The sequence below is a fragment of the Limnohabitans sp. genome (genome assembly GCF_031539175.1).
Lineage (GTDB): Bacteria > Pseudomonadota > Gammaproteobacteria > Burkholderiales > Burkholderiaceae_C > Limnohabitans.
Genome location: NZ_JAVKLQ010000042.1, coordinates 1 through 56,695, shown reverse-complemented (window position 1 = coordinate 56,695; position 56,695 = coordinate 1). Strand labels below are relative to the sequence as shown.

General features: G+C 57.4%; 57 protein-coding genes (1 of these 57 cut by a window edge). 24 read left to right on the top strand and 33 right to left on the bottom strand.

The window, feature by feature from the left end:
- From RMS95_RS07885 to RMS95_RS07855, 7 genes are all read left to right on the top strand, one after another.
- Positions 1-640: the 3' portion of a TonB family protein gene (locus RMS95_RS07885; protein WP_310645098.1), read on the top strand. The gene continues 26 nt to the left of window position 1, outside the view; only the last 640 of its 666 coding nucleotides appear in the window; the start codon falls outside the window, past its left edge; the stop codon is at positions 638-640.
- 103 nt (positions 641-743) lie between these two features.
- Entirely contained in the window at positions 744-1,994 is a 1,251-nt protein-coding gene (locus RMS95_RS07880; RefSeq protein WP_310645097.1) for a DUF3419 family protein, read from the top strand.
- A 38-nt stretch (positions 1,995-2,032) separates the two neighbouring features.
- Complete coding sequence (locus RMS95_RS07875) at positions 2,033-3,037, top strand: hypothetical protein (RefSeq protein ID WP_310645096.1); 1,005 nt, start codon at positions 2,033-2,035, stop codon at positions 3,035-3,037.
- Between the two features lie 96 nt (positions 3,038-3,133).
- Positions 3,134-4,279, top strand: coding sequence for a porin (locus tag RMS95_RS07870; protein WP_310645095.1), 1,146 nt, complete (start codon positions 3,134-3,136; stop codon positions 4,277-4,279).
- 442 nt (positions 4,280-4,721) lie between these two features.
- A complete protein-coding gene (locus RMS95_RS07865) occupies positions 4,722-6,152 on the top strand; it encodes an alkaline phosphatase (protein WP_310645093.1) in 1,431 nt (476 codons plus the stop codon).
- A 29-nt stretch (positions 6,153-6,181) separates the two neighbouring features.
- Positions 6,182-7,600, top strand: coding sequence for an alkaline phosphatase (locus RMS95_RS07860; protein ID WP_310645092.1), 1,419 nt, complete (start codon positions 6,182-6,184; stop codon positions 7,598-7,600).
- Positions 7,601-7,602: 2 nt separating this feature from the next.
- Entirely contained in the window at positions 7,603-8,286 is a 684-nt protein-coding gene (locus tag RMS95_RS07855; protein WP_310645091.1) for a hypothetical protein, read from the top strand.
- A gap of 81 nt (positions 8,287-8,367) precedes the next feature.
- Here RMS95_RS07855 and RMS95_RS07850 read toward each other — a convergent pair whose 3' ends face one another.
- Positions 8,368-8,697, bottom strand: coding sequence for a polymer-forming cytoskeletal protein (locus RMS95_RS07850; RefSeq protein WP_310645089.1), 330 nt, complete (start codon positions 8,695-8,697; stop codon positions 8,368-8,370).
- Between the two features lie 171 nt (positions 8,698-8,868).
- Between RMS95_RS07850 and leuC the strand changes: the two genes are divergently transcribed.
- From leuC to RMS95_RS07790, 12 genes are all read left to right on the top strand, one after another.
- Positions 8,869-10,290 carry a 3-isopropylmalate dehydratase large subunit gene (gene leuC / locus RMS95_RS07845; protein ID WP_310645087.1) on the top strand — a complete coding sequence of 474 codons (1,422 nt, stop codon included), beginning with the start codon at positions 8,869-8,871 and terminating at the stop codon, positions 10,288-10,290.
- A 14-nt stretch (positions 10,291-10,304) separates the two neighbouring features.
- Complete coding sequence (locus tag RMS95_RS07840; protein ID WP_310645086.1) at positions 10,305-10,439, top strand: entericidin A/B family lipoprotein; 135 nt, start codon at positions 10,305-10,307, stop codon at positions 10,437-10,439.
- Positions 10,439-11,083, top strand: a complete 645-nt coding sequence (gene leuD / locus RMS95_RS07835) for a 3-isopropylmalate dehydratase small subunit (RefSeq protein WP_104801555.1) — start codon at positions 10,439-10,441, stop codon at positions 11,081-11,083. The genes RMS95_RS07840 and leuD overlap by 1 nt, the downstream gene beginning before the upstream one ends.
- Positions 11,084-11,111: 28 nt before the next feature.
- Positions 11,112-12,197 carry a 3-isopropylmalate dehydrogenase gene (gene leuB, locus RMS95_RS07830; protein ID WP_310645082.1) on the top strand — a complete coding sequence of 362 codons (1,086 nt, stop codon included), beginning with the start codon at positions 11,112-11,114 and terminating at the stop codon, positions 12,195-12,197.
- A gap of 312 nt (positions 12,198-12,509) precedes the next feature.
- Positions 12,510-13,640 carry an aspartate-semialdehyde dehydrogenase gene (gene asd / locus RMS95_RS07825; RefSeq protein ID WP_310645081.1) on the top strand — a complete coding sequence of 377 codons (1,131 nt, stop codon included), beginning with the start codon at positions 12,510-12,512 and terminating at the stop codon, positions 13,638-13,640.
- A gap of 122 nt (positions 13,641-13,762) precedes the next feature.
- Positions 13,763-15,307: a FimV/HubP family polar landmark protein gene (locus RMS95_RS07820; RefSeq protein WP_310645080.1), complete on the top strand. Its 1,545-nt coding sequence runs from the start codon at positions 13,763-13,765 to the stop codon at positions 15,305-15,307.
- A 3-nt stretch (positions 15,308-15,310) separates the two neighbouring features.
- Entirely contained in the window at positions 15,311-16,108 is a 798-nt protein-coding gene (truA, locus tag RMS95_RS07815; protein ID WP_310645078.1) for a tRNA pseudouridine(38-40) synthase TruA, read from the top strand.
- Positions 16,105-16,782 (top strand): phosphoribosylanthranilate isomerase, encoded by a 678-nt coding sequence (locus tag RMS95_RS07810; RefSeq protein WP_310645076.1) that lies wholly within the window; start codon positions 16,105-16,107, stop codon positions 16,780-16,782. Before truA ends, RMS95_RS07810 begins: the two co-directional genes overlap by 4 nt.
- A 145-nt stretch (positions 16,783-16,927) precedes the next feature.
- Positions 16,928-18,217, top strand: a complete 1,290-nt coding sequence (gene trpB / locus RMS95_RS07805) for a tryptophan synthase subunit beta (protein ID WP_310645074.1) — start codon at positions 16,928-16,930, stop codon at positions 18,215-18,217.
- A gap of 8 nt (positions 18,218-18,225) precedes the next feature.
- Complete coding sequence (trpA, locus tag RMS95_RS07800) at positions 18,226-19,035, top strand: tryptophan synthase subunit alpha (protein ID WP_310645072.1); 810 nt, start codon at positions 18,226-18,228, stop codon at positions 19,033-19,035.
- Positions 19,036-19,108: 73 nt separating this feature from the next.
- Positions 19,109-19,981 carry an acetyl-CoA carboxylase, carboxyltransferase subunit beta gene (gene accD, locus RMS95_RS07795; RefSeq protein ID WP_310645070.1) on the top strand — a complete coding sequence of 291 codons (873 nt, stop codon included), beginning with the start codon at positions 19,109-19,111 and terminating at the stop codon, positions 19,979-19,981.
- Positions 19,982-20,074: 93 nt separating this feature from the next.
- Positions 20,075-20,479, top strand: a complete 405-nt coding sequence (locus RMS95_RS07790; protein WP_310645069.1) for a YkgJ family cysteine cluster protein — start codon at positions 20,075-20,077, stop codon at positions 20,477-20,479.
- A gap of 42 nt (positions 20,480-20,521) precedes the next feature.
- Here RMS95_RS07790 and RMS95_RS07785 read toward each other — a convergent pair whose 3' ends face one another.
- A complete protein-coding gene (locus RMS95_RS07785) occupies positions 20,522-21,382 on the bottom strand; it encodes a DMT family transporter (protein WP_310645067.1) in 861 nt (286 codons plus the stop codon).
- Positions 21,383-21,534: 152 nt separating this feature from the next.
- On the opposite strand from RMS95_RS07785, the gene lysS reads away from it, so the two are divergent.
- Positions 21,535-23,076 carry a lysine--tRNA ligase gene (lysS, locus tag RMS95_RS07780; protein ID WP_310645066.1) on the top strand — a complete coding sequence of 514 codons (1,542 nt, stop codon included), beginning with the start codon at positions 21,535-21,537 and terminating at the stop codon, positions 23,074-23,076.
- A 53-nt stretch (positions 23,077-23,129) separates the two neighbouring features.
- Here the strand turns inward: lysS and RMS95_RS07775 are convergent, their stop codons facing one another.
- The 22 genes from RMS95_RS07775 to RMS95_RS07670 form a co-directional block, all read right to left on the bottom strand.
- Entirely contained in the window at positions 23,130-23,873 is a 744-nt protein-coding gene (locus tag RMS95_RS07775; protein ID WP_310645064.1) for a hypothetical protein, read from the bottom strand.
- 110 nt (positions 23,874-23,983) lie between these two features.
- Positions 23,984-24,397 carry a hypothetical protein gene (locus RMS95_RS07770; protein ID WP_310645062.1) on the bottom strand — a complete coding sequence of 138 codons (414 nt, stop codon included), beginning with the start codon at positions 24,395-24,397 and terminating at the stop codon, positions 23,984-23,986.
- A gap of 3 nt (positions 24,398-24,400) precedes the next feature.
- The gene (locus RMS95_RS07765) at positions 24,401-25,366 is read right to left on the bottom strand and encodes a Bug family tripartite tricarboxylate transporter substrate binding protein (protein WP_310645061.1); all 966 of its coding nucleotides are present in this window, start codon (positions 25,364-25,366) and stop codon (positions 24,401-24,403) included.
- A gap of 39 nt (positions 25,367-25,405) precedes the next feature.
- Positions 25,406-25,609, bottom strand: a complete 204-nt coding sequence (locus tag RMS95_RS07760) for a hypothetical protein (RefSeq protein ID WP_310645059.1) — start codon at positions 25,607-25,609, stop codon at positions 25,406-25,408.
- Between the two features lie 259 nt (positions 25,610-25,868).
- The gene (nagZ, locus tag RMS95_RS07755; protein WP_310645058.1) at positions 25,869-26,966 is read right to left on the bottom strand and encodes a beta-N-acetylhexosaminidase; all 1,098 of its coding nucleotides are present in this window, start codon (positions 26,964-26,966) and stop codon (positions 25,869-25,871) included.
- 3 nt (positions 26,967-26,969) lie between these two features.
- Positions 26,970-27,377, bottom strand: coding sequence for a holo-ACP synthase (acpS, locus tag RMS95_RS07750; protein ID WP_310645056.1), 408 nt, complete (start codon positions 27,375-27,377; stop codon positions 26,970-26,972).
- A gap of 10 nt (positions 27,378-27,387) precedes the next feature.
- Positions 27,388-28,140: a pyridoxine 5'-phosphate synthase gene (locus RMS95_RS07745; protein WP_310645055.1), complete on the bottom strand. Its 753-nt coding sequence runs from the start codon at positions 28,138-28,140 to the stop codon at positions 27,388-27,390.
- 9 nt (positions 28,141-28,149) lie between these two features.
- Complete coding sequence (recO, locus tag RMS95_RS07740) at positions 28,150-28,947, bottom strand: DNA repair protein RecO (protein ID WP_405023368.1); 798 nt, start codon at positions 28,945-28,947, stop codon at positions 28,150-28,152.
- Complete coding sequence (gene era / locus RMS95_RS07735; RefSeq protein ID WP_104800867.1) at positions 28,934-29,944, bottom strand: GTPase Era; 1,011 nt, start codon at positions 29,942-29,944, stop codon at positions 28,934-28,936. Before era ends, recO begins: the two co-directional genes overlap by 14 nt.
- Positions 29,941-30,663, bottom strand: a complete 723-nt coding sequence (gene rnc / locus RMS95_RS07730) for a ribonuclease III (RefSeq protein ID WP_310645054.1) — start codon at positions 30,661-30,663, stop codon at positions 29,941-29,943. The genes era and rnc overlap by 4 nt, the downstream gene beginning before the upstream one ends.
- Positions 30,660-31,655 (bottom strand): signal peptidase I, encoded by a 996-nt coding sequence (gene lepB, locus RMS95_RS07725; RefSeq protein WP_310645053.1) that lies wholly within the window; start codon positions 31,653-31,655, stop codon positions 30,660-30,662. Before lepB ends, rnc begins: the two co-directional genes overlap by 4 nt.
- Positions 31,655-33,463: a translation elongation factor 4 gene (lepA, locus tag RMS95_RS07720; protein WP_310645051.1), complete on the bottom strand. Its 1,809-nt coding sequence runs from the start codon at positions 33,461-33,463 to the stop codon at positions 31,655-31,657. Before lepA ends, lepB begins: the two co-directional genes overlap by 1 nt.
- Before the next feature lie 456 nt (positions 33,464-33,919).
- Positions 33,920-35,425, bottom strand: a complete 1,506-nt coding sequence (locus RMS95_RS07715; protein ID WP_405023367.1) for a DegQ family serine endoprotease — start codon at positions 35,423-35,425, stop codon at positions 33,920-33,922.
- A gap of 9 nt (positions 35,426-35,434) precedes the next feature.
- Positions 35,435-35,875 (bottom strand): hypothetical protein, encoded by a 441-nt coding sequence (locus RMS95_RS07710; RefSeq protein ID WP_310645049.1) that lies wholly within the window; start codon positions 35,873-35,875, stop codon positions 35,435-35,437.
- Positions 35,876-35,885: 10 nt separating this feature from the next.
- Positions 35,886-37,130 carry a beta-ketoacyl-ACP synthase II gene (gene fabF / locus RMS95_RS07705; protein ID WP_310645048.1) on the bottom strand — a complete coding sequence of 415 codons (1,245 nt, stop codon included), beginning with the start codon at positions 37,128-37,130 and terminating at the stop codon, positions 35,886-35,888.
- A gap of 17 nt (positions 37,131-37,147) precedes the next feature.
- Positions 37,148-37,387 carry an acyl carrier protein gene (gene acpP / locus RMS95_RS07700; protein WP_100131465.1) on the bottom strand — a complete coding sequence of 80 codons (240 nt, stop codon included), beginning with the start codon at positions 37,385-37,387 and terminating at the stop codon, positions 37,148-37,150.
- A 92-nt stretch (positions 37,388-37,479) separates the two neighbouring features.
- The gene (gene fabG / locus RMS95_RS07695) at positions 37,480-38,223 is read right to left on the bottom strand and encodes a 3-oxoacyl-ACP reductase FabG (RefSeq protein WP_310645046.1); all 744 of its coding nucleotides are present in this window, start codon (positions 38,221-38,223) and stop codon (positions 37,480-37,482) included.
- A gap of 22 nt (positions 38,224-38,245) precedes the next feature.
- On the bottom strand, positions 38,246-39,196 hold the full coding sequence (fabD, locus tag RMS95_RS07690) for an ACP S-malonyltransferase (RefSeq protein ID WP_310645045.1): 951 nt from the start codon (positions 39,194-39,196) through the stop codon (positions 38,246-38,248).
- 41 nt (positions 39,197-39,237) lie between these two features.
- Entirely contained in the window at positions 39,238-40,239 is a 1,002-nt protein-coding gene (locus tag RMS95_RS07685) for a beta-ketoacyl-ACP synthase III (protein WP_310645043.1), read from the bottom strand.
- 12 nt (positions 40,240-40,251) lie between these two features.
- Positions 40,252-41,286, bottom strand: coding sequence for a phosphate acyltransferase PlsX (plsX, locus tag RMS95_RS07680; RefSeq protein ID WP_310645041.1), 1,035 nt, complete (start codon positions 41,284-41,286; stop codon positions 40,252-40,254).
- Between the two features lie 70 nt (positions 41,287-41,356).
- Positions 41,357-41,539 carry a 50S ribosomal protein L32 gene (gene rpmF, locus RMS95_RS07675; RefSeq protein WP_100131470.1) on the bottom strand — a complete coding sequence of 61 codons (183 nt, stop codon included), beginning with the start codon at positions 41,537-41,539 and terminating at the stop codon, positions 41,357-41,359.
- Between the two features lie 99 nt (positions 41,540-41,638).
- Positions 41,639-42,166, bottom strand: a complete 528-nt coding sequence (locus RMS95_RS07670) for a YceD family protein (protein ID WP_310645039.1) — start codon at positions 42,164-42,166, stop codon at positions 41,639-41,641.
- A gap of 39 nt (positions 42,167-42,205) precedes the next feature.
- Here RMS95_RS07670 and RMS95_RS07665 point away from each other — a divergent pair, with 39 nt between their 5' ends.
- Both RMS95_RS07665 and RMS95_RS07660 read left to right on the top strand, forming a co-directional pair.
- Entirely contained in the window at positions 42,206-42,820 is a 615-nt protein-coding gene (locus RMS95_RS07665; RefSeq protein ID WP_310645037.1) for a Maf family nucleotide pyrophosphatase, read from the top strand.
- The gene (locus RMS95_RS07660) at positions 42,817-43,581 is read left to right on the top strand and encodes an SAM-dependent methyltransferase (RefSeq protein ID WP_310645035.1); all 765 of its coding nucleotides are present in this window, start codon (positions 42,817-42,819) and stop codon (positions 43,579-43,581) included. The genes RMS95_RS07665 and RMS95_RS07660 overlap by 4 nt, the downstream gene beginning before the upstream one ends.
- 2 nt (positions 43,582-43,583) lie before the next feature.
- Here the strand turns inward: RMS95_RS07660 and RMS95_RS07655 are convergent, their stop codons facing one another.
- The 4 genes from RMS95_RS07655 to RMS95_RS07640 are packed head-to-tail and all read right to left on the bottom strand — an operon-like array spanning position 43,584 to position 46,635.
- Positions 43,584-44,552 (bottom strand): S49 family peptidase, encoded by a 969-nt coding sequence (locus tag RMS95_RS07655; protein ID WP_310645033.1) that lies wholly within the window; start codon positions 44,550-44,552, stop codon positions 43,584-43,586.
- Between the two features lie 30 nt (positions 44,553-44,582).
- Positions 44,583-44,966, bottom strand: coding sequence for a Rieske 2Fe-2S domain-containing protein (locus tag RMS95_RS07650; RefSeq protein ID WP_310645031.1), 384 nt, complete (start codon positions 44,964-44,966; stop codon positions 44,583-44,585).
- Entirely contained in the window at positions 44,959-45,618 is a 660-nt protein-coding gene (locus tag RMS95_RS07645) for an HAD-IA family hydrolase (RefSeq protein WP_310645030.1), read from the bottom strand. Before RMS95_RS07645 ends, RMS95_RS07650 begins: the two co-directional genes overlap by 8 nt.
- A gap of 3 nt (positions 45,619-45,621) precedes the next feature.
- Positions 45,622-46,635 carry an RluA family pseudouridine synthase gene (locus RMS95_RS07640; RefSeq protein ID WP_310645028.1) on the bottom strand — a complete coding sequence of 338 codons (1,014 nt, stop codon included), beginning with the start codon at positions 46,633-46,635 and terminating at the stop codon, positions 45,622-45,624.
- A 560-nt stretch (positions 46,636-47,195) separates the two neighbouring features.
- On the opposite strand from RMS95_RS07640, the gene RMS95_RS07635 reads away from it, so the two are divergent.
- Positions 47,196-50,189, top strand: a complete 2,994-nt coding sequence (locus tag RMS95_RS07635; protein WP_310645026.1) for an Rne/Rng family ribonuclease — start codon at positions 47,196-47,198, stop codon at positions 50,187-50,189.
- 183 nt (positions 50,190-50,372) lie between these two features.
- Here RMS95_RS07635 and RMS95_RS07630 read toward each other — a convergent pair whose 3' ends face one another.
- From RMS95_RS07630 to hemC, 4 genes are read right to left on the bottom strand one after another with little or no spacing between them, the layout of a single operon-like run.
- On the bottom strand, positions 50,373-51,674 hold the full coding sequence (locus tag RMS95_RS07630) for a heme biosynthesis HemY N-terminal domain-containing protein (protein ID WP_310645024.1): 1,302 nt from the start codon (positions 51,672-51,674) through the stop codon (positions 50,373-50,375).
- 1 nt (position 51,675) lies between these two features.
- Positions 51,676-52,800, bottom strand: coding sequence for a uroporphyrinogen-III C-methyltransferase (locus tag RMS95_RS07625; RefSeq protein ID WP_310645022.1), 1,125 nt, complete (start codon positions 52,798-52,800; stop codon positions 51,676-51,678).
- Positions 52,797-53,627, bottom strand: coding sequence for a uroporphyrinogen-III synthase (locus tag RMS95_RS07620; protein ID WP_310645020.1), 831 nt, complete (start codon positions 53,625-53,627; stop codon positions 52,797-52,799). The genes RMS95_RS07625 and RMS95_RS07620 overlap by 4 nt, the downstream gene beginning before the upstream one ends.
- Positions 53,628-53,644: 17 nt before the next feature.
- A complete protein-coding gene (gene hemC / locus RMS95_RS07615) occupies positions 53,645-54,520 on the bottom strand; it encodes a hydroxymethylbilane synthase (protein WP_405023369.1) in 876 nt (291 codons plus the stop codon).
- 224 nt (positions 54,521-54,744) lie between these two features.
- Here hemC and argH point away from each other — a divergent pair, with 224 nt between their 5' ends.
- Positions 54,745-56,193: an argininosuccinate lyase gene (gene argH / locus RMS95_RS07610; RefSeq protein ID WP_310645017.1), complete on the top strand. Its 1,449-nt coding sequence runs from the start codon at positions 54,745-54,747 to the stop codon at positions 56,191-56,193.
- A gap of 56 nt (positions 56,194-56,249) precedes the next feature.
- Here argH and RMS95_RS07605 read toward each other — a convergent pair whose 3' ends face one another.
- The gene (locus tag RMS95_RS07605) at positions 56,250-56,684 is read right to left on the bottom strand and encodes a hypothetical protein (protein ID WP_310645016.1); all 435 of its coding nucleotides are present in this window, start codon (positions 56,682-56,684) and stop codon (positions 56,250-56,252) included.
- Positions 56,685-56,695: the final 11 nt, after the last annotated feature.

Sequence of the window (56,695 nt, the reverse complement as noted above, 5' to 3'; positions counted from 1 at the left end):
CTGGCAATCGTTTGTCATGGCGTTTGGCCTTGAGTCTCTGCTGATCGGCAGCACGTTGATCTGGGCTGGGCAACAAATCGCCCCTATCTCTAAGGTCATACCGCTGACCTTAGAGATGGCCGTCGAGCCATTGCGCGAAAAAGTTCCAGAACGAGCTGAGCCTCCCAAACACAAGACATCCCCCCCGCCAAAACCGCAAGTGAACACCAACCTGCAGCCTGTGAGCCCTAGCGCCCCCAAAGTTCAAAGCGTGTCAAACGATGCGTCGGTGTCAACGGCATCAAAAACAGAAGCCGCAGCCGCAACAGCACCCTCCACACCAACACTTGCCTCAGCTTCGCCTGCGACACAACCCGCACCCGACCCAGCCTTGGCCTACAACATCAAGTTGGCTGCAGCGGTCCAAGCGGCATTTGAAGTACCGGGAACAGCCAAGGCACTATCGTTCAAAGGACGTACACGCATGGAGTTCAGTTTGCACGACGGCAAAGTTGCTGCCATTCGTGTGATTCAAAGCAGTGGCTTAAGTGCAGTTGATCGTGCCGCCACCAAAGCCGTTGAATCGGCGTCTTATCCGCTGCCTCCTTCTGGGTTGCAAAACAAAGAAGGTGTTTATCAAATATGGGTAGCTTGTTATTGACATGATTGGGCGATCAATTCTTCACGAATTTGACGTCAAATCTTCATCGTTTTTTCATCTCCGCCGCGCATGATTCATAGATCGATTCATCTCAAGGTAGGACATGGAATTTACACAAGCACTCCCAACAACGAGCGCCAGCGCCGACCGCTCTAAAGAACTTTTGAGCAACGCAGTTTTTGGACACAAGCAAAAAGCGACCTTGAAAGAGCGTTTGTTTGCGATGTGGTTCCGCCAGCTGGTCTACACGCAAATTTGGGAAGATCCAGTGATGGACATGAAAGCCTTGAATTTAGGTGAAGACGACCATGTGGTCACCATCGCTTCAGGGGGCTGCAATGCCTTGTCGTATTTGACAGCTAACCCAGCCAAGGTAACGGCCGTCGATTTAAACCACGCACACGTCTCCTTGGTCAAACTCAAAATGGCTGGGCTGCGAGCCTTGCCCAACTACGACGATTTCTTTCAGTTTTTTGGTGTTGCTCAAGCATCTAGCAACGTTCGCGTCTACAAAACCTTGATTGCGCCCAAACTCGATGCAGACAGTCGACATTACTGGGAAGGCGGCCCGATTGGATTTCGCCGCATTCGCATGTTCGCCAAAGGCTTTTACAACTATGGCTTGCTGGGGCAGCTGATTGGCATCATCCATTGGGGCGCCAAGTTACACGGCGTCAAACTCAACGACTTGCTAGAGCAACCCAGCCAGCAAGCGCAAGAAAAATGGTTTGACGAGAAAGTCGCCAAAATTTTCGACTCGAAGTTGATGGCCAAGATTTGCAGCAGCCCTTTTGCGCTGTACAACCTCGGCATTCCTCCTAGTCAACACAATGCGTTGTGCGATGAGCAGCCCGACAACATGGCGCAAGTATTGAAAGAACGAGCACGTCGCTTGGCGACCGTGGCGCCCATCAAGGACAACTACTTTGCATGGCAAGCCTTTGGCCGCCGCTACGACGCCACCGGTCAAAGTGCCCTGCCTCCCTATTTGATGTGCAGCCATTACGCGCAAGTCAAAGCTAACGTAGACAAACTTTCGATCGAACAAAGCAACATCCGAGATGCCATTGCACGTATGGACTTGCACAGTGTGGACGCCGTGGTGTTACTCGATGCACAAGACTGGATGTCCAACGAAGAAATCACCGCCCTGTGGCGTGAAATTACCCGCGCCGCCAAACCTGGTGCTCGCGTGATCTTCAGAACCGCGGGCGTCACCTCACCCGTGGACGTGTGCTTCACAGGTGACTTGCAAGGCAAATGGGTCCGCGACCATGCCACCTCTGACGCACTGGGCCCTACCGACCGCTCAGGCATCTACGGCGCATTTCACTTGTACCGTTTGCAAGCCTGATGTCGCCAACATGGCCCCGCCAACCTATTGAGCGCTGGATGCGAAACGCCTGTGCAGACCTGAAGTGGCTGGGTTCTTCGCCATGCGCGGTAACGGTATCGCACACCAAACGAACGTTGGATACAAGCTACCTCACCTCGCTGCGCAGCGGTTGGTTTGACTATGCGGCAGAAGAACTGAACGACAAATGGTGGGCGGCTTGGCTGGTGCGACGGCTAGGAACCTTTGCATGTTGGATCGGCCTTGATCGCATCACTTTAGTGGGCAATTGGCCGGTCTCTACCAACGTGTGGGACGAGGCAACTTGCACAGATTTGGCCCAAGTGTGTGCCAGCGTGATGGTGCAACACCCCACCCATTTTGTGGCCGTGCGAAATCTGCAAAGTGATAAACATGCTGAGCTGATGACGGCGCTAAGACGCCTGGGTTTTGTGGCGCTTCCCGCACGCGTGGTCTATGAGTTTGATTTACGCGAAGGCTTAACGCGCAAACCTTCTCACCTGATGCGTGATCACACAGCGCGCAAAAGGTCTGGCTTACGCATGGTCGTCACACACCAAGTTTCCAGAGAATCAGCACGTCGGATGAGCGCACTTTACAACCGCATTTATTTAGACAAGCACAGCCAACTCAACGCGCAGTACACCCCTGATTTTTTTGAAGACATGGTCAATCACCACGTCATGCGTGCGCTGCTGCTGACGCACAGCAACGGAGACATCATGGCCTTTGCCATGCTCTACCAAGTGGGCGACACCTTGACCGTACCAGCCCTAGGCTATGCCACAGACGCAGAAATCGATGGCTTGTACCGTTTGCTGTTTTCTGCGATTCATGAATACGCCCAATCTCATGCCTTGCTCTTGAACTACAGCTCAGGGGCCGGCGACTTCAAACGCAAACGCGGTGGCGTGCCCAAGCTTGAATACACCATGATTCAAGCGCCTAAGCACAGCAGCAGATGGAAAACATCGCTCTTGCTGTGGCTCGAAAAAAGAACACAAGGTATTGACGCTGATGCACTTATGGCGCTTGGCGCATGAATTTATCAGTTTCAAAAAAACTTCATAAATCTTTCATCGCTACGTCACACGCGAACGCAACACTGGCTAGGTTTTTAACCAACTGGAGTTTTACTCGTGAAAAGAAATGTCATTTTGGCTTTGGCCATGGGCGCAACAGCATTCTCAGCCGTTGCTCAATCTAGCCAACTCAAAACCGCAGGCAACTGGGAGTTTTACGGCCGTGCGCACATCTCATTTGATCAACTCAACGATGGCAACCAATACGACCGCATGAACTTGTCTAGCAACTCATCACGCGTGGGCTTTCGTGGCGACAAGAGCTTTGGCGATCTGAAAGGCATCTGGCAAATCGAATCTGAAGTCTTGTTCACCAAGACTTCTGACTCATCAACATCTGTCACTCTGCCTGCTGCAACGGTTAGCCCAACCCCAGCAACAACTTTCAACGCCCCCCAAGACGACAAAAACCGTTTGGCCACACGCGACACATTCGCAGGCATCGAAGGCAGCTTTGGTCAAGTCAAAGTGGGTAAGTTCGACACCCCGATGAAAGTGGCACGCGAAGCCGCTAACTTGTTCGGCGACCAACTGGGCGATATGCGCAACATCACGCGCGCAGGCGCTAAGTTTGACGAACGTCCCAACAACATCATCCAATACCAATCGCCTGACATGATGGGCATTCGCGTCGCTCTGGCCTACTCACCCCACGAAGCCGCCACTGCGGTGACCAGCTCAACAGGCGTTGAAACCAAGAACGCCATGACCAGCGTGTCAGCCACATACAGTGGTAGTGATTTCTCGGCAGCTTTGGCCCAAGAGAACTACCAAGCCAACGCCAAAGATGGTGACCGTGATGCCACCCGTTTGGCTTTGTCTTACAAAGTGATGAACGATTTGAAATTGGTGGGTTTCTACCAAAAAGCCAACTACATGACATCCGCTGCTACCCCAGTTGACCAAGGTAGCAAAGTGACAGGCTTTGGCGCTGAGTACCAAATCATCCCTAACCACACCGTTTTGCGCGCTCACGTGATGGATCGCTCAGCCAACAAGGTGGGTTCAGACTCTAAATTGACGGCTGTCGGCGTCGACCGCATCATCAGCAAAGAACTGCGCTTCTATGCCAACTACGCCACCGTGTCTAACGGCATCAACGCTGCAGTGACTCCCTGGACTGAAGGCCGTTCGACGAACGTGGCTGGCAGCACAGGCAAGGACAGCAAAGGCTTGTCTTTGGGCATGCGTTACGACTTCTAAGAAGTTGTTGACTTGAGTTTTTGGAGGTGTTGCGTGCAGCAGCATCTCCGATTGTTCTCTCTCCAAGGTCTCATAGACTTTTCCAAAAGCCGCAACTTGCGGCTTTTTTTTGATGCCTATTTTGCGAGGTCCAGCGCATGAACAACTACCACCACGACAAAACCCAAATCGCCAGCAATGGGTTGCGCTACACCAATAAGAAAAATGGCTCGCCATTTCAGGGTATGGGTCGCACAGGCGAAACCATGAGTTGCATGAAATGTGGGCAACACAAGATGCGCAACACGGGATCGTTTAAACGTTATTTAGGGGCCAATTTATTTTTTTGCGCCGACTGCAAACCACTCAAACCCGCTGACGCGAAATCTTCATAAATCTTTCATCAACGCGTCTTATTAAAACGCAAAGATGCAGCTTTTCTTGCCACTCAACGAGGTTCATCATGAAGCGTAAAGTCTTTCTGTGGGGTGCTTTTGCAGCGCTCTCCATCGCAGGTTTGTCTGCCTGCAGTTCCACCACTGAGGCGCCTGTTGCCAAGAACGTGATCTTCTTTTTGGGCGACGGCATGGGCCTGACCACCATGACTGCTGCCCGTATCTATAAAGCTGGCGAAGACGGCGAATTGACGATGGACACGTTGCCAGAAACGGCCTTCATCAAGACCTACTCCAACGACGCCCAAGTGACCGACAGCGCCCCGTCGATGGCGGCTTACATGACCGGCGTAAAAATGAACAACGAAGTGGTGTCCATGTCTGCGGACACCAGCGCTTACGACAAAAACACTTTCGCATCGTATGTCAGCGGTGCAGACAGCACCTGCCCTAGCACCAACGGCACAGCAGTGCCCACCATGCTTGAAAAAGCCAAGACCGCTGGCTTGGCCACAGGCGTGGTCACCACCACGCGCATCACACACGCCACGCCTGCGACCACCTACGCCCACATCTGTCACCGTGACGGTGAAAACGCGATTGCGGCACAGCTCGTGCCCAACGGCAGCGGCTACAACAGCGCTTTGGGCGCTGGCGTGGACGTGATCTTGGGTGGCGGCTTGGCTTACTTCCAACCGAAAACGACCACAGGCAGCAAGCGCACAGACACGCGTGACTTGGTGGCCGAATTCAAAACAGCTGGCTACAAATTTGTGGCTAACAAAACCGAATTTGACGCCGCCACGGCGAGTGACAAAAAATTGGTTGGCTTGTTCACACCTAGCCACATGAGCTACGACCTAGACCGCATTGCCAACGCCGCCAATGAGCCCAGCTTGGCCGACATGACCAGCAAAGCGATTGACATTCTCAAGAGCAACAACCGCGGTATGTTTTTGATGGTCGAAGGCGGCCGCATTGACCACGCTTTGCACGAAACCACAGCACGCAAAGCCTTGCAAGACACCGTGGCGTTTGACGATGCGATCAAAACGGCCATCGACAAAATGAACATCATCGATCCAGGTTTGAAAAACACGTTGATCGTGGTGACAGCTGACCACGACCACACCTTGGTATTGAATGGCTACTCGGCATTGACCGGTAAAACCACCGACACCAACCCAGGCGTTTTGGGCTTGCTGCGCAGCTACATCGACGGCATCACTTTATCGACAGATGCAGGCGGCAACCCCTTCACCATCATTGGTTTCGGTAACGGTGAAAACCGTCCTGCAACGCGTACAGCTTTGACTGATGCGACAGTCTTTGGTGCCACCTACCACCAAGAAGCCGCCATTCCCATGGCTCTGGGCAGCGAAACGCATGGCGGTGGCGATGTGTTCTTGGGTGCGATCGGCAAAGGCGCTGAGAAGTTCACCGGCGTCTTGGTCAACACCGAAGTCTTCGGCTTGATCCGCGGCATTTTTGGCCTGTAAGCCCTGACCTATCTTTGGAGTACATCACCATGAAACACACATTCAAACTCTCTGTGGCGGCACTCGCCTTGACCAGCGCTCTGTCGGCTTTTGCCGATGGCGAAGCCAAAAACGTGATCTTCTTTTTGGGTGACGGCATGGGCCCTGTCACCGTCACCGCAAGCCGTATTTACAAATATGGTGAAGCTGGCAAATTGACCATGGAAACTTTGGGTCGTACCGCCCGCGTGAAAACCTACTCGCTTGACGCACAAACCACAGACAGTGCCCCCTCTATGGGGGCTTACATGACGGGCGTGAAATCACGCAACGAGGTGGTGTCGATGGATGCCACAACCAAAGCACAAGGCGCTTTCCGCCCCAGCACCGATGCAACCACAGGTGTGAGCAGCGCGGTCAACAACTGCACGACCACCAACGGCGCCGCTGTACCCACGTTACTGGAACAAGCGATCGCCAAAAACAAAGCCACAGGCGTGGTATCCACTGCACGCTTGACGCATGCCACACCCGCAATCACTTATTCACACATTTGCAACCGCAACGCCGAATACGACATTGCTCGCCAAGCCGTTCCTGGTGGCGCTGGCTACAACGCGGCCTTGGGAACAGGTGTGGACGTTTTGATGGGTGGCGACAGCCGCTACTGGGTGCCATTCAACACCACGATTGCAGGCAAAGGCCGTCCTGATGGCCGCAACTTGGTGCAAGAGCTCAAAGACAAGGGCTACAACTACGTCAACGATCTGACCACCTTCAACGCCGCCCCCTCGGCCGCAGGCACCAAGATCATTGGCTTGTTTGACCAAGCTTTGTCTGAAGGTCACATGTCTTACGAACTGGATCGCAATCCAGCACTCGAACCCAGCTTGGCGCAAATGACCGCCAGGTCCATCGACATTTTGTCGAAAAACACCAACGGCTATTTCTTGATGGTCGAAGGCGGCCGCATTGACCACGCTTTGCACGGCACCAACGCCATGCGTGCTTTGGCCGACACCATTGCGTTTGACGATGCGATCAAAGCCGCTTTAGACAAAGTTGATTTGACCAACACCTTGATTGTGGTGACTGCCGACCACGACCACACGATGGCTTTCAACGGCTACTCGCATTTAGGCAACAACATCTTGGGTAAAACCACCGACTACCGCACGAAAAACTTGGCCAAGGCTGCAGACGGCAAGCCTTACACCACGCTCGTGTTTGGCAACGGAGGTGCGGCCGCTCAACGCAAAGACGTGCGCGACGACTTGACCAACGTGGACACCGCCTTTAACAAAAACTACCTGCAAGACGTGGGGGTGATGCTGGGTGGCGTAGGCTCTGAAACCCATGGCGGCGGCGACGTGATGTTGTTTGCCAAAGGCGCAGGCTCGGCCAACTTCAAAGGCACGATCGACAACACCAAGGTCTACACCTTGCTAAAGAAAGCGTTTGGTTTCTAAGCATGCGTTTGTTGTCAAAACTGAAGCCTTGGGCGCTCGCGTTGGGCTTGGCTTGCATGGGGGCCGCGCAAGCGGCGCCTGATGTGAGCCTTGAAGTCACCCACAAGAGCAGCGTTTTGGGTGCCGATGGCATCCAACGCAGCACGGTGTTTACCGAGCGTGTGATCCGTCAGGGTGACACGGTCTGGATTGAACGGGTCATGCCTGCTGGTGCCCATCAAGAAGACGAGCATGCCAAAGCGAAAGTCGGCGCTGCGAAGGACCATAAACACGCGGACTTGAGCGCTGCCACACGTTGGATCCAACGCTTGCCAGACGGCAAGCTGAAATTCCGATTGGTCGCCATGCACGATCAAGTGGTGGTTGACATCGCACCTGCCGAATACGCCACCGTCGGTTTTGACGGCGCATGGTTAGCCGCGTACCACTTGATTGACCCAGCCGTACTCAAAACCTTGAAGGCTGGCGAAACGACGCCGCAAGGCCAATGGTTTGAAAACACCAAAGGCCGCAACGCCGTGCGCGTGCTGTGGGACGCCAAACGCGAAATGCCTTTGCAGGTATTGAGCCAAGGCGCCAACGGCAACCGCACCACCACGGTCAAGGTGCTCAACACCGCCATCAAAAATCCATGGGATGTGACCAAGAAGTTTGCCCAAAAGGACTATTCGGACTTTTTAGATTGAACGCGTCACACGCTGAGGTATGCAAAAGGGGGCGAATCGCCCCCTTTTTTGCTTGAAAGCGCAGCGCATCAGCGCGCCCACTCAAACCTGCTTCATGTCACCTTGGAAGCGTCCGCCTCGTTCGACTTCAAGTTCGGCATAGCTCAACACCCCTGTCACTTGACCCGTATGTCGAATGACCATGTGCTCTTTGCTGGTGATGTCTTCAAACAGCTCACCGTGCACATCGATCACGCGCGCTTGAACTTTGCCTCTCAAGCTGCCTTGCGGTCCAACCCACACATCGTCAGCCTTCAAATCACCACTGACTTTGCCATTGATCGACACTTTGCCAGGGGCTTCAATCGAGCCGGTGAAAGTCGCACCTTCACCAATCCATAAGTTGTTGACAGATGAAACAGGGTCAGTCATACATATCCTTGGTTTTGACGCTCTTGTAATTAATAACTATATTTTGCAGCTTAATTTTATTGATTAATTTATAAAAATCACAAAATCACTTTCAAAAGTCATGCACAGGCGCTGACAGGGCTCGGGCTGAGCGCTACGCATAAAATCTGATGATCCATATAAGGAAGACTCATGGGACGCACCCTTTACGACAAGATCTGGGACGAGCACGTCGTCCACACCGAAGAAGATGGCACGTCCATCCTCTACATCGACCGCCATTTGGTGCACGAAGTCACCAGCCCGCAAGCGTTTGAGGGCATTCGCCAAGCAGGCCGCAAGGTCTGGCGCGTCAGCTCCATCGTGGCCACCGCTGACCACAACACCCCCACCACCGGCTGGGAGCTGGGCTACGACGGCATCACCGACCCCATCAGCAAAGAACAAATCACCACGCTCGACGCCAACATGGCCGAGTTTGGCTCTGCCGCGTTCTTCCCGTTCATGTCTAAGCGCCAAGGCATCATTCACGTGATTGGCCCTGAAAACGGTGCCACCCTGCCCGGCATGACCGTGGTCTGCGGCGACAGCCACACTTCTACCCACGGCGCGTTTGCGGCGTTGGCTCACGGCATCGGCACCTCTGAGGTCGAGCACGTCATGGCCACGCAAACTTTGTTGGCCAAAAAAGCCAAGAACATGCTCATCAAAGTCGAAGGCACGCTGGCCAAAGGCGTGACGGGCAAAGACGTGGTGCTGGCCATCATCGGCAAGATCGGTACGGCCGGCGGCACGGGCTACACCATTGAGTTTGCGGGCTCTGCGATTCGCAGCTTGAGCATGGAAGGCCGCATGACGGTGTGCAACATGGCCATCGAAGGCGGCGCGCGCGCTGGCTTGGTGGCGGTGGACGACAAAACCATCGAGTACGTCAAAGGCCGCCCCCTCTCGCCCACCGGCGTGGAATGGGACCAAGCCGTGGCTTATTGGAAAACCTTGCACTCTGACGCAGATGCCAAATTTGACGCGGTGGTCGAGCTCAAAGCCGAAGACATCTTGCCGCAAGTCACCTGGGGCACGTCGCCCGAAATGGTGCTCGACATCAACGGCATCGTGCCTGACCCAGACAAAGAAAAAGACGCCAACAAGCGCGGTGCGATTGAACGCGCCCTGACCTACATGGACTTGCAGCCCGGCAAAGCCCTGAACGATTTGTTTGTCGACAAAGTGTTCATTGGCTCTTGCACCAACAGCCGCATTGAAGACATGCGCGAAGCCGCAGCCGTGGTGAAAAAACTCGGTCAAAAAGTGGCCAAGAACATCAAGCTCGCTTTGGTGGTTCCTGGCTCTGGCTTGGTCAAAGAACAAGCTGAAAAAGAAGGCTTGCACGAGATTTTCAAAGCCGCTGGCTTTGAGTGGCGCGAGCCCGGCTGCTCCATGTGCTTGGCCATGAACGCCGACCGCTTAGAGCCCGGCGAGCGCTGCGCCTCCACCAGCAATCGCAACTTTGAAGGCCGTCAAGGCAACGGTGGTCGCACCCATTTGGTCAGCCCCGCCATGGCCGCTGCTGCTGCCATTCACGGCCACTTTGTGGACGTGCGTAAATTCGCTTAATCAGGAGATCCGTCATGAACAAACTTCTGTTGGTAATTTTGGGCCTCGTGGCTGTGCTGGGCCTCAGTGGTTGCAACACCATGCGCGGCATCGGCCAAGATGTGCAAAAGGCCGGGTCGGCCATTGAAGACGCAGCGAAGAAAAAATAATGCAGAAATTCACCTTACACAAAGGCATCGTGGCCCCCATGGACCGCGAGAACGTCGACACCGACGCCATCATTCCTAAGCAGTTTTTGAAGTCCATCCGCAAGACGGGCTTTGGCCCCAACTTGTTTGATGAGTGGCGCTACTTGGACCACGGCGAGCCCGGCCAAGACCCCGCCAGCCGCAAGCCCAACCCAGACTTCGTGCTGAACCAGCCACGCTACAAAGGCGCCTCGGTGCTCTTGGCACGCAAGAACTTTGGCTGCGGCTCATCACGCGAACACGCACCTTGGGCGATTGACCAATATGGCTTCCGCGCTGTGATTGCCCCGAGCTTTGCCGACATTTTTTTCAACAACTGTTTCAAAAACGGCTTGTTGCCCATCGTGTTGCCCGAAGCAGCGATTGACCTGTTGTTCAACGAAGTGCACGCGTTCCCCGGCTATGAGTTGACGATTGATTTGGAAAACCAAGTCATCGTGCGCCCCCAAGGCGAGACCATTCCGTTTGACGTGCAAGCCTTCCGCAAATACTGCTTGCTCAACGGCTTTGACGACATTGGCCTGACCCTGCGTCAGTCCGACAAAATCAAAGCCTTTGAAGCCGAGCGCTTGGCCACCAAGCCTTGGTTGGCGCACACGATGTAACGCACCTTCAAGAATCAAGAAAGCACACATGAAAATCGCAGTTCTCCCCGGTGATGGCATCGGTACCGAAATCGTCGCAGAAGCCGTCAAAGTCTTGAACGTCTTGGACTTGAAGTTTGAGATGGAAACCGCCTTGGTGGGCGGTGCAGCGTTTGACGCATACGGCCACCCCCTGCCTGAGTCGACCTTGAAATTGGCCATGGCCTCTGATGCCGTGTTGTTCGGCGCTGTCGGCGACTGGAAATACGACACGCTCGACCGCCCGCTGCGCCCCGAGCAAGCCATTTTGGGCTTGCGCAAAAACATGGGCCTGTTTGCCAACTTCCGTCCTGCCATTTGCTACGAGCAGTTGGTGGGCGCATCGAGCTTGAAGCCTGAGCTGATTTCTGGCTTGGACATTTTGATCATCCGCGAACTGACCGGCGACATTTACTTTGGCCAACCCCGCGGCCGCCGTGTGGCCACCGACGGCCATTTCCCCGGCGCCGAAGAAGCGTTTGACACCATGCGCTACTCCAAGCCCGAGATCGAGCGCATTGCCCACGTGGCGTTCCAAGCAGCGCGCAAGCGCAAAGCCGCAGGCAAAGAAGGCCGCGTGACCAGCGTGGACAAAGCCAACGTGCTGGAAACCTTCCAATTCTGGAAAGATGTGGTGAGCGAAGTGGGCAAAGAGTACCCAGACATCGCCCTCGACCACATGTACGTCGACAACGCCGCCATGCAACTGGTGAAAGAGCCCAAGCGTTTTGACGTGGTGGTGACCGGCAATATGTTTGGCGACATCTTGAGCGACGAAGCCTCCATGCTGACGGGCTCGATCGGCATGCTGCCCTCGGCTTCTTTGAACTCAAAGAACCAAGGCTTGTACGAACCCAGCCACGGCAGTGCCCCCGACATCGCGGGCAAAGGCGTAGCCAACCCCTTGGCCACCATCTTGAGCGCCGCCATGATGCTGCGTTTCAGCTTGAACCAAGCAGCAGCCGCTGACCGCATCGAGACCGCCGTGAAAGCTGTGCTGGCCCAAGGCCTGCGTACCCCCGACATCTACAGCGAAGGCACCACGAAAGTGGGCACCTCGCAAATGGGTGACGCGGTGGTGAAGGCGTTGCGCTGATGGCGGCTTTGCCTCTGCCACGAAAAACGCGCCTTCAGGGCGCGTTTTTTATTGGCCTCGCATCTCTAGGGGCGCATGTCAGCTTTGCGAAACTCCCCATCCACTACAATTCTGGCTATGTTTCACGCCCGCTTGTTCCCTCTGAACTTGGCTGTCATCACCCCGGTGGCGACTAGCGCGCGCGTGATCACCATCAAAACCACGACCATTAAGGGCTAAGCAGCTCCGGTTCGTCGTGCGCCCCCCGGCCAGACGAGCCGGGCAAACAGTCAGGTCTGGCACTGTTTTCTACATTTGAAAAGGCGTTGAAAAATGAGCAAGTTAGTAGGTTTAGTCGGTTGGCGTGGCATGGTCGGCTCGGTGCTGATCGACCGCATGGTTCAAGAAAAAGATTTCGATCTGATCGAACCCGTGTTCTTCTCCACGTCGAACGCTGGTGGCAAAGCCCCCGCGCAAGCCAAGAACGAAACCACGCTCCAAGACGCCAACAACATTGACGCGCTCAAGCGCTGCGACATCATCATCACCTGCCAAGGTGGCGACTACACCAAAGAGGTGTACCCCAAACTGCGCGCAGCGGGTTGGAACGGCCACTGGATTGACGCAGCCTCTAGCCTGCGCATGGCTGACGACGCCGTGATCATCTTGGACCCCGTCAACCGCAACGTGATTGACAGTGCCTTGGGCAAAGGCGGCAAAAACTGGATCGGCGGCAACTGCACCGTGAGCTTGATGCTCATGGGCTTGGGCGGCTTGTTCCAACACAACCTCGTCGAGTGGGTCAGCGCCATGACATACCAAGCAGCTTCGGGCGCGGGCGCACAAAACATGCGCGAGTTGCTGAGCCAAATGGGTGCTTTGCACGCCGCCGTCAAAGACGACTTGGCCAACCCCTCCTCTGCCATCTTGGACATCGACCGCAAAGTGTCAGCCACCATGCGCAGCGCCGAGTTCCCCACCAAGAACTTCCGCAACACAGCCTTGGCTGGCAGCTTGATCCCTTGGATCGACGTGCCTGTCGAGCACGGCCAAAGCAAGGAAGAGTGGAAGGGCGGCGCCGAGTGCAACAAGATTTTGGGCAACCCAGCATTCCGCACGGCAGGCTCTATCCCCATCGATGGTTTGTGCGTGCGCATTGGCGCGATGCGCTGCCACTCACAAGGCTTGACCATCAAGCTGAAAAAAGACGTGCCGATGGACGAGATCGAAAGTATCTTGGCCAGCGCGAACGACTGGGTCAAAGTGGTGCCTAACGTGCGCGAAATCAGCGAACGTGACCTGACACCCGCTGCCGTGACCGGCACTTTGACCGTTCCAGTGGGCCGTTTGCACAAAATGGCCATGGGCAATGACTACTTGGGCGCGTTCACCGTCGGCGACCAACTTTTGTGGGGTGCTGCCGAACCATTACGCAGAATGTTGCGAATCTTGCTAGAAAGTTAACAAAAAGAGTTAATATAGCAAATATGAAAAGTCCTGCTTACATACCATATACGTTGTTCAAACGCTCTGCGATCTGTACGGCCTTGGCACTCAGCCTGGTCGGAAACGCGCATGCTTTAACTTTGAGTCGTCCCAATGTCCAGTCCAAGCAAGGCGAAGCCTTGCGGGCTGAAATTGACATCATTGACCTCACAACCAACGAAGAGGTTGATTTGCAGGCCAGTTTGGCAAGCCCTGACGCTTACCGAGCTGCACGCATGGAGCTTCCTAAAAGCAACGGCAACGCCATCGATGTCCAAGTGCAATTGCTGCGCCGCCCCGATGGCCGTCCGTTCCTGAAAATTAGCAGCCCACAAACGGTCTCTGCTAACTTCCTCGACCTTTTGCTGGAATTGCATTGGGCCACAGGTCGCTCGTTGCGCGATGTGAGTTTGTCGTTGGACGATGGTCGCAATACCCCCACCAAATCGTTGCCACCACTGTTGATGCCCGCCGATGTGCGCCCCACGACAGGCAACACGAATGTCGTGCCAGCACCACGTCCCCAGCCAACGTCTGCACAAGAAGACAACCGCATTGGTGTGCAACAAGGCGACACAGCGGGTGCCTTGGCCAAAGATCACTTAGCAGCTGGCGTCTCACTGGACCAAATGTTGCTCGCCATGCTGCGCAGCAACCCAACGGCGTTCATCGAATCCAACGTCAACCGTCTCAAAACAGGCGCTTTGTTGACGCTGCCGTCTGCCCAAGAAGCGGCCAGTGTTTCGCGTGAAGAAGCGCGCAAGGCCATCAACATTCAAGCGGAAGACTTCCGCGAGTACCGCGCACGCTTGGCCGCCGCCAAGCTGGGCGGTGCTGTGCCCAAAGCAGCGCGTGCCGCCGAAGGTAAGTTAGATGCCCAAATCAGCAACAAAGCCGCGGTCGAAGAAGACAAGCTGACACTGACCAAACCCGGTAAAGACGCGCCAGAAGAAAAAGTTGCCAAGCAACTCGAAGTTCAAGACGTGGCTTCGCGTGCCTCTGAAATCAGCCAAAACATCGCCGATCTCAGCAAACTTGTGGCCGCAGCCACGGCGTCATCGGGCGCATCGGACAGCACTGGCGTGGCAGCCCCAGTCGTTGTCGCCCCTCTGGAAGCGGCGTCTGATGACGCCGACGAAGACACGCTCAAAGCGTGGATGTCACACCCCTTGGCACCGTTGGGTGCTGGTGGTTTGGTGTCGGTCATGGCCATCATCGGTCTGTGGCTCAGCCGTGGACGCAAAAACACCAAGCACGAAGCAACCGAAGAGCTGCCACCGCTCAATGTCAACTTCGACTTGGACCTGCCCCAGTTTGACGACGATACCAGCCGCCGCCAAGACCCCTCACACGAAGAAGCCTCGGATGAGCCAGACGCCGAAGCCACGGCTGCAGCAGAACCTGCGACCCCCGCTTCGCCTCCAGCACAACCCGCCGTGCGCCCCACCATGACCATGCCCAACGTCTCGTTGGATCTGGACTTGGCCACCGAAACCGACCCCTTCCAAGTCCGCATCGACTTGGCCGAGGAACTTTGGAAATTGGGCCAACTCCACACCAGCCGTGCGCTGATGGAAGAGGTGGTGCAAGAGTCCAAAGGCGCGACCCAAGCCAAAGCCAAACAGTGGCTGGCTGACCGAGAGTAACGCATGCGTTTAGCCATGGGCTTGAGCTACAACGGCCAAGCCTACGAAGGGTGGCAGAGCCAGCTGTCTGGCAAGACGGTGCAAGACCGTCTTGAAGCTGCCCTTCAAAAATTCACCCAAACGCGCGTTCAAACCCTGTGCGCGGGCCGCACAGACTCTGGCGTACATGGCCTCATGCAGGTGATTCACTTTGACACCGAGTTGGAGCGCACCGCTCAGTCATGGCTGCGCGGCACCAACCGCTACTTGCCCCTCGACATCGCGGTGCAATGGGCGCGCGAAGTGCCCCGCGAATTCCATTGCCGAGGCAGCGCCATTTCGCGCCGCTATGCCTATGTGTTGCTCGAATCTCCCGTGCGTCCCAGCGTCGAGGTGGGCCGCGTGGGCTGGATCTATCGCCCGCTTGACCTCGAAGCCATGCAACAAGCCGCCCAATATTTGATGGGTGAACACGACTTCACCTCATTCCGCGCCTCGAGCTGCCAAGCGCTGACGCCCGTCAAAACCATGACGCACATCGCGATCAGCCGCAAAAGCACTTCGCCCAATGCCGCCTATTGGCGCTTTGAGTTTGAAGCCAGCGCGTTTTTGCACCACATGATCCGTAACCTCATGGGCTGCTTTGTGAAGATCGGCACCGGCGACAAACCGCCTGAATGGATGGCCGACGTGTTGGCCGCCCGAGACCGCGATGCAGCCGCGCCCACCTTCAGCCCCGACGGTCTGTACTTTTTGGGCCCCCGCTACGAAGCCCATTGGGGCTTGCCCGAGCGCACGGCTGCGTATGATTCACTGCCATGAACCGCACCCGCATCAAAATCTGTGGCCTCACCCGTGAGCAAGACATCGCCGTCGCCGTGGCCGCTGGCGTCGATGCCATTGGCTTTGTGATCTACGCCAAAAGCCCACGCGCCGTCACAGCTGAACGGGCGGGTGAATTGGCCCGTCTGCTGCCCGCCTTCGTCACCCCGGTGCTGCTGTTTGTGAACGAAACCACCGAAGCCATTGCCCACGCCTGCGCCCAAGTGCCCGGGGCTTGGTTGCAGTTTCATGGCGACGAAACGCCTGAAGCATGCCGACACATCGCCCAAAGTTTGGGCCGTCGCTGGCTACGTGCCGCGCGCATTCCCCTAGAACCCGCGGCGGGCGAGCCTGCGTTTGACCTCGTAAAATACGCGCAAGATTACTCAGACGCCCAAGCGGTGCTGCTCGACGCCCATGTCGACGGCTACGGCGGCGGCGGCAAAACATTCAATTGGTCACAGCTTCCTCCAAACGTCAACGCTCACCTCGTCTTGTCTGGTGGACTCAACGCTGCCAACGTGACAGACGGCCTGCGTGCGCTGCGTGACCGCGGCTTGTCACTCGCGGTCGACGTGAGCTCTGGCGTCGAATCGGCCAAAGGCATCAAAGATGCGGCCAAAATTCACGAATTCGTCAGAGCTGTTCGCCAAGCAGACGCCCTTCCCCTTTAGCCCGCTTTTGCAGCCTGTCCACGCACAACGCCAAGACATCAAGGCCACGCATCCAGCGTCAGCGACATCGCTTTTCGTTTTATCTCAGCACTGCGGTGCGTTGGTTACACAACCCATCTGCAGGCGATTTTTGTAGGCAACCATCATGTCGAACTACCAACAACCTGACTCACGAGGCCACTTTGGCATTTACGGCGGCAGCTTCATCAGCGAAACGCTGACCCACGCGATTGAAGAGCTGAAAGACGCCTACGCCAAATACCAACACGACCCCGACTTCATCGCCGAGTTCAAAAACGAATTGGCGCACTTTGTGGGCCGCCCTTCGCCCGTGTACCACGCCGCCCGCATGAGCCGCGAAATGGGTGGTGCGCAAATTTTCTTGAAGCGTGAAGACCTGAACCACACCGGCGCTCACAAGATCAACAACACCATCGGCCAAGCCATGCTGGCCAAGCGCATGGGCAAGCCCCGCGTGATTGCCGAAACTGGCGCTGGCCAACACGGTGTGGCCACCGCCACCATTTGCGCACGCTACGGTTTGGAATGCGTGGTTTACATGGGCGCGGAAGACGTGAAACGCCAAAGCCCCAACGTATACCGCATGAAACTCTTGGGCGCGACCGTGGTGCCCGTGGAGAGCGGCAGCCGCACCCTCAAAGACGCCTTGAACGAAGCCATGCGCGACTGGGTGGCCAACGTGGACAACACCTTCTACATCATCGGCACGGTGGCTGGCCCGCACCCTTACCCAATGATGGTGCGCGATTTCCAAAGCGTGATTGGCGAAGAGTGCCTCACGCAAATGCCAGAGATGTTCAAGAGCCTCAAGATGGCTGAAGAACAGCCTGATGCAGTGATTGCCTGCGTGGGCGGCGGCAGCAATGCCATGGGCATCTTCTACCCCTACATCAACCACGAAAACACGCGCCTCATTGGCGTGGAGGCCGCTGGTGAGGGCATGGACACCGACCGTCACTCGTGCTCGTTGCAGTTGGGCGCGCCCGGCGTGCTGCACGGCAACCGCACCTACATCTTGCAAGACGAGAACGGCCAAATCACCGAAACGCACAGTGTGAGCGCTGGCCTTGACTACCCAGGCGTGGGCCCCGAGCACGCGTTCCTCAAAGACATTGGCCGCGCTGAGTACGTGGGCATCACCGACACAGAAGCGCTCGAAGCCTTCCACTACCTGTGCCGCACCGAGGGCATCATCCCTGCGTTGGAATCGAGCCATGCCGTGGCCTACGCCATGAAGCTGGCCAAGACCATGAAGCCCGAGCAGTCGATCTTGGTCAACCTCTCGGGCCGTGGCGACAAAGACATTGGCACTGTGGCTGACCTGAGCAACGCCGACTTCTTCTGCCGCCCCAGCTGCCAAGGCCAAACGGTCAAAGGTGGCCCAGCAGAACAAACCGTGAACTTTGTGAAGTGAACCGCACCATGAGCCGTATTGACGCTACCCTCGCCGCCCTCAAGGCCCAAGGCCGCAAAGCCCTCATCCCCTATGTGATGGCGGGCTTCCCACAAGCCAACATCACACCCGCCCTCATGCACGGCATGGTGGATGCAGGCGCTGACATCATCGAGCTGGGCGTGCCGTTCAGCGACCCGATGGCCGATGGCGCCGTGATTCAAAAAGCAGGCGAAGCCGCCTTGCGTTTTGGCATTGGCACCGCCCAAGTGCTGGACATGGTGCGCGAGTTCCGCAAGACCAACACCACCACCCCCGTGGTACTGATGGGCTACGCCAACCCCGTGGAGTGCTACAACCTCAAGCACGGCGCAGATTCGTTCGTCAAAGACGCTTCTGCTGCGAGCGTAGACGGCGTGCTGATCGTCGACTACCCACCTGAAGAGTGCGAAGAGTTCGCTGCCACCCTGCGCGCACACAGCATGGACCTGATCTTCTTGCTCGCCCCCACCAGCACCGACCAACGCATGGCGCAAGTGGCACGCATTGCCAGCGGCTATGCGTATTACGTCTCGCTCAAAGGCGTGACCGGCGCTGGCAACCTTGACACCGATGCCGTGGAAGCCATGCTGCCGCGCATTCGCCAGCATGTGCACATCCCCGTGGGTGTGGGCTTTGGCATTCGCGATGCCGCCACCGCCACCGCTGTGGGCCGCGTGGCCGATGCCGTGGTGATTGGCAGCCGCATCATCCAGCTGCTTGAAGCCGCGCCAGCTGGCCAAGAAGTGGCGGCTGCCCACGCGTTTTTAGCGGGTATTCGCCAAGCGTTGGACGCCTAAAGCGCGTCATCTGCGCAAACGGCCTCGCCCGTTAAAATCCACCCATTCCAAAAGAACTGACGAAAGGCTCACCATGAGTTGGCTCGAAAAACTGCTTCCCCCAAAAATTCAACACACCGACCCCGCAGACCGCCGCAGCGTGCCTGAAGGCGTGTGGGTGAAATGCCCCAGCTGCGAAACGGTGCTCTACAAGAGCGACTTGCAGCAAAACAACAACGTTTGCCCCACCTGCAGCCACCACCACCGCATGGGTGCGCGTGAGCGCCTCAACATGTTCTTGGACGGCGAAGGCCGCTACGAGATCGGCCAAGAAGTGCTGCCTGTGGACGCGTTGAAATTCAAAGACAGCCGCAAGTACCCCGAGCGCCTCAAAGAAGCCATGAACAACACCGGTGAGACCGATGCCTTGGTGGTCATGGGCGGTGCCGTGCACAACATCAACGTGGTGGTCGCCTGTTTTGAATTCGACTTCATGGGCGGCTCGATGGGCTCGGTCGTGGGCGAGCGCTTTGTGCGCGGCGTACACACCGCCATCGAACAAAAAGTGCCATTCATTTGCTTCACCGCCACCGGTGGTGCGCGCATGCAAGAGGGCCTGCTCTCGCTCATGCAAATGGCCAAAACCAACGCCTCGCTCACCCGCTTGGCCAAAAAAGGATTGCCCTACATCAGCGTGCTGACCGATCCCACCATGGGCGGCGTGTCAGCCGGTTTTGCGTTTGTGGGTGACGTGGTCATCGCCGAACCCAATGCGCTGATTGGCTTTGCAGGCCCACGTGTGATTGAAAGCACCGTGCGCGTGACCTTGCCAGAAGGTTTCCAACGCGCCGAGTTCTTGCAACAAAAGGGCGCCATCGACATGATTTGCGACCGCCGTGAACTGCGCAAAACCATTGCCAGCACCTTGGCCATGTTGCAGCGCCAGCCTGCGGATGCCGTGGTCTGATCGGGCGGACACAGCCCCTCCCCGTCAAAGCCCTCATCGCGAGGGCTTTTTCTTGAGGCTCGGCACCGCCTTGGCTACCGTCAAACTCTTGCCATGAAATCATCCATCCTTGTGGTCGACGTCGATCGCCCAGACACATGGACCCGCTATCGCAACGGCCTGTGCAACAGCTGCGCGGCCAACTGCTGCACCATGCCCGTCGAAGTCAAGCTGCCAGACTTGGTGCGATTGCAACTGGTCGACCCCTTTGAAGCCGAGCACGAAGAACCCAAACAAATTGCCAAACGCTTGAGCAAAGCGGGCCTGATTGAGCACTTCAATTTCAAAAACAGCATCTTCACCCTGAGCCGACGCGCCAGCGGGGACTGCCAATTTCTAGATGCCAAAACACGCCGCTGCACGGTCTACGAACAGCGCCCCAACACCTGCCGACTGCACCCGCAAGTGGGACCACGCCCCAACTACTGCCCTTACGGCGCTGCCAAAAAATCGCCCTGACGACGTTGATCGCGCTTCAACGGTGCGCGCGCAAGGGGCCATTTATGCAGCAGATGCCGACTTGCCCCAAATCCCCAGCGCAATGCCGCCCAGCGCAGCGATGCTGGCAAAAACAAACTGCATCGTCACCACTTCGCCTAAGAACGCAACGCCACCCAAGGTCGCCAAAACCGGCACGCTGAGCTGAAGGGTGGCCGCTTGGGTCGCCTTCAAGGCGGGCAGCACCGAATACCAAATGACGTAGCCCAAGCCTGAGGTCAACGCACCAGACGCGATGGCGTAAGCCACGCCGTCCACATCCCAGTTCAGGCTATCGCGCATCAGCCCACTCAAAACCAAGGCCAACACCGCAGCGCGCCAAAAGTTGCCTGCTGTGACCAGTGTCGGGTCGCCCGCGCCTTTGCCGCGCAGGGAGTACACGCCCCAAGCAAAGCCAGCCACCAACATCAACGCCGCACCAAACAACGGCGGCGCAGAAAGCCCTGGCAACATCAACCCCACCAAGCCGGCCAAAGCCAACACCAGACCCAGCCATTGCAGGCGCGCCAAGCGCTCCCCCATCCAAAGACCGCGGCCAATCATCGTGGCCTGCACCGAGCCAAAGAGCAGCAACGCCCCCGTGGCCGCACTGAGGCTGACATACGCCAACGAAAACCCCGCCGCATAAGCAAACAGCGCCAACGCTGACCACCAATTGCCAGCACCCGTGCGCCCTGCGCGCGCGAAGCGAACGATCAACCCCAGCACCACCGCCCCCGAGACCAGACGAATCGACGTGAACGTGGCCGCGTCAATCGTGGTGTGCTTCAACGCCATGCGGCACAGCACGGAATTGCCAGCGAAGGCAATCATCGTCACGACGGTGAACAAAGCGATGCGAACAGATGAGACTTGGGGTGACATAAGAGCGCAATGGTAGATGTGACGACCAGGACCCCAGGTACTTCAGGCGACACATTCCAGTGGCGGTAGAACAGCAAAGGCTTCCACTTAAAATAAACAGTTCGCTGTTTTCATGCTTGAAAGCAGCCTTTTCCCTACTCACGCCTCTTTAGATGTCTAACAACAACACCCCCGCCACGCCAGAAGCCACTTCCGTTGACGAAAACCAACTCATTGCCGAGCGCCGCGAGAAGCTCAAGGTCATGCGCGAGCGTCAAGCTGCGGGCCAAGGCGTTGCCTTCCCCAATGATTTCAAGCCCGCGCACCATGCCGCCACTTTGCACGAGCTACATGGCGACAAGACTGCCGAGGTGTTGACCGAAGAAGGCCAGTTCGCCAAAGTGGCGGGCCGCATGATGCTCAAGCGCGTGATGGGCAAAGCCAGCTTTGCCACACTGCAAGACAGCACCGGCCGCATTCAGATTTACGTCACACGCGATGACGTGAGCGAAGCGTTGTACGCCGATTTCAAACACTGGGACTTGGGCGACATCGTGGCTTGCGAAGGCAAGCTGTTCAAAACCCGCACGGGCGAGTTGTCCATCCACGCCACCAGCATCCGCATGCTGACCAAGAGCCTGCGCCCCATGCCCGACAAGTTCCACGGCGTGGCTGACCAAGAAATCAAATACCGCCAGCGTTACGTCGATTTGATGACCGACGAAACCGCTCGCAAACGCTTTGTGGCACGCAGCAAAGCAGTCAGCGGTATTCGCGAGTTCATGGTGCAACACAACTTCCTCGAAGTTGAAACGCCCATGCTGCACCCCATCCCCGGTGGCGCAAACGCCAAGCCGTTCACCACGCACCACAACGCGCTGGACCAAGAAATGTTCTTGCGCATTGCGCCTGAGCTGTACTTGAAGCGCTTGATCGTGGGTGGCTTTGAGCGCGTGTTTGAGATCAACCGCAACTTCCGCAACGAAGGTATCTCGGTGCGTCACAACCCCGAGTTCACCATGATGGAGTTCTACGCTGCGTATTGGAACTACCAAGACCTCATGCATTTCACCGAAGAGCTGGTGCGCGACGCCGCCATGAAGGCCGCTGGCACCTTGTTGCTGACCTACGGCGGCAAAGCCGTGGACCTGAGTCAGCCGTTTGAGCGCCTCACGATTCGTGAAGCTATCTTGAAGCACACCGAAGCGGGCGACAACGTGGACAACACCACATGGTTGATCAACGCCCTGCAAAAACTCGGTTTCAAAGAAGAGAAAGACAAACTCAGCACACGCAGCTTGGCCAGCTTGCAAGTGATGTACTTTGAAGAGACCGTGGAAGACAAGCTGTGGCAGCCCACGTTCATCTGCGAGCACCCCGTGGAAATTTCACCGTTGGCGCGCGCCAGCAACAGCCAACCCGATGTGACCGAGCGCTTTGAGCTCTACATCACGGGCCGCGAATTCGGCAACGGCTTCAGCGAGCTGAACGACGCCGAAGACCAAGCCGCACGCTTCCACGCCCAAGTGGCCGCCAAAGACAGCGGCGACGACGAAGCCATGTTCTACGACCACGACTTTGTGCGCGCCCTCGAATACGGCATGCCCCCCACCGGCGGCTGCGGCATTGGCATTGACCGCTTGATGATGTTGCTGACCGACAGCCCCAGCATCCGCGACGTCATTCTGTTCCCTGCTCTGCGTCGCGAAGCTTGAGTCGCACCGCTGAATGAAAAAGGGGCCTTGTGAACATTCACAAGGCCCCTTTTTTATGGCTGGTTGTTGGGTCGCAAATAATCGTTCACATGGACCGTCACAGGCGCGGCCATCTGCAGCGTGAATGGCGTCACTTGAACATTCAACGCATACACAGCAGCCAAGATGTCGGCAGGTGCATGGGCATTCAAAGCCGACGTTTGCAAGCTGGCAGCCACGCGACGGGCTAAGGCGTGCCCTGCTTCATTGGCTTGGGCCACGTAGTCTTGGGTGAAGTCAATCGCCGCTGCATCGCCAGCCAAACGCAAGCTCACCGCCTGTTGCGCTTGCGCCCAAGTGGCGCCGGTCGTTTTCATCTCGTAAGTTGCCAACGTCGTCAAAGGCGTCACCAAGGCTGGCGCTTGTGCGGGGGTGCGCATTTGGTAAGCGGTGTAAACGGGGCCGTCTTGGTCGATCGCGCCGACAGGCACATTCGCCAAAATTGACAAAGCTGACAAGTTCACCGCTGTGTTGTGATTCAGAACATAGGCACCCTGGGCGCCAGACACGGTGCTGGGCTCGTTGGCGTCGCAGCTGCCGTTGTCATTCAGGTCCAAGCACACGGTGGCGCCTTGGATGTAACCGTCCATCACCTGACCGCTCAGCTGAGTTTGGCTTTCAATGCCACTCAGACTTGCGCCGCCGCCGCCGCCGCCACAGGCCGTCAGGGCCACGGAGACCGAGAACGCCAGAGACAAAGACAACACGCGTTGCCATTTAGATTTGAATTCGACGATTTGAGTGTTTTGCTGTTCCATTCCTCAAATTTAACGGAAACAACAAAATTGACATTAACCAACACTCACATTCTTTGCAATTTTTGACGATTTTGTTGAATTTATGTAACTTTTCAGCATTTACGGGGGTTTCAGACGGGTCCTAGCGAACCCAACCCGCGAAATACCAGCCAAGAAATCAACAAAATCACCAAAACGAGAACGACGGCGATCATTCCGCGTTGTTTCGCACGCAAGGCGCCGACCATCACGACCAAGGCCGCGTTTTGCTCGGCCAAATCGGTCAAGGTTTGAGCCATTTGCGCTTGGTGGGTATAGAGCTGATCGATCTGTTGCTGCGCCGCGAGCAAACGATTTTTCAACTCTCCCAAACTGGGCACATCGGTTGCAGACTCATTGGGCGTAGCCATGCTTGACGCAGCCGCATCGGCGCCACCACGCTTGCGGTCGATCAACTCGCGGGCCTTCTCGAGCACCGTGGGGGCGTGTGAGATCACGTCCCCCCACGGGATCACTTTCAAGGCGGCTAACCAAGGAATGGCCATGGCTTATTGCGGCTGAAAACCGCTGGCCTTGATCATCTTGGTCCAGACCTGCGTGTAAGCACGCTCGCGTTGGGCGAGTTGCTGTGCGTTCATGTAGCCCACAGTCAAGCCCATTTTGGTGAGGTGCTCATGCACGTCAGGCATGGCCAGTACTTTGGCGAGCGCTTGCCCCACATGATCGATGGTGGCTTTGGGCGTGCCAGCGGGGGCGAAGATGCCGTAATACGGTGTGTCTTCAAGGCCACCCAAGCCCAACTCGGTGAACGTGGGCACATCAGGCAGCGCCGCCTGACGCTTGGCACCCAACACGGCCACCACACGCACTTTGCCGGCCTTGTGGTTTTCAATGAAGTCGGGCACCGACCCCACGCCTGCGCTGATTTGGTTGCCCAGCATGTCGGCCATCATGGGCGCGCTGCCGCGATATGGGGCTGCGACCAAGTCGAGTTTGAACTTCTCGCCCACCACTTTGACCAAAAACTCAGGCGTTGAGGCGGGCGCGGGAATGCCCACGGCGCCTTTGCCTGCACCTTGGTTTTTGACCCACGCCACGTACTCGGTGAACGACTTCGCGGGCGTACCGCCAGAGACCGCAAATGCGTTGACAAAGGTGGCAAAGCCCGCAACGGGCACAAAGTCTGTGGCTGAGTCGTAGCCTGGGTTCTTGACCACCAAAGGCAAGATCGAGATGGTGTGGTCGTGCGAGAGAAACAGCACCGTGCCGTCAGCCGGCGAGGCTTTCAGCGCCTGTGCAGCCAATTGACCACCAGCGCCCGGTTTGTTCTCGACCACCACAGGGGTACCCAGTTCGTCTTTGAGTTTTTCAGCCAAGGTGCGAGCCACCGCATCGGTGCCGCCGCCGGGTGGGAAACCCACCAACAGTTTGATGGGTTTAGCGCTTTGCGCTGCGGCCCAACCACAGCTCAAGGCCAAAGCCAAAACGACAAGGTGACGACGGGAAGGAAACATGGCGGAACTCCTTAAAAACAAAAAGATAAAAACAGGAAATCAGGCTTGGTCAGGGTTGTCCGTGGGGACCACGCCGTCAGGGTTTTGGGTGTGGTCGGGCTCCAAGTCCATGCTGGGGTTTTGACCAAACTCACCGTCGGGTGAGGTTTTACGCGCCTCGCGTTCTTGCAGCTTTTCTTCTTTCTTCTTTTTCTTAGCCAGCTCGCGTTGACGTTTTTCGTAGTTGTAATTCGGGGTGGCCATATTTATTTTTTCTCAACAGGTGGTTTGCAATCAAAACAGAAAAAAGCCAAGGCGCCTGCAAAACGGCGTTGACTGCCCAAACGACGGGGCTTGTGAAGTCCACATTTCATACAAGACATGGTTTCACCGACTTTGCCCATGCCAATGAAGGGGGAGCCGTTTTCTCGGCTAGTGAAGCGCAACCCGCTGTCGCTGACTTCGTTTTTTCCATTTTTCGTCGCCATCTGAGCTTTCGTGAAGTGGCGAACTTGAGCGCGGTTTAAGGCAACAAGTCCAAAGCCCGCACATAGGCGGGGTGGGTCATCAGCGCGTCCCAAGCTAGCGGCGAATTTTTAGGCACCAGCGCGCTGCGACGTTGTTCGCTCGCGTCGCTGGCATGCCATTTATTTTTGAGCAATCCTTCGGTCAATCCGTCGAGCATGGCATCGACGCCGTGGCCATCGCCTAGGCTTTGGTTACACAACAGCACCAAGTCACAACCCGCGTTGAGAGCAGCCATGCCGGCCTCGGCAAAGCTGACATCGCGGCCTTCGATACGGCGCGCGCCCTGCATCGACAAGTCGTCACTGAAGATAGCGCCATTGAAATGCAATTGCCCGCGCAAGATGTCTTGCAACCAACGCGGCGAGAAGCCTGCAGGCAACGCATCGACTTTGGGATAAATGACGTGCGCAGGCATGACGCTGGTGAGCGTGGTGCTGAGCCAGGTGTAGGGCAAGGCGCAGTCGTTCAAAATGGCTTTGAGGCTGCGCATGTCGACAGGAATGTCTACATGCGAGTCGGCTTTGACAAAGCCGTGACCTGGGAAGTGTTTGCCGCAGTTGGCCATACCCGCCAGCAACAAGCCGTGCATGACGCTTTTAGACAAAGCCGTCACCACGCGTGGGTCGCGGTGGAAAGCGCGGTCGCCAATGACGCCGCTTTCGCCGTGATCGAGATCGAGCACGGGCGTGAAGCTGAAGTCCACGCCACAAGCGCGCAACTCGCTGGCGAGCACAAAGCCGCTGGCGGTGGCGGCATCCATCGCGGCCAAGGCACCGCTGCCAGTTTTAAATTCGCCAGAGACGCCTTTTTGGTCTTTCATCCACAGCTCGCCCAAAGCGCGCATGGGGGGAATGTGGGTAAACCCATCGGTGCGAAAACGCTGCACGCGTCCGCCTTCGTGGTCGACACAAATCAACAGATCTTGTCGCACCGCCTTGATGTCGGCACACAGCTGGGTGAGTTGCTGGCGGCTGGTCCAGTTGCGACCAAACAAAATCACACCGCCGGTGAGCGGGTGCGTCAAGCGCTGGCGGTCTGCGTCGGTGAGCTGGGTGCCAGCGATGTCCAAGATGAGGGGGGCGTGGTGAGACATAAATCAGGGGGGTGTAACGGCAGTTTTTTCAACAATCACGTAACTGGTGGCGTAGTCGGACTCGTCGCTCACGCTGACGTGTGCGCTCAAGCCTTGGGCTTCAAACCATGCTTTGAGGTCACCATGCAGCACGATGACAGGCTGGCCGCTGGGCAGTTTGTCGACCTCACACAAGCGCCACGTCATGGGCATGCGCATGCCCATACCAATGGCTTTGCTGAAGGCTTCTTTGGCAGAAAAACGGGTGGCCACATAACGCACGCCACGCTCAGGCCAGCGCGCGCTGCGGGCGCGCCAAGTGGCAAGTTCGTTGTCGGTCAAGATCTTGTTGGCAAAGCGCTCGCCGTGCTTGTCTAACGACGCACGGATGCGACGGATGTCGCAAATATCGGTGCCGATGCCGTAAATCATGCGCGTCGCCTCAGGCCTGTGGCATGCAGGCCAAGTAAGCCGACACGGTTTCGGTGTAGCCCAGCTCCAACGCGTCTGCGATCAGGGCATGGCCAATGGACACCTCTTGCACACCGGGCACGACGGTCAAGAAGGTTTCTAAGTTGTCGCGGTTCAAATCGTGACCCGCGTTGATGCCCAAGCCTACTTTCAGGGCCGCTTCGGCCGTGGCTTTGAAAGCAGCCAGCACCTCGGCTTGTTTGGGTGTGCCGTAGGCTGAGGCATAGGTTTCGGTGTACAGCTCGACGCGGTCAGCGCCTACTGCTTTGGCGGCGGCCATGGCCTCAGGCACGGGGTCCATGAACAGGCTCACGCGCACGCCCAAGGCTTTGGCTTCAGCGATGAGTGGCTTCAAACGCTCGGCGTCTTGCGGAAACGTCCAACCATGGTCACTGGTGAATTGGCCTTCGCTGTCAGGCACAAAGGTCACTTGATGGGGGCGCACTTGGCGCACAAAGTCCATCAAGTTATGAAAGGGGTTGCCTTCGATGTTGAATTCTTGATGGGGCCATGCTTTGAGCAGCTCGGCCAGATCGATCACATCTTCGCTGCGAATGTGACGCGCATCGGGCCGTGGGTGCACCGTGATCCCTGCCGCCCCCGCTGCCAAACACAAAGTGGCCGCACGCGTGACGCTGGGGATGCCCAAATGGCGTGTGTTGCGCACCAAGGCCACTTTGTTGAGGTTGACCGACAAGGCGGTGCGTGTAGAAGGATGTGACATCGAAATGTTTCAGAGGGATTGCAGGTCAATCATCATCTGCCGCGTGCGCAGCGTGGTGACCCCGCAATGGTAGTGCAGCAAGGCGCGCAACTGGCCTTGCAGGGCGTGACGTTGGTCGCTCGGTAACTCAGCGCAGAAACGCAAGGTGGCGGTGAAGGGCGAGTCGGCATTCAGGCTGTCGTGCAGCTGCAGCCACACGCTGCCCATTAAGCCGGTGCGGTCTTGGGCGTTGTGGGCGCGCAGGCCCCCTTCTGGCACCAACACGTACAAGGCGTCGGGCTGTACAGGGCTCAATGTCAGAGTTTGGGCGTTGAGTTCGGGCAAAAAACCAATGTCACGCAACAGCAGCAACTCAAAGGCGCGCAAGGCGGGGTTGATGGTGCCGTCGTGCCCCGAGGCCAACACTTGCACCACTTGGCGGTACAGGTCAAACACGGTGGCATGTGGGTCGTCACGCGCCAGCAAGCGCAGCAGCAACTCATTCAGGTAATAGCCAGACAACAAGGCCTCGCCCATGGGCATGATGTGCCCCCCCACCCATTCGGCGTTCTTCAAGGTCCGCACCTCAGCATCGCCCGTGTAGGTGATGGACAGGGGCTGCAAAGGCAGCAGCACCGGCCGAAAGTTGGAACTGGGCTTTTTAGCGCCTTTGGCCACCAAGGTCACCCGACCGTAGTGGCGGGTGAAGGTTTCCAAGATCAGACTGGACTCGCTCCAGTCGTAGTGGTGCACCACGAACGCAGGTTCGTCCTGAATGCGAGTGACACCCCGCGAGGTAAAGCTACGACTCGGGTTACTCGTAGCCAAAGCTACGCACCCGTGCGGCATCGTCGGCCCAGCCGGAACGCACTTTGACCCACAGCTCTAAGAACACTTTGGCGTCGTAGAGTTTTTCGAGTTCGGTGCGTGCTTCCATGCCCATGCGCTTCAAGCGTTCGCCTTTGTCGCCAATGACCATGGCTTTGTGGCCATCGCGCTCCACCACGATGGTGGCGGCAATGCGCACCATGCGTTTGACGCCTTTGGACTTGCCCTTTTCTTCTTCGAACTTGTCGATGACGACGGTCGAGGTGTAGGGCAACTCGTCACCGGTCAAGCGAAACAGCTTTTCACGCACCATTTCAGCAGCCATGAATTTTTCACTGCGGTCGGTCAACTCGTCGGCGGCGTACATCCACCCTTGCTCGGGCAGGTATTTTTCGCAAATGCCCAAGAGGCGCTGCACGTCTTTGTCGTTCTTGGCCGACATGGGCACGATTTCGGCAAAGGGGTGGCGGTCTTGCATGGATTGCAACCACAGCATGATGTCGTCACGGTTTTTCATCGAGTCGAGTTTGTTGGCGATCAAGATGGTGGGAATGCCTTTGGCCAAGAGCGACAGCACTTTTTCATCGGCCGAGGTGAAGCTGCCTGCTTCCACAACCAACAACACCAAGTCCACATCGCCCACCGCGCCTTGCACGGCCTTGTTGAGCGACTTGTTCAGGGCGTTGCCATGGATGGTTTGAAAACCAGGGGTGTCCACAAACACAAACTGCGCCGACCCTTGCGTGTGCATGCCGGTGATGCGGTGGCGCGTGGTTTGTGCTTTGCGCGAGGTGATGCTGATTTTTTGGCCCACCAAGGCATTGAGCAAGGTGGACTTGCCCACGTTGGGCTTGCCCACGATGGCGATCAAGCCACAGCGTTGGTCCGCAGGTGGCACGGCCACGCCGCTGGCGACCACACGGGCGCCTTTGCTGGCGGCCAACATGGCATCGATGTCTTGCAGACTTTGTTCGGGATTGGAAGGTGTGGCCGTCATTTGAGCTCTTTGATAACTTGAAGCATGGCTGCTGCGGCGGCCTGCTCTCCTGCGCGGCGTGAGCCGCCAATGCCACGCTCGCAGCGGGCTAATTCGGGAATTTCGCACTCGACATCAAAGGTCTGGCGATGCGCCGCGCCCAAGGTGCCAACAACGCGGTAAATAGGCAGCTTGAACTTACGCGCTTGCAGCCATTCTTGCAACTCGGTTTTGGCATCTTTGCCCACCGCTTGCATCTCGGGGTTGATCTCGACGCCCGAAAAAATACGCAGTACCAAGGCATCCGCGGCTTGATAGCCCGCGTCAAGGTACACCGCCCCAAGCACGGCTTCCAGTGCGTCGGCCAAGATGGAGGGGCGTTTTTGACCACCCGAGTTCATTTCGCCCTCGCCCAAACGCAAGATGCCCGACAAACCCAGCTCCACCGCTAGGTGGTGCAGCGTGTCTTGTTTGACCAAGTTGGCACGCACACGAGACAAATCGCCCTCGGGCAAGGTGTTCAAGCGTTGGTAGAGCAAATTGGCAATGGCCAAGTTGAGCACCGAGTCGCCCAAAAATTCCAAACGTTCGTTGTGGTCTGAACTGAAGCTGCGATGCGTGAGCGCCTGCGTCAACAACGCAGGGTTTTGAAAGGTGTACGCCAAGCGCGCTTGGAGCGTCTCAATGATCTGTTGTTGAGACGGACTGGGACGGGTTGCTGTGCGTGCGCGTGAGGTCATTGAAAGGCGCCAATGCGCTTGAGACTGCCAAAGTTCATCCAGACAAAGAAGGCTTTGCCCACGATGTTTTTCTCTGGCACAAAGCCCCAGTAGCGCGAGTCGAGTGAGTTGTCGCGGTTGTCACCCATCATGAAGTAGTGGCCCGCAGGGACTTTGCAGGTCACGCCTTCGACGGTGTAGTGGCAGTTTTCTTTGAACGCAAAGTCATCCGCACCGGGCACAAAGGCTGGACGGTCGATGTCATTCAAGAAGCGGTGTGTCCGCACGCCCGTCATTTCAGACGGTTGGCTTCCCAAAGGCAAGTTCTCTTCAAACTGCTTGATGTAACGCAGGCTGTCTTCTTCAAAGAAGTCCGGCAAGGGTTTTTGAGAGACGGGCTGTCCGTTGATGGTGAGTTGCTTGTTCAGATAGGCCACTTCGTCGCCGGGCACGCCCACCACACGCTTGATGTAGTCGAGGCTGGGCTTGGGGGGGTAACGAAACACCATCACATCGCCACGTTGCACGGGGTTACCGTCGGTGACCTTCAGATTCAGGACGGGCAAACGCACACCGTAGTGGAACTTGTTGACCAAAATCAGGTCGCCCACCAACAACGTGGGAATCATCGAACCGGATGGAATTTTGAAGGGCTCAAACAAAAACGAGCGCAGCACAAACACCACGAAGATGACGGGGAACAAACCTGCGGTCCAGTCCAGCCACCACGGTTGCATGATGAGGCGTTCTTTGGCTTCCGTCACGTTGACGTCAGTTTGGGCAATGCCGAGTTTGGTCAGCTCTTGACGGCGTTTGTCGGCTTCGGCCTCCAGACGTGCAGCAGCGGCTTCGCGTTGGGGCAAGAAATAGAAGCGCTCAGCCAACCAGTAAATACCGGTGACGAAAGTGGCCATGAACATGAGCAGCGCGAAGTTGCCTTCGATCATGCCCACGTACCAAAAACCGGCATAGCCCAGAAAGGCGGCCAGCACGAATGCGGTCAAAGTAGCCATCAATCCTCCACTTGCAAAATGGCCAAGAAGGCTTCTTGAGGCACTTCCACCGAACCAATTTGCTTCATGCGTTTTTTACCTGCTTTTTGCTTCTCAAGCAGCTTGCGTTTACGGCTGATGTCGCCGCCGTAGCACTTGGCCAACACGTTTTTACGCAAGGCTTTGATGCTTTCACGCGCAATGATGGTGGAGCCAATGGCGGCTTGAATGGCCACGTCAAACATTTGACGGCTGATGATCTCGCGCATTTTGGCCACCACCGCACGGCCACGGTATTGGGCTTGGGTGCGGTGCACGATGATGGACAAGGCATCGACCTTCTCGCCGTTGAGCAAGATGTCGACTTTCACCACGTCAGAGGCTCGGAACTCTTTGAACTCGTAGTCCATCGAGGCATAACCGCGTGAGACCGATTTGAGCTTGTCAAAGAAGTCCAACACGATCTCGCCCAATGGCATGTCGTAAGTGAGCATCACTTGGCGACCGTGGTAAGCCATGTTGAGTTGCACGCCACGCTTTTGGTTGGCGAGCGTCATCACGGGGCCCACATAGTCTTGGGGCATGTACAAATGCACGGTGACGATGGGTTCACGGATTTCGTGGAGCTTGCCTTGTTCGGGCATCTTGGCGGGGTTCTCCACCATGACCACTTCGCCGTCAGGCATCTTGACTTCGTAGACCACGCTGGGCGCCGTGGTGATCAGGTCTTGATCGAACTCGCGCTCCAAACGCTCTTGCACGATTTCCATGTGCAACAAGCCCAAGAAGCCACAACGGAAACCAAAGCCCAGCGCTTGCGAGACTTCTGGCTCGTAATGCAGAGAAGCGTCGTTGAGCTTGAGCTTTTCCAGCGCATCGCGCAAACCGTCATATTGGTTCGCCTCAGTGGGGTACAGACCCGCAAACACCTGAGGCTGAATTTCTTTAAAGCCGGGCAAGGCTTGCTCGGCAGGGCCTAAGTTGTTGGGCAGCTTCTTTTCCAAAGTGATGGTGTCGCCCACCTTGGCCGCTTGCAACTCTTTGATGCCCGCAATGATGTAGCCCACTTGACCGGCTTCGAGCGAATTGCGAGGCTCGTTGCTGGGCGTGAACACGCCCAAGTTGTCGGCGTTGTAGACGGCGTTGGTCGCCATCATCTTGAAACGCTCGCCTTTGCCCAAACGACCATCGACCACACGAACCAGCATCACCACGCCCACATAGCTGTCAAACCAGCTGTCGATGATCATGGCGCGCAAGGGCGCATTGGGGTTGCCTTTGGGCGCCGGCACTTTGGCCACCACGGCTTCTAAGATGTCATCAATGCCCAAACCTGTTTTGGCAGAACACGGAATCGCATCCGTGGCATCAATGCCAATCACGTCTTCGATTTCGGCTTTGGCGTTGTCTGGATCGGCGTTGGGCAAATCCATCTTGTTGAGCACGGGCACCACTTCGACCCCGAGGTCGAGTGCGGTGTAACAGTTCGCCACCGTTTGTGCTTCCACACCTTGACTGGCATCGACCACAAGCAAAGCACCTTCGCAGGCAGACAGCGAACGCGACACTTCGTAAGAGAAGTCAACGTGCCCCGGTGTGTCGATCAAATTCAGGTTGTAGATCTGCCCGTCTTTGGCTTTGTATTGCAGCGCAGCGGTCTGCGCCTTGATGGTTATCCCACGCTCTTTTTCGATGTCCATCGAGTCAAGAACTTGCGCTTCCATGTCGCGCTCTTCAAGTCCTCCACAGCGCTGGATCAAACGATCTGCCAGCGTAGATTTGCCGTGGTCGATGTGGGCAATGATCGAGAAGTTTCTGATGTTATTCATCAACGGGGGCACTTAAGTGATTGAATTCAAAGGGACGAACGCCAAGAAAAAAGGGCGCGTCATGTACTGACGCGCCCAGAACCAACAAGCAATGGCAACTGCATAAGTTGGGACTTCATTGTAGGCAAAAACCCCGAAACGCACAGCGGCTTGATCGCCATCTGGGTCTCGTTGCGCGTTTGCAACATGAATTTATCCACAACTTATTAACATTTTGACAAAGGGGTTTTGGGACAACTTGTGGGTGATCTGTGGAGCACCTGTGGAGTTTATTACCCAATCCCATATCGTGGAGTTTGACGCATGCTTTTATATCGCAAAAGCACAATCAGCCCCTTGATTCTATACAAAAAGCGCTTGAACCTCTTTTTCGGACCCTGACGTACCGGCAGGAGAACAAGGCTAAAAATATTTAAAAATATTTTTAGCCCCTAAACCCGACTGCGGTTTGTGGATTTAACGATTGGGGCGAATCACCGTGTACTGGGCCCACTCGCCGCGGCGAATCAGCACACTGACCGTTTTGCTGCGATCGAGCTTAGACACCATGGCTTCAAAGGCCTGTACGTTCGGCGTTTCAACGTTGGCCAAGGCCAAAATCACGTCGCCCTCTTGGATGCCAGCGCGTGCAGCGGGCTCAACGACGCCATCCACATACACACCGGCGCGAACTTTGAGCTCTTTCTTCTGAGCATCGGTCAAATCGCTGATGGCAAGGCCCAACACTTTGGTGGCATTGCTGGTTTGGGGCTTCTCGGCAGGGGCTGCAGCTTTCTTTTCAGGCTTGTCCGCCTCGAACTCGCCCACCACGATGACGACATCGCGCAAGCCGCCACGGCGCCAAACCTGCAAATTGGCGCGCGTGCCGGGCTTGGTGTTGCCCACCAAGCGCGGCAAGTCCGCCGATTTCTCAAGCGTTTTGCCATCGAATTTCAGAATGATGTCGCCAGGCTCCAAGCCCGCTTTCTCCGCAGGAGAAGCTTGCTCGACCCCACGCACCAAAGCACCTTGCGGTTTGCTCAAGCCCAAAGAGTCGGCCACTTCTTTGCTGACTTGATCAATCTGAACGCCCAAACGTCCGCGTTGTACACGCCCTGTGGCGCGCAGCTGCTCGCTCACACGCACCGCTTCATCGATCGGGATGGCAAAAGAAATGCCCATAAACCCGCCCGAACGCGAATAGATTTGGCTGTTGATGCCCACCACTTCACCGCGCATATTGATCAGCGGACCGCCAGAGTTGCCAGGGTTGATGGCGACATCGGTTTGGATGAAAGGCAAATAATCGCCCGTGTCACGCTGCTTCGCGCTGACGATGCCTGCCGTGACCGAGTTCTCAAGACCAAACGGAGAGCCGATGGCCATCACCCATTCGCCCACTTTCAGGCGACTGACATCGCCAATTTTGACGGCAGGTAAGCCCGTTGCCTCAATCTTGACGACCGCCACGTCACTGCGCTTGTCTGAACCCACAATGCGGGCCTTGAACTCGCGCTTATCAGGCAGCGTGACGAGCACTTGATCGGCACCATCCACCACATGGGCGTTGGTCATCACAAAACCATCGCTCGACAAGATGAAGCCGGAACCCACACCACGCGGCTGCTCTTGCTCAGGCTGCTGCGGGCGATTAGGGCGCTGCTGACGCGGGGCATTGGGGGCAGGCATAGGCACGCCAAAGAAACGGCGAAGCAACTCCTGCATCTCTTCATCAGGGCCGTTGCTTTGGGCATCGCGAACCACCGCCTTCTCTAAGGTGCGAATGTTGACCACCGAAGGGCCGACTTGTTCGACCAGTTCGGTGAAATCAGGCAAGCCGCGCACACCTTGCGCGGTAGCGGGTGCGGTAAAGGTCAAACTCACGCCGCCCAACAACCCCATGCACAAAGCGGCGACCACCGCTGAACGGGTCACGGCAGAACGAGCGGAAACCAAACGGGTCAATGAACGTGATGTGGTCATGGTTCTCTTTCAACGCAAAGGGGCTCGGCTGTAAACCGCGCAACGCAAATTTAACCAATGCTGAACAGCTCTCTCTTGGCCCAGCCAAAGATAACTATCCAACGCAGTTAGTCTGCCAGATGTGGGCTGCCACCTCAAAACCAAGGCTTTTTGCACATCCAGCGACACAAAAATTTCGCCAAGCTGATCATCTGCACCATCCGTTCGGCTGTGCCAACACCAAACCTGCCCATCCCAACTCAAGGTACCGGCATGCATTTGTACGCTGCGCCAACCAAACACCATGCCCAGCAACGTGGCCACACCACCCAAACCCATGGGCCAACTCAAAGGCTGAAGCGTGAACCAAACGAGCATCACGCTGCCCACAATGCCACTCAAGCCCGCAAAAATGACGCGCTGAAAAGCACAACGCCCCACCGGATATGAAACCGATGGGGCGTTGTGCATGGCGAAAGCCTTAGACGCGTTTGAAAACTAACGCGCCGTTGGTGCCGCCAAATCCGAAGTTGTTTTTGAGAGCCACATCGATCTTCATGTCACGCGCGGTGTTCGCGCAGTAGTCCAAGTCGCACTCGGGGTCTTGGTTGAAGATGTTAATGGTGGGTGGGCTCTTTTGGTGATAGATCGCCAAAGCCGTGAACACACTCTCAATACCACCCGCGCCGCCCAACAAGTGGCCAGTCATCGACTTGGTGGAGTTCACCACGGTCTTCTTGGCGTGGTCGCCCAAAGCCGCTTTGATCGCGTTGGTTTCGTTGATGTCACCCAGCGGTGTGGAGGTGCCGTGTGCGTTCAAATAATCGACTTGATTGGCGTTGACACCCGCATTGCGCAACGCGCTGAGCATGGCGCGGCGTGGACCGTCCATGTTGGGGGCTGTCATGTGGCCAGCATCGGCACTCAAGCCATAGCCACCCAACTCTGCATAAATCTTGGCACCGCGTGCTTTGGCGTGCTCGTACTCTTCGAGCACCAAAACGCCAGCACCCTCGCCCAAGACGAAACCATCGCGGTCGCGGTCCCAAGGACGCGAGGCAGTGGCAGGGTCATCGTTGCGAGTCGACAAAGCGCGCATGGAGGCAAAGCCGCCGACGCCCAAAGGTGACATACAGCCCTCAGAGCCGCCCGCAATCATCACGTCGGCATCGCCGTACTCAATGTGACGACCGGCCTCCCCGATGCTGTGCAAGCCTGTGGTACAGGCTGTGACCACGGCCAAGTTAGGGCCCTTAAAGCCGTAACGCATGGACACGTGACCAGAAATCATGTTGATGATGGACGCTGGCACAAAGAAAGGCGAAATACGACGTGGGCCTTTGGCCAACATTTCGTCATGCATGCTTTCAATCAGCGGCAAGCCGCCAATGCCAGAGCCAATCACGACGCCAATGCGCGTCGCTTCTTCTTCACTCAAGGCTTCGCCAGTGGCGAGGCCTGAGTCTTGAACCGCTTGCACCGCAGCAGCAATGCCGTAATGAATGAACTTGTCCATCGCACGCGCCTCTTTCGGGGCGATGTATTGGTCAAGGTCTAAATCTTTCACTTCACCAGCGAAATGGCAATTGATGCCAGACGCGTCGAAACGCGTGATGTTGGCAATACCGGATTTACCGGCCAAAAGATTGGCCCAGGCATCAGCGACCGTGTTACCCACGGGGCTGATACAACCTAGACCGGTCACTACAACGCGACGACGGCTCATGCGGAAGTTCCTACTGATTAGGCTTTTTTGTGGGTCAACGCGTAATCGATCGCGTTTTGCACGGTGTTGATTTTCTCGGCGTCTTCATCAGGAATTTCAATTCCGAATTCGTCTTCCAAGGCCATCACCAGTTCCACGGTGTCCAGGGAGTCAGCACCCAAATCAGCCACAAAGGCTTTTTCATTGGTGACTTGTGACTCTTCCACGCCAAGTTGTTCGGCAATGATTTTTTTGACACGTGTTTCGATATCGCTCATGGGTTCCCTCAGAGGGTTGTGAATAAGTCCGCAATTTTAACCGGACGGACCGACCGTATTAATTCTGTTTGATTTTGACGGCTTCAGGGCTCTTAAGCCATGAACATGCCGCCATTGACATGCAATTCTTGACCAGTCACATAACTGGCGTTGACACCGGCCAAATAAGCCACGGCATGTGCGATGTCAGAAGGCTTGCCCAAGTGTCCCAATGGAATTTGGCTGAGCAATGCTTTTTGTTGTTCTTCAGGCAATGACGCCGTCATGTCGGTCTCGATGAAACCGGGGGCAATGCAGTTGACCGTGATGTTGCGGCTGCCCAACTCGCGCGCCAAAGCGCGGGTCATGCCTGCCACGCCAGCCTTGGCCGCAGCGTAATTGGCTTGACCGGGGTTGCCCGAAGCACCCACCACACTGGTGATGCTGATGATGCGGCCATAGCGCTGCTTCATCATGGGGCGAATCACCGCGCGCGACAAGCGGAAAACGGCTTTGAGGTTGGTGTCGAGCACGGCATCCCAGTCGTCGTCCTTCATGCGCATGGCCAAGGTGTCGCGGGTGATGCCTGCGTTGTTGACCAACACATGCAAGGCGCCATGCTCTTTGGTGATGCTGTCGATGAGCGCGTCGACGGCGGCAGCGTCGTTGACATTCAAATTGGCCCCACGACAACCGGCATGGGCTGACAGGGCTTGGCTGATTTTGGCAGCGCCATCATCTGACGTGGCCGTGCCGATGACCAAGTAACCTTGGCTGGCCAGTTCTTGCGCGATCGAAGCACCAATGCCGCGTGAGGCACCGGTCACCAAAGCGATGTGTTGTGTGTTTTGGGTCATACGAAAAATAGATTCAGAGGGTTCAAGCGAGCGCTGCTTTGACGTCGGCCAACGAAGCGGGGTCAAACAAAGGCAAGCCGGTCAACTCGGCATCGATGCGCTTGGTCATGCCAGCCAACACTTTACCTGGACCGCACTCGACCAAGGTGGTCACGCCACGCGCTTTGATCGCCGCCACGCACTCGACCCAACGGACGGGGCCAAACGCTTGACGATAGAGGGCATCGCGGATGCGATCTGCATCGGTCTCGATGCTGACATCGATGTTGTTGACCAACGGAATTTCTGCGGGAGCAAAGGTGGTGGCTGCCAATTTTTCTTTCAAGCGATCAGCGGCAGGCTTCATCAAACTCGAGTGAAACGGGGCAGACACAGGCAAAGGCAAAGCGCGCTTAGCGCCGTTGGCTTTGAGAACTTCGCACGCTTTCTCAACCGCAGCTTTGCTACCGGCGATCACGGTTTGACCGGGATCGTTGAAGTTCACCGCCTCCACCACTTCGAGCGAAGCGGCGCCGAAAGTGGCTTGCGCTTCGGCGCAACCGGCGATCACTTTGTCTGCAGACATGCCCAAAATAGCGGCCATGGCGCCCGTGCCCACAGGCACCGCGTCTTGCATGGCTTGGGCGCGGAAGCGCACCAACGGTGCAGCTTGAGCCAGCGTCAAAACACCCGAAGCGACCAACGCAGAATATTCGCCCAAAGAATGGCCAGCCACCACACGGGGCACGGCACCACCTTCGGCCAACCACACGCGATAAGCGGCCACAGCCGACACCAACATCACAGGCTGGGTGTTGGTGGTTAAGCCCAAGGCTTCTTTGGGGCCCTCATGAATGAGCTTGGCAATGTCTTCACCCATGGCGTCAGACGCCTCAGCCAAAGTTTGCGCCACCACAGGGTGATCGCCCCAAGCGTCGAGCATGCCGACGGACTGAGAGCCTTGACCTGGAAATACAAAAGCAAATGAAGTCATAACGTGTCTTAAAAGTGTGTCACATCAAGTCTGATGGGGACTTACAACTTGAGCAGCACTGCGCCCCAAGTGAAACCGCCGCCCACGCCTTCGAGCATCAGCGTTTGGCCCGCTTTGACCTGACCGCTGCGCACGGCCTTGTCCAAGGCCAAAGGAATCGACGCCGCAGAGGTGTTGCCATGGTCGTGCACCGTGAGCACCACTTTCTCCATGGGCAATTTGAGCTTCTTGGCGGTACTTTGAATGATGCGGATGTTGGCTTGATGCGGAATCAACCAATCGATGTCGGTGTCTTTGAGGCCCGCTTTGTCGAGCACCGTGCGTGCAGCGCCTTCCAACAGGCCCACGGCCAGCTTGAACACCGCTTGGCCGTCCATCTTGAGCACAGGGTCGCCCAAGATATTGCCATTGCGCACATGCCCTGGCACACACAAGATGCCTACATGCTTGCCATCGGCGTGAATATCCGTGGCCAAAATGCCTGGGGTTTCAGAGGCCTCAAGCACCACAGCGCCCGCGCCATCACCAAACAAGACACACGTTGTGCGGTCTTGGAAATCGAGCAAACGCGAGAAAATTTCAGAACCCACCACCAACGCACGTTTGGCTGAGCCTGCGCGAATCATGGCGTCGGCCACGGTCAGCGCATAAATAAAGCCGCTGCACACCGCTTGCACATCAAAAGCGGGGGCGCCAACAATACCCGCTGCCGCCTCGTCCAACTGCGCCAGCTTGTGCTGCAAGATACATGCGGTCGAAGGGAACACCATGTCAGGTGTCGACGTGGCGACGATGATCAAGTCAATGTCTTGGGGACGGCAACCTGCAGCCTCGAGTGCTTGCTTAGAAGCTTCGAACGCCAAATCACTGCTCACGACCTCGGGTGCGGCAAAGTGACGGGCACGGATGCCTGTGCGCTCGACGATCCATTCGTCAGAACTCTCAACACCTTGTGTGGCCAGTTCCGCGACCAAATCGGCGTTGGTCAACCGGCGAGGGGGGAGAAAACTTCCGGTGCCAGTGATTCGGGAAAAACGAGTCATCAATCAGTAGGCTCAGGTGGCTACTTGATTCGTTTGTCCTAACAACAGCAAAGGTGCTGCATGGGCAATTCGAGAGCGCACACGTTCGAGCAAGTTATGGTGGGCTGCATCATACGCGCGGTTCAAAGCGGTCTCAAAAGCGACCTCGTCTGCCGAGCCATGGCTCTTAAAAACAATGCCATTGAGTCCCAACAGAGCCGCGCCGTTGTAACGACGGTGATCCACACGGTCTTTGAAGTCAGACAACACGGGATAAGACAAAAAGGCAGCAATTTTCGTGAAGATACTGCGCGTAAACGAATTTTTCAGCGTTTCACTGATCTTGTGCGCCAAGCCTTCACTGGCTTTCAAGGCCACGTTCCCCACAAACCCATCACAGACGATCAAATCGACCGTGCCTTGGTAAATGTCGTTGCCTTCGACGTTGCCATAAAAGTTCAAATCACCGGCGTTTGCCGCTGTTCGCAACAGTTCGGAGGTTTTTTTGATAACTTCGTTGCCTTTGATGGCCTCTTCGCCGATGTTGAGCAAGCCAACAGACGGGCTTTCAATGTCATCCAAGACCGACACCAAGGCAGAGCCCAAAACGGCAAACTGCAGCAAATGTTCTGGGCTGCAATCGACGTTGGCGCCCAGATCGAGCATGGTGGTGCCGCCGCCTTTGAAGTTAGGCATGCGTCCTGCGATGGCGGGGCGGTCAATGCCGTCCATGGTTTTGAGCACGTAACGTGCAATCGCCATCAAGGCACCGGTGTTACCCGCAGACACGGCTGCTTGGGCCGAACCCTCTTTGATTTGCTCAATCGCGACCCGCATGGACGAATGCTTTTTGCGACGCAACGCCACTTCGATCGGGTCATCCATCGCCACGACTTCCGTGGCAGCCACCACCCGCGCACGTGGGTGCGCGAATGAAGACAAGGCCTCAGGCAAACCCACCAGCAACAGCTGTGCGTCCGCGTGCGTGTCTAAAAAGCGGCGGCAGGCCGCCAATGTGACGCGCGGACCATGGTCGCCGCCCATGCAATCGACAGATAAAGTGATCATTTGGGCTCTCGCAAAAAAACAAAAGCCCGAGGCACCCTGAAGGGCCGCGGGCCAATGAGAAGCAGAGAAATTAAGCTTCTGATTTGGTTTTCAACACTTTGCGGCCACGGTAGAAGCCTGTAGGGCTGATGTGGTGACGCAAGTGGATTTCGCCGGTTGTTGGCTCGACAGCTGTACCGGGAGCGGTCAAAGCTGTGTGCGAGTTGTGCATGCCGCGCTTGGAAGGAGATTTTTTGTTTTGCTGAACAGCCATGATCGGCTCCTGGAACTAAATGTGGTTGATCATTGGGCCACAAACTAACCGGGGTCAGCGTGACACGAAGCCTTAAATTATAGCCCAACTCCTCGGTTTTTAGGACTTGCGCGTTTTCAGCGCTGCCAGAACCGCAAATGGATTAGGTTTTTCTTGCGAAAGGATGGCCTCTTCCTCTTTGGAAATGGGCGCCTGATCACTCAAACACGCCTGATGCATGGGCACCAGCGGCAAAGACATGAGCAACTCATCTTCAATCAGTTCCATCAAATCGAAGGCATCGGTCATTACCAACACATCTTCTTCGGACTCTTCGTCCTCGGCGATGGCGGTCTCTTCATCGGCCACAAAGCGGAAATCTTGGGCAATCTCAAGCGGCACAGACACAGGGCTCAAGCAGCGCTGACACGTCAGCGGCACGTGAGCATGCGCTTCCACATGCAACCACACCTCATCTTGACCGCCAGACTGAGGCTCCATCGCGCCTTGAGCGGCCCACGTCACGTGACCCGCCAGCTCGCCAGCGCAATCTGCGGCCAAACGCTCGAACTGCACCAAGGGCGTGTCACCCTCTAGGCGAACTTGGGCCTTGGCAAAGGCGGCAACATCTAAATGAGAGGGGTTCATGTCGTTTTTCATCCCTGGCAGTGTAAGAGAATCCAAGCCATGTCTGACCTTCACACCGCAACGCCCGCTTTGATTTTGGGCTCCACCTCCCGCTACCGCCACGAACTGTTGAGCCGCTTGCGCGTGCCCTTTGACGTGGTCGCCCCCGACGTGGACGAAACACCACACCCACAAGAAACGCCCTTGGCTCTGGCAAGACGTTTGGCCCTCGCCAAAGCCCATGCCGTGGCAGAACAACACCCCCACGCGGTCGTGATTGGCTCGGACCAAGTGGCCGATCTGAATGGCGAGCCTTTGGGCAAACCCGGCACCCACGCACGCGCCGTGCAGCAGCTGCAACGCATGCGCGGCCAAACCATCATCTTTCAAACGGCCGTCGCGGTGGTTTGTTTGAAGACCCAGTTTGAACAGCTTGATGTTGCACAAGTCAAGGTGCGCTTTCGTGACCTGAGCGATGCCGAGATCGAGGCCTATTTGAGAGCTGAAGAGCCCTACGACTGCGCAGGCAGCGCCAAAAGTGAAGGCCTCGGCATTGCCCTGCTCGACGCCATCGACAACGACGACCCAACCGCCTTGATTGGCCTCCCCCTCATACGCACCGCCCGCATGCTGCGCGCAGCAGGCATTGACCTATTAAGAACCATCGCATCATGAGCACCCCAAAAGGCACCCTCTATTTGGTCCCCACGCCGCTGGACTTTGGCTGCGACGCTCAAGCCCTCATCACCGACGTGCTGCCGCAAGAAACTTTGCGCGTCGCAGCAGGCATCACGCACTGGGTGACCGAGAACGCCAAAAGCACCCGCGCCTTTTTGAAACGCGTGGACGCGCATGTGCCGCTCGCCAAAACGATCCAAGAAAACACCATCACCGAATTGCCGCGCGAGGTGCACAAAAAAGGCGACCACACCGGTGACTTTGATGCCAAGCCCCTGCTCAAGGCGGCGTTGACGGGGGCAGATGTGGGCTTGGTCAGCGAAGCCGGTATGCCCGCCGTGGCAGATCCCGGCTCGTCAGTGGTGCGTGCTGCCCATGCGATGGGCTTGCGCGTGGTGCCCTTGGTGGGCCCCGTTTCGCTGTTGCTGGCTTTGGCTGCCAGCGGCTTGAATGGTCAAAATTTTGCGTTTGTCGGCTACTTGCCACAAGACGGTGCAGCCCGAACACAGCGCCTGCGTGACTTGGAAAACTTGGCCCAAAAAACAGGCCAAACCCAACTCTTCATTGAAACGCCCTACCGCAACCAAGCGCTCTGGGACGCTTTGGTAAACGGTCTACAAGGCCACACGCGCTTGGCCCGAGTCAGTGGTCTGACATTGCCCAGCATGCGGGTGCACAGCCAAACCGTGCAGGTTTGGCGCAGCGCAGGAAAAACCCAAATTTCGGGTGAACCGACCGTGTTTTTGATCGGCAAATAAGCTCAGCGAACGGCCGGTTGACGCTGCAAAGCGTGCACCGCGCCTTCGCCCATGGCGGCGCCAAAGCGTTTGGCCAGACGTTCCGCCACATTTTCATGGCGGGTGTAGTCGATGATGTCTTCGGCTTTCACCACCTCGCGAGCCACGTAATCCACGTTACCCAAGCCGTCGGCCAAGCCGAGTTCAATGGCTTGCTGGCCGCTCCAGAACAAGCCGCTGAACATTTCGGGGGTTTCCTTCAAACGGGTACCACGACCTTCGCGGACCACTTGAATGAATTGCTGGTGAATTTGATCCAACAAGGTTTGGGCATGCGCACGTTGGTTTTTGGTTTGAGGACTGAAGGGGTCCAAGAAGCCTTTGTTCTCGCCCGCCGTCATCAAGCGACGCTCAACGCCTAGCTTGTCCATCAACCCCGTGAAGCCAAATCCATCCATCAACACGCCAATGCTGCCGACGATGCTGGCCTTGTCCACATAAATTTGATCCGCCGCCACGGCGATGTAATAAGCAGCGGAAGCGCAAGACTCTTCGACCACGGCATACACCGGCTTTTTGTGTTTTGCTTTCAAGCGCCGAATTTCATCGTTGATGATGCCTGCTTGCACGGGGCTGCCACCGGGTGAGTTGATGAGCAACACCACCGCTTGAGCGCCTTCGTCTTCAAAGGCTGCACGCAAGGCTGTGACGATCCACTCGGCGCTGGCGTCGGCACCATCGGCAATTTCGCCCTTGATCGCCACCACCGCGGTGTGCGCTTGGCTGGGGTTGTTGCCGCCAACACCCGCACGCTGCGCACCGGTCCACACCAAAACAACCGCCAAGAGCAACCAAGCCATGCGGAAAAAGATGCGCCAGCGTCGGCTCGCGCGCTGCTCAGCCAGCGTGGCAAAGGCCAGGCGCTCCAAGGTGTCACGCTCCCACACGGTTTTATGACTCGGGGTTTCAGAAGGAATGGAAGACTCAGACATCACGAACTCTTAAAAATAAACAACAAAATTTCAATCCAGAAACTCAAAAGGTTTCAAGTTGTAGGCAGTATGCCAGTGCACCACGCCGTCAGCCTCCGAGAGGGCAATTTTGACCAAGCCCCCTCGGCACGGGCCACCAGCACATTCACCCGTATCGGGCGCGTACGCTGCGCCGTGGGTGGCACACAGCAGCCATCGCCCGCTAGGGTCAAAAAACTGATCGGGCTGGAAATCCATTTCCATTGCCACATGAGTGCAACGGTTGAGGTACGCCTGGGGCTGCCCCTCAAAACGGATGGCAAACGCACGGCACGTTTGACCGGCGTACATCACATCAAAGGGCACAGCGCGGCCACCTTCGGCCAGATCAGCGCTGTTGCACAAGGGGATGAGGGATGCGGTTTGATCAGGCATGAGCCAACAACCAATCGTGCAACTCCCTCACGTTGTGCGCGACAAAGCGGGGTTTCAAAGGCTCAAACTGTCCATGGTCGTGTGCACCGTAGCTCACCCCCACACTGGCACAACCGGCGTTGACGGCCATTTGCAAATCGTGCGTGGTGTCACCAATCATCAAGGTGCGTTCAGGGTCCACACCAAACTCACGCATCAACTCGTGCAGCATGCGCGGGTGGGGCTTGCCGGCGGTTTCATCCGCTGTGCGCGAGCCATCGAACACGCCTTTGAGCTCGGAGGTGTGCAGCGCCTCATCCAAACCACGGCGGCTTTTACCCGTGGCCACCGTCAACCAATGGTGACGCTCGCGCAAGGCAGACAGCATGGGCAACACGCCGTCAAACAGGCTGATGTCGTTGGCATGCGCCATGTAATGAAAACGGTAACGCTCACCCAACAACGGGTACTTCTCTTGGGGCACATCGGGCGCGGCATGGGCCAAGGCCTGCATCAGCGCCATACCAATCACATACGACGCCGCTTCTTGTGTGGGCTTGACGCCCCCCACATCCACGACTGCGGACTGAATACAACGGGTGATGATTTGGGTCGAATCGAACAGCGTGCCATCCCAATCGAAGGCAATCAAATCAAACTGGCGTGGGCGCATGGCTTAAACGTCGAGATGGGGTTGAATGATGGGCGGTTGCACCGAGTCGACAAAATTTTGCAACTCGGGCGGCAACGGCGCTTGCAAACTGACCAAACGCCCGCTTTGTGGATGTTGAAACTTAAGCTGCCAAGCGTGCAAAAACATGCGTTTCAGACCCATTTTTTGCAGCTGCTTATTTTTTTCGAACTCGCCGTATTTGTCATCACCCGCAATGGGATGACCTTGGCTGGCCAAATGCACGCGAATTTGATGGGTGCGCCCCGTTTTGATGGTGACTTCTAACAACGTGAACGGCCCCACCGTGCGCGCCACGCGCACCAAGGTGATGGAGCGCATGCCATTGGGGTCGTCTTTGCCCACCACTTTGACGCGGCGTTCGCCTTCACCCACACCGGTGTCGACGGTGTATTTCATCAACGGCAGATCGATCACCTTCTTGTTGGACGGCCACAGCCCCAACACCAAAGCCATATAAGTTTTGCCCGTTTCACGGTCGCGGAACTGATCTTGCAAATGCTTCAGTGCGCTGCGTTTCTTGGCGACCAGCAAAACGCCCGACGTTTCACGGTCCAAGCGGTGCACCAACTCCAAGTTGGTGGACGCGGGCCGAGCGCGACGCAATTGCTCAATCACGCCAAAACTGACGCCACTGCCGCCATGAACGGCCACGCCTGCGGGCTTGTCGATGGCCATCATGGCCTCGTCTTCCATCAAAACAGGAAATTCACGGGCCGGTGCCGGCGCATCGGCCTTAGCTTGCACCTGAGCCGAAATGCGCACGGGCGGCAAGCGCACCAAATCGCCAGTCTCCACACGCTGCTCGGCCGAAGCTCGCCCCTTGTTCACCCGCACTTCGCCGGAGCGGATGATGCGGTAGACGTGGGTCTTGGGCACGCCTTTGAGGTGGCGCATTAAAAAATTGTCCAAACGCTGGCCAGCCGAGTCTTCGTCGACAGTCAGGGTTTTCACGGAAGGGATGGGGGTTGGGGCAGCAGCCCCTATAATGTTCTTCACCAGCGTATTGTTCTAAGTGCTTGATTTAACTCAGATTAGAGCACGGACCAACAAACGCGGTGAGGTCGATGCCCCTTTTGTGCCCGCGACGCAGACCCAGTACCCAAGAGACTGAGTGGCCAGCGCCCCAAAAGATGAGCCGATGCTCAGAAAACACCGAAATGGAATACCCCAAGTTGTGGCGGCTCTTTTTGAAAAGCCTTCACAACGGATCACTGCGAGAAGCAAAAACGATGGTTGTGGCAATCTGGATGTTGATGGAACTCTGCACAGAGTGGCTTTTGCCACCAACTGTGTGCAGCGTTGCGCGTCGCATCTTTGCCAGCTGGACCAGCCCTGTCTCCCCTGCACCGGCCGATCAAGCCACGCACTCGACAACAGGACAACCGCGACTTCTTGCCCTTATCCACGCGCCCAACCACCGTCCCCTGCGCTGATCACTTTTTGATTCGCGCGGCGGCCACGGTTTCAGCGGCAATTCCCTTCGTTTTCTGACGTTCGTTCCGGCATCGTTGGCCCGTCATGGGCCTGTGAAGATTTAGAACGTGAAGGAATGCATCATGAAACGGATGCTCATCAATGCCACCCAGGCCGAAGAACGCCGCCTGGCCATCGTCGACGGTCAAAAACTGCTCGACTACGAAATCGAAATTGAAGGCCGCGAACAGCGCAAAGGCAACATCTACAAAGCCGTTGTGACCCGCGTCGAGCCCTCGCTCGAAGCCTGTTTTGTGGACTACGGCGAAGACCGCCACGGCTTCTTGCCTTTCAAAGAAATCTCCAAACAGTACTTCGCCCAAGGCGTGTCGGTGAGCCAAGCGCGCATCCAAGACGTCATCAAAGAAGGCCAAGAACTGTTGGTCCAAGTGGAAAAAGAAGAACGTGGCAACAAGGGCGCAGCCCTGACCACCTTCGTCAGCTTGGCCGGTCGTTACGTGGTGCTCATGCCCAACAACCCACGCGGTGGCGGCGTCAGCCGTCGCATCGAGGGTGACGACCGCGCAGAACTCAAAGAAGCCATGGACCAGTTGGAATACCCCAACGGCATGTCCATCATTGCCCGCACCGCTGGCATTGGCCGCAGCGCCCCTGAATTGCAGTGGGACTTGAACTACTTGCTCAAGTTGTGGAGTGCCATCGATGGTGCCAAGGGTGCCAAAGGCGCTTTCTTGATCTATCAAGAATCCAGCTTGGTCATCCGCGCCATCCGCGATTACTTCAACCACGACATCGGCGACATCCTGATCGACACCGATGACATTTACGACCAAGCGCAGCAGTTCATGGCGCACGTCATGCCCGAGCATGCCGCCCGCGTGAAACGCTACAGCGACGAAACACCGCTGTTCAGCCGCTTCCAAATCGAACACCAAATCGAATCGGCCTACGCCCGCACCGTCAACCTGCCTTCGGGCGGCGCGATTGTGATTGACCACACCGAAGCCTTGGTGTCGGTGGACGTCAACTCGGCCCGCGCCATCAAAGGCGGCGACATCGAAGAGACCGCCACCCGCACCAACCTCGAAGCCGCTGACGAAGTGGCCCGCCAAATGCGCTTGCGCGACTTGGGCGGCCTGATCGTCATCGACTTCATTGACATGGACGAAAGCCGCAACCGCCGTGATGTGGAAAACCGCTTGCGCGATGCGCTGCGTCAAGACCGCGCCCGCGTGCAGTTCGGCACCATCAGCAAATTCGGCTTGATGGAAATGAGCCGTCAACGCCTGCGCCCTGCGCTCTCCGAAGGTGCATCGATCCCTTGCCCACGTTGCGGCGGCTCTGGCCACGTGCGTGACACCGAGAGCTCGGCTCTGCAAATCTTGCGCATCATCCAAGAAGAGGCCATGAAGGACAACACGGCTGCCGTGTACGCCCAAGTGCCGGTGGAAGTGGCCTCGTTCTTGTTGAACGAAAAGCGCACCGAGATTGCCAAGATCGAAATTCAACAGCGCTTGAACGTGCTGTTGGTGCCTAACAAATCGCTCGAAACCCCCAACTACAAGTTGGAGCGTTTGAAGCACGACGACCCACGCTTGGACCGCATTGAGCCGAGCTACAAGATGGTCGAAGTGGTGGAAGACCCCACCGCCGTGACACGTCGTTCGCAAGAGCCCACCAACAAGCAAACGCCCATCATCAAAGGTGTCTTGCCCGATGCACCAGCACCGGTGCATTTGCCTAAGCCTGTGGCTGCACCGAAAGCGGCAGCACCTGCCGCCAAAGCAGCCGCACCCGTGGCCGCTGCGGCGCCAGCCAGCAAAGGCTTGTTCGGTTGGATCAAGGGTTTGTTCGGTGGCGGCAACGCTGATGAAACAGCTAAACCTGCGGTGGAAGAGAAAAAACCAAGCGAGCGCAAAGAAGAGCGTCGCGACGGTCGCGGTGCTTCAGGACGCGGCGGCCGTGGTGGACGCGGTGGCCGTAACGGCGAACGCACCGAACGCGGTGGTGACCGTGCAGAACGTGGCACCGAGCAACGCGGCGAAAGCCGTCCAGAGCGCAGTGGCGATCGCCCTGAACGCGCAGAGCGTCCAGAGCGCGGCGAACGCAACCTCGACAACCGCAACGAACGCGGTGAAGGCGGTCGCAACGAGCCCCGTGGCGAAGGTCGTGGCCCACGCCAAGACCGCAACCGTGGCGGCAACCGTCAAAACGGTGAAGGTCAAAACGGCCGTACCCCTGAAGCCCAAACCGCTTTAGACAATGCCAGCCCAGAAGCGCAAGCCGAAGCCCGCAGCAAAGCCCGCAACGAGCGCATGGCGCGAGAAGAGCGTGGCGAGCAGCGCGCTGACACACGTGGTGAATCACGCGGCGAAGAAGCGCGTGCAGATGACCATGGCGAAGCCCGCAACGACGCACCACGCGGTGAAGGTCGTCGCGAACGTGCACCCCGTGGCGAAGGTCGCCGTGAACGCGCACCGCGCCAAGATGACGCAGGCCAAACCGAAGCCTTGCCACTTGACGCGAACGCTGTCGCTCAAGAGGGTCAAGCACCTCAAACCGACGACAACGGTGGCGAGCGCCGTGAACGCCGTTCACGCGACCGCTACGGCCGTGACCGCCGCGAACGCGGCGGCGAGCGCACTGAGCGTGGCCCACGCGAAGAAGGTGACGCACCAGCTGCCGACAATGGCGGCGAAGCCACCCACGAAGCCCCCGTCCAGCATGCGCAAGACGAGCCTCGCGAACGCGCCCCCCGCGAAGCGCGTGCTCCACGTGAAGACCGCTCACCTCGCGAAGATCGTGCGCCTCGTCGTGACGACGCACATCAGGCCGCGCAAGAGCACGCCCCAGTCGCCGCTGTTGCTCACCCCGCACCAGCCGCTGCCAGCGGCATGCCGAAGGTTCAAGCGTTTGCTTTGTCTTTGCCTGAATTGCACGCCATTGCCCAAGGCAGCGGTTTGGAATGGGTGAACTCAGATGCAGATCGCGTCGCCGCTGTGCAAGCCGCCATCGCTGCTGAACCCAAGCCTGTGCATGTGCCCCGCGAGCGTCCACCGGTCGTGGTGATGGACGAAGGTCCATTGGTGCTGGTCGAGACCCGCAAAGACCTGTAAACCACCACACCCCGCAAGGGGTGATGACAGCCTCCAAACAAAACGGCCTAGAGATCACTCTCTAGGCCGTTTTTGTTTGGGGGTGAACGTTTCAGGATGACCGCTTTGGATTGACGTTTTGCTTCACGCCAACACACAAAGATTCGTCCCCTCAAACCTAGCCGCTTCAAGCCACCGTCAGATTCAAACCAACGTCACTTCTGCGGCGCGCTTCCAACACATCTGGGCGCGTACTGTTTCTTCTTTGTGCTCAGCCAAAAGGGCCAAGGTACGCCAAGCTTGACGCTGCATTTCAGGCAAAGACAACTGCGGCGCGGCCTGCTCCAGCATTTGCTGAGCTTTGCCCCACAGCGCATGGTGCCAGCACACCATGCCCGCCAAATACGCCAGCTCCACCCAACGCGGATACGTTTGGCGTGCGCGCTCAATGCTGGCCAACCACTCGGCATCCGTGGGCTGCGACACCAACGCTCGCGCCAGCATTTGCGTCACGCGCAAACGCAGATCGGGCGTGCAGCTGTCGGGCTGCTGCACCATGCGGTTCCACAGCGGGGTCAACCAAGGCATCACCAAGCTGGCGTCCCCACTCAGCTGCAACATGCGCTCTGCCGCATGCAAGACCACCTCGGGCAATTCGCGCTCTTGGCGCTCTAAGCCATCCCAAGCACGTTGCAATTGGGCGCTGTCGTGCGCGTTGTTCAAGCTGGCTACTGCCAATTCACGCAACAAACTGTGCGCCGCAGCACCCGTGAACGCGCCGTGTTTAGACAGCAAGCGTGCGGTGTCCAGCGCCTCTTCAAATTTGTGTTCAATGCGCGATGCTTTCAAGCGCATGCGCAGCGCCAGAGTACGGCGTGCCGTGCCTTGACGCAAACCATCCAGCCAACGCAGTGCCGCAGGTGCATCGCGGTCACTGAGCGACCAACGGGCTGCGCTCAGTTGGGCGGCCTCCACCACTTCCAACACCGCTTCACTGGTGCTGCCTTGGGCTTCGTCGAGCACAGCCTGCAAATGGGTTTCACGCGCGTCGCGGTCGCGCAAAGCTTGCGCGCTTTCAGCGGCAATCAGGTGCGACAACACGCGCAACTGCTGCACATGACGCGGGGCGACATCGTCAGCCGTACGCGTTTCAGCAAGCAGCGCTTCTAAGCGCAGCACTTGCGTGGCCGATTTGGCCGAGCGCACATAACGCCCGCTCATCAACTGCGTCAAACCATCCAGCAGCATGGCGTGCATGGCACGCTCTTTTTGTTGCAAGCGCCAGCGCCGTGCTTGGTGCGGCAGCTCAAACAAAGCCGACAAAGCACGCAGTGCAAAGTGCAGCACAGCAAACAAAACCACCAACAACAGCAAAACCAAATTCATCGACAAGTCGACACGGTACGGCGACCAAAACACGGTCACCGTGCTGTTGTTGCCCCCTGCCAACAAGGCCGAAGCCACGGCCACAGCGAACAGCGCAATCAACCATAAAGCGGCCCGCATCTCAACGCCCCGCTGCAGCTGTGGTGAGTGCGGCCAAGGTGTCGTCCACCCTCGGCAACTCGGTTTGCTTAGACTGCGCCTGCACCTCACGCGCCAACGCCAAAGTCACGGCGCCACTGCGGCTGCTGGTGTCGAAGTACTGCACCAAATCGTCGGTGGCATGCGCCAAGTCAGAGCGCACCACCTCAAAGTGACGCGCCAGCAAAGCCAAACGGGCATTGAGCAAACGCAGCTTCAAGTTTTCACGCACAAAAAAGCTTTGATCGGGCGCCAACAAGCTGGCTTCGGGTCGGTCGATGCGACTCACGCGCACCAAACTGCGGGCGTCGTCCCACACATCCGCCAACACCTGCTCCCACCAACTCATGCTGATGGCGCGGGCCCATGTGGTTTGAGGCACAGGTTCTGGCGCTTTGGGTTTGAGCGCCGCTGCACCCACGGCGTTGAGCAAGGGCAAGGTGTCGACCGCACGCACCAACTCGTCGAGTTTGAACAGCAAATTGGGTGTGTCTGCCACGGCCGATTGTTTGATGCGCTCAATGTCACGCGTCACGGCGCGCAGCAATGGGGCCAAGCGGGGCTGCGCGACTTTGTTCAAACGCTGCTCGGAGGAGTTGAGCGCGGCCAACAAGGGCTGCACGCTGCCGGTGAGTTGCGACTGTTGCTGTGCGAGGCGAATGGCCGACTCGATGTCAACCACCAAGTTTTCATCGCGTGAGCGCGACAGGCTTTGCATCAACTCTTCGAGCTGCGTGCGCTGCAGCGCCACTTCGCTGAGCTTGGCATCGGTCACGGCCAAACGGGCTGCGGTTTCGCGAGCCAATTCTTCGGCTTGCTTGGAAGCGGCTTTGGCTTCTACCGCTTTACTGCCGGTGTCGGCACTTTGGAGCGCGAGTTGCTCTTGAATGCCGTTGAGCTTGGACCACATCAGCCCCATGCCCACAGCGCCGATGACAGCCACCACGCCGACGCCACGCAACAACCAAGGGGCGTCGCTGGAGACAGACACGGGGGCAGCCGATGCGGCAGATGCTTCGGGTACTGGTCCCGCAGCCGTCAGCCCTGCGTCGGCAACAGGCTCTGTAGAGGCGGGAATGGAAGGGGGTTCGACGTGCTCTGGCTTCATGCCAGTGATTCTAATGAGGCCACCACGTCCGCCACCAAAGGCCGTGCCGTGTGAACCTCACCAAAACCAAGTGCTTCGGCCGTTTGCGCAATCCGCGTATGGGTGGCGATACATCGCGCCGAGGCCCAGTTTTGCCCGGGCAAAAGCTGCTGCAAATGCGTGACCGCCTGCGAACTGCTGAAACACCACACGCTGCCATCGGTGACAGCTTGTTGGGCCTGCTCGCGTTGCAAAGGTGACCACACCGGTGCGCTGCGTGCATAAGCAGCCACTGACGTCACTGTCACGCCTGCGGCTTGCAACTGTTGGGTCAACCAATCGCGACCGGAGCCGCGCTGGGCTTGCTCTGGGGCCGTGTCTTCATCGCTGCCGCGCACAATCAAAACGGCGGGTTTTGCAGAAGCACCGAAGCTGGCCACACCCTGTTCAGAAAGGTTGAGCGCTTGCACTTGCGACGCCACCACATGCCACAGCGCTTCGGAGTCAAACTGCGCTTCACTCTCGGGGGGACTGTCAATGCACTCAGCGGGAACGCTTGCGTTCAACAAGGCCTTGCGCGTGCCGGGGCCTGTGGCCCAGCAACGGGGTAGCCGGTCTGACAGATTGGCTGCGGGCCGGTGTGCAAAAAACATCCGCACCGCCTGCGCGCTCACAAACATCACGGCGTGCCAGTGAGACCAGTGCGCCCACGCCTGTTGCACAGCCTGCGCATTGGCCACAGGGGCAATGTCAATCAAGGGCAACACCAAGGCCTCATGACCCGAAGCTTCTAAAGCGCTCACCCACGACGCGGCGTCGCCGGCAGGTCGGGTGATGACCAAACGCATGGTCTGAAACGACCCGATCAGTGCGCGCCTAGGCGGCGCAATTGCGCCGCCACGGCTTCGCCCAAGTGACGGGCCAACTCACGCGAAGCGGGGTCGGCAGGGTTCATGGCTTGCTGAGTTTCGGCACGCAACAACACGGGTGCGCCCGATGGGTCGCCCCACGCGGCTTGCAAGTGCAGCACGCCATCGGTCAAGGTGGCGTGTGCGGCCAAAGGCATGGAGCAGCTGCCGCCCATGGCACGGCTCACAGCGCGCTCGGCGGTCACGGTCAGCCATGTGGCGGCATCGGCCAGCGGGGCCAAGGCTTGGGCCACGTCGGCGCGGCTGCTGCGCACTTCAATGCCCAAGGCGCCCTGCCCTGCGGCAGGCAACATTTCGGTGGTTTCAAAAATGTGGCGAATGCGCTCGCCCAAGCCCAAACGCTTGAGGCCCGCAGCAGCCAACACGATGCCGTCGTACTGGCCTTCGTCGAGTTTGCGCAAACGGGTGTCGAGGTTGCCACGCAAAGGCTCAATCTTCAAATCGGGGCGCAAAGCGCGCAACAACACCGTGCGGCGCAGGCTAGAGGTGCCCACCACCGCGCCTTGTGGCAAATCGTTCAGGTGCGCGTAGGTGGATGACACCCACGCATCGCGCGGGTCTTCACGTTCCATCACGCAGGCGAGGTCAAAGCCCTCGGGCAAATCCATGGGCACGTCTTTGAGCGAATGCACGGCCAAGTTGGCACGGCCTTCTTCCAGCGCCACTTCGAGTTCTTTCACAAACAGGCCCTTGCCGCCGACTTTGCTGAGACTGCGGTCCAAAATTTGGTCGCCCTGCGTGGTCATGCCAAGCAGCGCCACGCTGTGGCCTTGGGCTTGCAACAAGGCTTGGACATGCTCGGCTTGCCACATCGCCAAACGGCTTTCGCGGGTGGCGATGGTCAGGGAAACGGGGGTTGTGGAGGCTGTAGACAAAACAAAAACTCGCTGGTGAAAAAGCACGATTCAAGAGCTGCAAATGTTAGCAGGCACCCCTCGCACCGCACAGGCACATCTTGCGCGCAAAGCACTGGCCGAACAGATGGTTCTCGATCGTTGGACGCGCGCGGCTGACAGCCCGATAAAATCCCCCACCTATGACAAACCAACTCGACAAAAAATCCCAAGCCTGGTCCGCGCTCTTTTCTGAACCCATGAGCGAGTTGGTCAAGCGCTACACCGCCAGCGTGTTCTTTGACAAGCGCCTGTGGCAAGCCGACATCCAAGGCTCCTTGGCCCACGCCGAGATGCTGGCCGCACAGAACATCATCGGCGCGAGCGACCTGGCCGACATCCAGCGTGGCATGGCGCAGATCACGCAAGAAATCGAATCCGGCGCGTTTGAATGGAAGCTCGACCTGGAAGACGTGCACCTGAACATCGAAGCGCGCCTGACCACCCTGGTGGGCGACGCGGGCAAGCGCCTGCACACGGGCCGCAGCCGCAACGACCAAGTCGCCACCGATGTGCGCCTGTGGTTGCGCAGCGAGATGGACCTGATCATCGACTTGCTGATCGACCTGCAAAAGTCGCTGGTCGATGTGGCCGAGCAAAACGTCGAGGTCATCCTGCCCGGCTTCACCCACCTGCAAGTGGCCCAGCCCGTGAGCTTTGCGCACCACCTGCTGGCCTATGTCGAGATGTTTGCCCGCGACGCCGAGCGCATGAGTGACGTGCGCCGCCGCACCAACCGCCTGCCATTGGGCAGCGCCGCATTGGCGGGCACCACCTACCCGCTGGACCGCGAACGCGTGGCCTGCACCCTGGGCATGGTCGACGAGCAAGGCAACCCACAGGTCTGCCAAAACAGCCTGGACGGCGTGAGCGACCGCGACTTTGCCATCGAGTTCACCGCCGCGGCCAGCCTGTGCATGGTGCACATCAGCCGCTTCTCGGAAGAGTTGATTTTGTGGATGAGCCAGAACTTCGGCTTTGTGCGCATTGCCGACCGCTTCACCACCGGCAGCTCCATCATGCCGCAGAAGAAAAACCCCGACGTGCCCGAGCTGGCACGCGGCAAAACCGGCCGCGTGGTCGGTCACCTGATGGGCCTGATCACCCTGATGAAAGGCCAGCCACTGGCCTACAACAAAGACAACCAGGAAGACAAAGAGCCGCTGTTTGACACCGTTGACACGCTCAAAGACACCCTGCGCATTTTCAGCGAAATGGTGGGCGGGCAGGTCAACCCGGCCACCGGCCAAAAAGAAGGCGGTATCACCGTCAACGCCGCCGCGATGGAAGCTGCTGTCAAAAAAGGCTACGCCACTGCCACCGACTTGGCTGACTACCTGGTCAAAAAAGGCCTGCCCTTCCGCGACGCCCACGAAGTGGTGGCCCACGCCGTCAAGACCGCCCAAGGCCTGGGCGTGGACCTGTCAGAGCTACCGCTCGAAACCCTGCAAAAGTTCGACAACCGCATCGAAGCCGACGTGTTCGGGCCGCTCAGCCTGCAAGGCTCGCTGAACGCCCGCAACACGCTGGGCGGCACAGCCCCCGCCCAAGTGCGCCTGCAAATTGCGCGTCACCGCAGCCGTTTGATTTAAACAATCAATCCCAAATCCGGCTGTGTTTCAACCCGCCGTGAGGACTGCTTTTCAAATCAAGCGTTGACCAACAGACTCACGCCCAAACCCAACGCCATCAAGATTCCGACCAAAACAACAGCACCCCACTTGTGCTGCAAATGGTCAAGGGTTTCAAATTGCGCCCAATCTCCCGTTGTGGCTGCTTTGGCACGACGAAAAACCAGCCAAACGCAATAAAGATTGGCCAAAATCGCCAACAACCCGAAAGCGATTTTCGTGTGCAAAAAGAGACTTGCACCTGCACTGGCCAACAGCATGCTCCCAGTCACCAACACACCTATCAGCGCGGGCAACTCCACCATCAAATCCACCCGCTTGTGCAAGCCCACCAAAATCAGCTCTTGCTCTCGGCCTTTGCCCAATAAAGCTCGTTCAAAAAGGGCCTCAGTCAAAACACAACCGAACCAAACACCTACCAGTACGAGATGAGCCACCACAAGCATTTTCATTTGATTTCCTT

Excerpts from the sequence above, each read along its gene's own strand:
- RMS95_RS07840 (WP_310645086.1), top strand. The coding sequence starts at position 10,305 with ATGAACAAACTTCTGTTGGTAATTTTGGGCCTCGTGGCTGTGCTGGGC.
- RMS95_RS07855 (WP_310645091.1), top strand. The coding sequence starts at position 7,603 with ATGCGTTTGTTGTCAAAACTGAAGCCTTGGGCGCTCGCGTTGGGCTTG.
- era (WP_104800867.1), bottom strand. The coding sequence starts at position 29,944 with ATGACGGCCACACCTTCCAATCCCGAACAAAGTCTGCAAGACATCGAT.
- lepA (WP_310645051.1), bottom strand. The coding sequence starts at position 33,463 with ATGAATAACATCAGAAACTTCTCGATCATTGCCCACATCGACCACGGC.
- fabG (WP_310645046.1), bottom strand. The coding sequence starts at position 38,223 with ATGACCCAAAACACACAACACATCGCTTTGGTGACCGGTGCCTCACGC.
- RMS95_RS07605 (WP_310645016.1), bottom strand. The coding sequence starts at position 56,684 with ATGAAAATGCTTGTGGTGGCTCATCTCGTACTGGTAGGTGTTTGGTTC.
- RMS95_RS07645 (WP_310645030.1), bottom strand. The coding sequence starts at position 45,618 with ATGCGCCCACGCCAGTTTGATTTGATTGCCTTCGATTGGGATGGCACG.
- lepB (WP_310645053.1), bottom strand. The coding sequence starts at position 31,655 with ATGGCTACTTTGACCGCATTCGTGCTGGCCGCCTTTCTGGGCTATGCC.
- nagZ (WP_310645058.1), bottom strand. The coding sequence starts at position 26,966 with ATGTCTCACCACGCCCCCCTCATCTTGGACATCGCTGGCACCCAGCTC.
- asd (WP_310645081.1), top strand. The coding sequence starts at position 12,510 with ATGAGCAAGTTAGTAGGTTTAGTCGGTTGGCGTGGCATGGTCGGCTCG.
- argH (WP_310645017.1), top strand. The coding sequence starts at position 54,745 with ATGACAAACCAACTCGACAAAAAATCCCAAGCCTGGTCCGCGCTCTTT.
- RMS95_RS07745 (WP_310645055.1), bottom strand. The coding sequence starts at position 28,140 with ATGTCACATCCTTCTACACGCACCGCCTTGTCGGTCAACCTCAACAAA.
- RMS95_RS07770 (WP_310645062.1), bottom strand. The coding sequence starts at position 24,397 with ATGGCCATTCCTTGGTTAGCCGCCTTGAAAGTGATCCCGTGGGGGGAC.
- RMS95_RS07810 (WP_310645076.1), top strand. The coding sequence starts at position 16,105 with ATGAACCGCACCCGCATCAAAATCTGTGGCCTCACCCGTGAGCAAGAC.
- RMS95_RS07655 (WP_310645033.1), bottom strand. The coding sequence starts at position 44,552 with ATGTCTGAGTCTTCCATTCCTTCTGAAACCCCGAGTCATAAAACCGTG.
- acpP (WP_100131465.1), bottom strand. The coding sequence starts at position 37,387 with ATGAGCGATATCGAAACACGTGTCAAAAAAATCATTGCCGAACAACTT.
- RMS95_RS07875 (WP_310645096.1), top strand. The coding sequence starts at position 2,033 with ATGCGAAACGCCTGTGCAGACCTGAAGTGGCTGGGTTCTTCGCCATGC.
- RMS95_RS07710 (WP_310645049.1), bottom strand. The coding sequence starts at position 35,875 with ATGCACAACGCCCCATCGGTTTCATATCCGGTGGGGCGTTGTGCTTTT.
- RMS95_RS07790 (WP_310645069.1), top strand. The coding sequence starts at position 20,075 with ATGAAATCATCCATCCTTGTGGTCGACGTCGATCGCCCAGACACATGG.
- RMS95_RS07685 (WP_310645043.1), bottom strand. The coding sequence starts at position 40,239 with ATGACTCGTTTTTCCCGAATCACTGGCACCGGAAGTTTTCTCCCCCCT.
- RMS95_RS07880 (WP_310645097.1), top strand. The coding sequence starts at position 744 with ATGGAATTTACACAAGCACTCCCAACAACGAGCGCCAGCGCCGACCGC.
- truA (WP_310645078.1), top strand. The coding sequence starts at position 15,311 with ATGCGTTTAGCCATGGGCTTGAGCTACAACGGCCAAGCCTACGAAGGG.
- rnc (WP_310645054.1), bottom strand. The coding sequence starts at position 30,663 with ATGACCTCACGCGCACGCACAGCAACCCGTCCCAGTCCGTCTCAACAA.
- RMS95_RS07785 (WP_310645067.1), bottom strand. The coding sequence starts at position 21,382 with ATGTCACCCCAAGTCTCATCTGTTCGCATCGCTTTGTTCACCGTCGTG.
- hemC (WP_405023369.1), bottom strand. The coding sequence starts at position 54,520 with ATGTGGCAAGCCGAGCATGTCCAAGCCTTGTTGCAAGCCCAAGGCCAC.
- fabF (WP_310645048.1), bottom strand. The coding sequence starts at position 37,130 with ATGAGCCGTCGTCGCGTTGTAGTGACCGGTCTAGGTTGTATCAGCCCC.
- leuD (WP_104801555.1), top strand. The coding sequence starts at position 10,439 with ATGCAGAAATTCACCTTACACAAAGGCATCGTGGCCCCCATGGACCGC.
- leuB (WP_310645082.1), top strand. The coding sequence starts at position 11,112 with ATGAAAATCGCAGTTCTCCCCGGTGATGGCATCGGTACCGAAATCGTC.
- RMS95_RS07715 (WP_405023367.1), bottom strand. The coding sequence starts at position 35,425 with ATGACCACATCACGTTCATTGACCCGTTTGGTTTCCGCTCGTTCTGCC.
- RMS95_RS07765 (WP_310645061.1), bottom strand. The coding sequence starts at position 25,366 with ATGTTTCCTTCCCGTCGTCACCTTGTCGTTTTGGCTTTGGCCTTGAGC.
- plsX (WP_310645041.1), bottom strand. The coding sequence starts at position 41,286 with ATGATCACTTTATCTGTCGATTGCATGGGCGGCGACCATGGTCCGCGC.
- leuC (WP_310645087.1), top strand. The coding sequence starts at position 8,869 with ATGGGACGCACCCTTTACGACAAGATCTGGGACGAGCACGTCGTCCAC.
- RMS95_RS07630 (WP_310645024.1), bottom strand. The coding sequence starts at position 51,674 with ATGCGGGCCGCTTTATGGTTGATTGCGCTGTTCGCTGTGGCCGTGGCT.
- RMS95_RS07775 (WP_310645064.1), bottom strand. The coding sequence starts at position 23,873 with ATGGAACAGCAAAACACTCAAATCGTCGAATTCAAATCTAAATGGCAA.
- RMS95_RS07760 (WP_310645059.1), bottom strand. The coding sequence starts at position 25,609 with ATGGCCACCCCGAATTACAACTACGAAAAACGTCAACGCGAGCTGGCT.
- RMS95_RS07850 (WP_310645089.1), bottom strand. The coding sequence starts at position 8,697 with ATGACTGACCCTGTTTCATCTGTCAACAACTTATGGATTGGTGAAGGT.
- RMS95_RS07860 (WP_310645092.1), top strand. The coding sequence starts at position 6,182 with ATGAAACACACATTCAAACTCTCTGTGGCGGCACTCGCCTTGACCAGC.
- RMS95_RS07620 (WP_310645020.1), bottom strand. The coding sequence starts at position 53,627 with ATGCGTTTGGTCATCACCCGACCTGCCGGCGACGCCGCGTCGTGGGTG.
- RMS95_RS07625 (WP_310645022.1), bottom strand. The coding sequence starts at position 52,800 with ATGAAGCCAGAGCACGTCGAACCCCCTTCCATTCCCGCCTCTACAGAG.
- RMS95_RS07665 (WP_310645037.1), top strand. The coding sequence starts at position 42,206 with ATGTCTGACCTTCACACCGCAACGCCCGCTTTGATTTTGGGCTCCACC.
- fabD (WP_310645045.1), bottom strand. The coding sequence starts at position 39,196 with ATGACTTCATTTGCTTTTGTATTTCCAGGTCAAGGCTCTCAGTCCGTC.
- RMS95_RS07670 (WP_310645039.1), bottom strand. The coding sequence starts at position 42,166 with ATGAACCCCTCTCATTTAGATGTTGCCGCCTTTGCCAAGGCCCAAGTT.
- trpB (WP_310645074.1), top strand. The coding sequence starts at position 16,928 with ATGTCGAACTACCAACAACCTGACTCACGAGGCCACTTTGGCATTTAC.
- accD (WP_310645070.1), top strand. The coding sequence starts at position 19,109 with ATGAGTTGGCTCGAAAAACTGCTTCCCCCAAAAATTCAACACACCGAC.
- acpS (WP_310645056.1), bottom strand. The coding sequence starts at position 27,377 with ATGATTTACGGCATCGGCACCGATATTTGCGACATCCGTCGCATCCGT.
- RMS95_RS07635 (WP_310645026.1), top strand. The coding sequence starts at position 47,196 with ATGAAACGGATGCTCATCAATGCCACCCAGGCCGAAGAACGCCGCCTG.
- rpmF (WP_100131470.1), bottom strand. The coding sequence starts at position 41,539 with ATGGCTGTTCAGCAAAACAAAAAATCTCCTTCCAAGCGCGGCATGCAC.
- RMS95_RS07650 (WP_310645031.1), bottom strand. The coding sequence starts at position 44,966 with ATGCCTGATCAAACCGCATCCCTCATCCCCTTGTGCAACAGCGCTGAT.
- trpA (WP_310645072.1), top strand. The coding sequence starts at position 18,226 with ATGAGCCGTATTGACGCTACCCTCGCCGCCCTCAAGGCCCAAGGCCGC.
- RMS95_RS07865 (WP_310645093.1), top strand. The coding sequence starts at position 4,722 with ATGAAGCGTAAAGTCTTTCTGTGGGGTGCTTTTGCAGCGCTCTCCATC.
- RMS95_RS07660 (WP_310645035.1), top strand. The coding sequence starts at position 42,817 with ATGAGCACCCCAAAAGGCACCCTCTATTTGGTCCCCACGCCGCTGGAC.
- lysS (WP_310645066.1), top strand. The coding sequence starts at position 21,535 with ATGTCTAACAACAACACCCCCGCCACGCCAGAAGCCACTTCCGTTGAC.